Annotated in this window: 57 protein-coding genes (1 of these 57 only partly in view); 32 read left to right on the top strand and 25 right to left on the bottom strand. The window is 63.5% G+C overall.

Annotation, left to right across the window (positions count from 1 at the left end; genetic code table 11):
* The 3 genes in view from BI343_RS17930 to BI343_RS17920 are tightly spaced (at most 20 nt apart) and all read right to left on the bottom strand, a layout consistent with a single transcriptional unit that may run on beyond the window.
* Window positions 1–210 carry the 5' portion of a gamma-glutamylcyclotransferase family protein gene (locus tag BI343_RS17930; protein ID WP_071110740.1) on the bottom strand. 138 nt of this gene lie to the left of the window's left edge, so the window shows 210 of its 348 coding nt (coding positions 1–210); it begins with the start codon at window positions 208–210; its stop codon lies off the left edge, out of view.
* A gap of 12 nt (window positions 211–222) precedes the next feature.
* Window positions 223–906, bottom strand: coding sequence for a M24 family metallopeptidase (locus BI343_RS17925; RefSeq protein ID WP_071110739.1), 684 nt, complete (start codon window positions 904–906; stop codon window positions 223–225).
* A 20-nt stretch (window positions 907–926) separates the two neighbouring features.
* Entirely contained in the window at window positions 927–1,970 is a 1,044-nt protein-coding gene (locus BI343_RS17920; RefSeq protein ID WP_071110738.1) for an FAD-binding oxidoreductase, read from the bottom strand.
* Window positions 1,971–2,071: 101 nt separating this feature from the next.
* Between BI343_RS17920 and pdxR the strand changes: the two genes are divergently transcribed.
* On the top strand, window positions 2,072–3,514 hold the full coding sequence (gene pdxR / locus BI343_RS17915) for a MocR-like pyridoxine biosynthesis transcription factor PdxR (protein ID WP_071110737.1): 1,443 nt from the start codon (window positions 2,072–2,074) through the stop codon (window positions 3,512–3,514).
* 48 nt (window positions 3,515–3,562) lie between these two features.
* Here the strand turns inward: pdxR and BI343_RS17910 are convergent, their stop codons facing one another.
* From BI343_RS17910 to BI343_RS17900, 3 genes are all read right to left on the bottom strand, one after another.
* Window positions 3,563–4,684 carry a diguanylate cyclase gene (locus tag BI343_RS17910; protein ID WP_071110736.1) on the bottom strand — a complete coding sequence of 374 codons (1,122 nt, stop codon included), beginning with the start codon at window positions 4,682–4,684 and terminating at the stop codon, window positions 3,563–3,565.
* Between the two features lie 142 nt (window positions 4,685–4,826).
* Window positions 4,827–5,396, bottom strand: coding sequence for a PTS sugar transporter subunit IIA (locus BI343_RS17905; protein WP_071110735.1), 570 nt, complete (start codon window positions 5,394–5,396; stop codon window positions 4,827–4,829).
* Between the two features lie 109 nt (window positions 5,397–5,505).
* A complete protein-coding gene (locus tag BI343_RS17900) occupies window positions 5,506–5,799 on the bottom strand; it encodes a hypothetical protein (RefSeq protein WP_043626996.1) in 294 nt (97 codons plus the stop codon).
* 105 nt (window positions 5,800–5,904) lie between these two features.
* Here BI343_RS17900 and BI343_RS17895 point away from each other — a divergent pair, with 105 nt between their 5' ends.
* Both BI343_RS17895 and BI343_RS17890 read left to right on the top strand, forming a co-directional pair.
* A complete protein-coding gene (locus BI343_RS17895; protein ID WP_083341060.1) occupies window positions 5,905–6,624 on the top strand; it encodes a substrate-binding periplasmic protein in 720 nt (239 codons plus the stop codon).
* 78 nt (window positions 6,625–6,702) lie between these two features.
* Window positions 6,703–7,062 carry an EthD family reductase gene (locus BI343_RS17890; protein WP_043626993.1) on the top strand — a complete coding sequence of 120 codons (360 nt, stop codon included), beginning with the start codon at window positions 6,703–6,705 and terminating at the stop codon, window positions 7,060–7,062.
* A gap of 3 nt (window positions 7,063–7,065) precedes the next feature.
* Here BI343_RS17890 and BI343_RS17885 read toward each other — a convergent pair whose 3' ends face one another.
* A complete protein-coding gene (locus BI343_RS17885; RefSeq protein WP_071110733.1) occupies window positions 7,066–8,274 on the bottom strand; it encodes a winged helix-turn-helix domain-containing protein in 1,209 nt (402 codons plus the stop codon).
* Between the two features lie 133 nt (window positions 8,275–8,407).
* Here BI343_RS17885 and BI343_RS17880 point away from each other — a divergent pair, with 133 nt between their 5' ends.
* Window positions 8,408–8,779 carry a VOC family protein gene (locus BI343_RS17880; protein WP_071110732.1) on the top strand — a complete coding sequence of 124 codons (372 nt, stop codon included), beginning with the start codon at window positions 8,408–8,410 and terminating at the stop codon, window positions 8,777–8,779.
* Between the two features lie 19 nt (window positions 8,780–8,798).
* Here the strand turns inward: BI343_RS17880 and BI343_RS17875 are convergent, their stop codons facing one another.
* A complete protein-coding gene (locus tag BI343_RS17875) occupies window positions 8,799–9,563 on the bottom strand; it encodes a substrate-binding periplasmic protein (RefSeq protein WP_071110731.1) in 765 nt (254 codons plus the stop codon).
* Window positions 9,564–9,694: 131 nt separating this feature from the next.
* On the bottom strand, window positions 9,695–11,101 hold the full coding sequence (pyk, locus tag BI343_RS17870) for a pyruvate kinase (protein WP_071110730.1): 1,407 nt from the start codon (window positions 11,099–11,101) through the stop codon (window positions 9,695–9,697).
* Window positions 11,102–11,851: 750 nt separating this feature from the next.
* Between pyk and glpK the strand changes: the two genes are divergently transcribed.
* The 4 genes from glpK to BI343_RS17850 all read left to right on the top strand — a co-directional run bounded on the left by glpK (window position 11,852) and on the right by BI343_RS17850 (window position 16,694).
* Complete coding sequence (glpK, locus tag BI343_RS17865; protein ID WP_071110729.1) at window positions 11,852–13,354, top strand: glycerol kinase GlpK; 1,503 nt, start codon at window positions 11,852–11,854, stop codon at window positions 13,352–13,354.
* A 64-nt stretch (window positions 13,355–13,418) separates the two neighbouring features.
* Window positions 13,419–14,120, top strand: a complete 702-nt coding sequence (locus tag BI343_RS17860) for an MIP/aquaporin family protein (protein WP_071110728.1) — start codon at window positions 13,419–13,421, stop codon at window positions 14,118–14,120.
* Between the two features lie 257 nt (window positions 14,121–14,377).
* Window positions 14,378–15,889 (top strand): glycerol-3-phosphate dehydrogenase, encoded by a 1,512-nt coding sequence (glpD, locus tag BI343_RS17855; RefSeq protein ID WP_071110727.1) that lies wholly within the window; start codon window positions 14,378–14,380, stop codon window positions 15,887–15,889.
* Between the two features lie 148 nt (window positions 15,890–16,037).
* On the top strand, window positions 16,038–16,694 hold the full coding sequence (locus tag BI343_RS17850) for a B3/B4 domain-containing protein (RefSeq protein ID WP_169829043.1): 657 nt from the start codon (window positions 16,038–16,040) through the stop codon (window positions 16,692–16,694).
* Between the two features lie 81 nt (window positions 16,695–16,775).
* Here BI343_RS17850 and BI343_RS17845 read toward each other — a convergent pair whose 3' ends face one another.
* The 10 genes from BI343_RS17845 to BI343_RS17800 all read right to left on the bottom strand — a co-directional run bounded on the left by BI343_RS17845 (window position 16,776) and on the right by BI343_RS17800 (window position 29,719).
* Complete coding sequence (locus BI343_RS17845; RefSeq protein ID WP_071110725.1) at window positions 16,776–18,398, bottom strand: methyl-accepting chemotaxis protein; 1,623 nt, start codon at window positions 18,396–18,398, stop codon at window positions 16,776–16,778.
* 290 nt (window positions 18,399–18,688) lie between these two features.
* Window positions 18,689–19,858 carry an MFS transporter gene (locus BI343_RS17840; RefSeq protein ID WP_071110724.1) on the bottom strand — a complete coding sequence of 390 codons (1,170 nt, stop codon included), beginning with the start codon at window positions 19,856–19,858 and terminating at the stop codon, window positions 18,689–18,691.
* Between the two features lie 138 nt (window positions 19,859–19,996).
* A complete protein-coding gene (locus BI343_RS20115; protein ID WP_071110723.1) occupies window positions 19,997–20,236 on the bottom strand; it encodes a glycosyltransferase in 240 nt (79 codons plus the stop codon).
* Window positions 20,237–20,417: 181 nt separating this feature from the next.
* Complete coding sequence (locus BI343_RS17830) at window positions 20,418–21,545, bottom strand: ABC transporter ATP-binding protein (protein ID WP_071110722.1); 1,128 nt, start codon at window positions 21,543–21,545, stop codon at window positions 20,418–20,420.
* Between the two features lies 1 nt (window position 21,546).
* Window positions 21,547–23,064: a beta-N-acetylhexosaminidase gene (nagZ, locus tag BI343_RS17825; protein ID WP_071110721.1), complete on the bottom strand. Its 1,518-nt coding sequence runs from the start codon at window positions 23,062–23,064 to the stop codon at window positions 21,547–21,549.
* On the bottom strand, window positions 23,061–23,915 hold the full coding sequence (locus BI343_RS17820) for a carbohydrate ABC transporter permease (protein WP_071110720.1): 855 nt from the start codon (window positions 23,913–23,915) through the stop codon (window positions 23,061–23,063). The genes nagZ and BI343_RS17820 overlap by 4 nt, the downstream gene beginning before the upstream one ends.
* A gap of 9 nt (window positions 23,916–23,924) precedes the next feature.
* Window positions 23,925–24,794 carry a carbohydrate ABC transporter permease gene (locus BI343_RS17815; RefSeq protein ID WP_043626969.1) on the bottom strand — a complete coding sequence of 290 codons (870 nt, stop codon included), beginning with the start codon at window positions 24,792–24,794 and terminating at the stop codon, window positions 23,925–23,927.
* Window positions 24,795–24,869: 75 nt separating this feature from the next.
* A complete protein-coding gene (locus BI343_RS17810) occupies window positions 24,870–26,126 on the bottom strand; it encodes an ABC transporter substrate-binding protein (protein ID WP_071110807.1) in 1,257 nt (418 codons plus the stop codon).
* 70 nt (window positions 26,127–26,196) lie between these two features.
* Window positions 26,197–27,597, bottom strand: coding sequence for an OprD family outer membrane porin (locus tag BI343_RS17805; protein WP_083341057.1), 1,401 nt, complete (start codon window positions 27,595–27,597; stop codon window positions 26,197–26,199).
* A gap of 421 nt (window positions 27,598–28,018) precedes the next feature.
* Window positions 28,019–29,719 (bottom strand): methyl-accepting chemotaxis protein, encoded by a 1,701-nt coding sequence (locus BI343_RS17800; protein ID WP_071110718.1) that lies wholly within the window; start codon window positions 29,717–29,719, stop codon window positions 28,019–28,021.
* A 206-nt stretch (window positions 29,720–29,925) separates the two neighbouring features.
* Here BI343_RS17800 and BI343_RS17795 point away from each other — a divergent pair, with 206 nt between their 5' ends.
* The 13 genes from BI343_RS17795 (at window position 29,926) to BI343_RS17735 (ending at window position 39,265) form a co-directional block, all read left to right on the top strand.
* The gene (locus BI343_RS17795) at window positions 29,926–31,902 is read left to right on the top strand and encodes a peptidase U32 family protein (RefSeq protein WP_071110717.1); all 1,977 of its coding nucleotides are present in this window, start codon (window positions 29,926–29,928) and stop codon (window positions 31,900–31,902) included.
* A 211-nt stretch (window positions 31,903–32,113) separates the two neighbouring features.
* The gene (locus tag BI343_RS17790) at window positions 32,114–32,593 is read left to right on the top strand and encodes a GNAT family N-acetyltransferase (protein WP_071110716.1); all 480 of its coding nucleotides are present in this window, start codon (window positions 32,114–32,116) and stop codon (window positions 32,591–32,593) included.
* A gap of 150 nt (window positions 32,594–32,743) precedes the next feature.
* On the top strand, window positions 32,744–33,145 hold the full coding sequence (locus BI343_RS17785; protein WP_244886690.1) for an MAPEG family protein: 402 nt from the start codon (window positions 32,744–32,746) through the stop codon (window positions 33,143–33,145).
* A gap of 177 nt (window positions 33,146–33,322) precedes the next feature.
* Complete coding sequence (locus BI343_RS17780; RefSeq protein ID WP_083341070.1) at window positions 33,323–34,372, top strand: linear amide C-N hydrolase; 1,050 nt, start codon at window positions 33,323–33,325, stop codon at window positions 34,370–34,372.
* A gap of 57 nt (window positions 34,373–34,429) precedes the next feature.
* Window positions 34,430–34,873, top strand: a complete 444-nt coding sequence (locus BI343_RS17775) for a YiiD C-terminal domain-containing protein (protein ID WP_071110715.1) — start codon at window positions 34,430–34,432, stop codon at window positions 34,871–34,873.
* Window positions 34,874–34,946: 73 nt separating this feature from the next.
* The gene (locus BI343_RS17770; RefSeq protein ID WP_071110804.1) at window positions 34,947–36,128 is read left to right on the top strand and encodes an alkaline phosphatase family protein; all 1,182 of its coding nucleotides are present in this window, start codon (window positions 34,947–34,949) and stop codon (window positions 36,126–36,128) included.
* 93 nt (window positions 36,129–36,221) lie between these two features.
* The gene (locus tag BI343_RS17765; protein ID WP_071110714.1) at window positions 36,222–36,677 is read left to right on the top strand and encodes an NUDIX domain-containing protein; all 456 of its coding nucleotides are present in this window, start codon (window positions 36,222–36,224) and stop codon (window positions 36,675–36,677) included.
* Window positions 36,678–36,711: 34 nt separating this feature from the next.
* Entirely contained in the window at window positions 36,712–37,002 is a 291-nt protein-coding gene (locus tag BI343_RS17760) for a putative quinol monooxygenase (RefSeq protein WP_043626957.1), read from the top strand.
* A 29-nt stretch (window positions 37,003–37,031) separates the two neighbouring features.
* A complete protein-coding gene (locus tag BI343_RS17755) occupies window positions 37,032–37,385 on the top strand; it encodes a nuclear transport factor 2 family protein (RefSeq protein ID WP_071110713.1) in 354 nt (117 codons plus the stop codon).
* The gene (locus tag BI343_RS17750) at window positions 37,382–37,918 is read left to right on the top strand and encodes a P-loop NTPase family protein (RefSeq protein ID WP_071110712.1); all 537 of its coding nucleotides are present in this window, start codon (window positions 37,382–37,384) and stop codon (window positions 37,916–37,918) included. Before BI343_RS17755 ends, BI343_RS17750 begins: the two co-directional genes overlap by 4 nt.
* Before the next feature lie 72 nt (window positions 37,919–37,990).
* Complete coding sequence (locus BI343_RS17745) at window positions 37,991–38,380, top strand: YkgJ family cysteine cluster protein (RefSeq protein WP_043626951.1); 390 nt, start codon at window positions 37,991–37,993, stop codon at window positions 38,378–38,380.
* Window positions 38,381–38,421: 41 nt separating this feature from the next.
* Window positions 38,422–38,784, top strand: coding sequence for a nuclear transport factor 2 family protein (locus BI343_RS17740; protein WP_071110711.1), 363 nt, complete (start codon window positions 38,422–38,424; stop codon window positions 38,782–38,784).
* Between the two features lie 16 nt (window positions 38,785–38,800).
* Window positions 38,801–39,265, top strand: coding sequence for a DMT family transporter (locus BI343_RS17735; protein WP_043626947.1), 465 nt, complete (start codon window positions 38,801–38,803; stop codon window positions 39,263–39,265).
* Between the two features lie 32 nt (window positions 39,266–39,297).
* Here the strand turns inward: BI343_RS17735 and BI343_RS17730 are convergent, their stop codons facing one another.
* From BI343_RS17730 to BI343_RS17715, 4 genes are all read right to left on the bottom strand, one after another.
* Window positions 39,298–39,477, bottom strand: coding sequence for a hypothetical protein (locus tag BI343_RS17730; protein WP_071110710.1), 180 nt, complete (start codon window positions 39,475–39,477; stop codon window positions 39,298–39,300).
* Between the two features lie 157 nt (window positions 39,478–39,634).
* A complete protein-coding gene (locus BI343_RS17725; protein WP_071110709.1) occupies window positions 39,635–40,093 on the bottom strand; it encodes a glycine zipper family protein in 459 nt (152 codons plus the stop codon).
* A 15-nt stretch (window positions 40,094–40,108) separates the two neighbouring features.
* On the bottom strand, window positions 40,109–40,546 hold the full coding sequence (locus BI343_RS20110; RefSeq protein ID WP_071110708.1) for a hypothetical protein: 438 nt from the start codon (window positions 40,544–40,546) through the stop codon (window positions 40,109–40,111).
* 60 nt (window positions 40,547–40,606) lie between these two features.
* The gene (locus tag BI343_RS17715; protein ID WP_071110707.1) at window positions 40,607–41,062 is read right to left on the bottom strand and encodes a Spy/CpxP family protein refolding chaperone; all 456 of its coding nucleotides are present in this window, start codon (window positions 41,060–41,062) and stop codon (window positions 40,607–40,609) included.
* A gap of 191 nt (window positions 41,063–41,253) precedes the next feature.
* Here BI343_RS17715 and BI343_RS17710 point away from each other — a divergent pair, with 191 nt between their 5' ends.
* The 6 genes from BI343_RS17710 (at window position 41,254) to BI343_RS17685 (ending at window position 46,470) form a co-directional block, all read left to right on the top strand.
* Window positions 41,254–43,524: a DUF3141 domain-containing protein gene (locus BI343_RS17710; RefSeq protein ID WP_083341054.1), complete on the top strand. Its 2,271-nt coding sequence runs from the start codon at window positions 41,254–41,256 to the stop codon at window positions 43,522–43,524.
* Between the two features lie 64 nt (window positions 43,525–43,588).
* Entirely contained in the window at window positions 43,589–43,855 is a 267-nt protein-coding gene (locus BI343_RS17705; RefSeq protein WP_052246871.1) for a VF530 family protein, read from the top strand.
* A gap of 62 nt (window positions 43,856–43,917) precedes the next feature.
* Window positions 43,918–44,487, top strand: a complete 570-nt coding sequence (locus tag BI343_RS17700; RefSeq protein ID WP_071110706.1) for a DUF4337 domain-containing protein — start codon at window positions 43,918–43,920, stop codon at window positions 44,485–44,487.
* 106 nt (window positions 44,488–44,593) lie between these two features.
* A complete protein-coding gene (gene gstA, locus BI343_RS17695; RefSeq protein WP_071110705.1) occupies window positions 44,594–45,202 on the top strand; it encodes a glutathione transferase GstA in 609 nt (202 codons plus the stop codon).
* Window positions 45,203–45,360: 158 nt separating this feature from the next.
* Window positions 45,361–45,693: a nucleotide pyrophosphohydrolase gene (locus BI343_RS17690; protein ID WP_083341069.1), complete on the top strand. Its 333-nt coding sequence runs from the start codon at window positions 45,361–45,363 to the stop codon at window positions 45,691–45,693.
* Window positions 45,694–45,732: 39 nt separating this feature from the next.
* Entirely contained in the window at window positions 45,733–46,470 is a 738-nt protein-coding gene (locus BI343_RS17685; protein WP_223253336.1) for an NAD-dependent protein deacylase, read from the top strand.
* A 47-nt stretch (window positions 46,471–46,517) separates the two neighbouring features.
* Here the strand turns inward: BI343_RS17685 and BI343_RS17680 are convergent, their stop codons facing one another.
* Window positions 46,518–47,072, bottom strand: coding sequence for a hypothetical protein (locus tag BI343_RS17680; protein ID WP_071110704.1), 555 nt, complete (start codon window positions 47,070–47,072; stop codon window positions 46,518–46,520).
* A 305-nt stretch (window positions 47,073–47,377) separates the two neighbouring features.
* The gene (locus BI343_RS17675) at window positions 47,378–50,863 is read right to left on the bottom strand and encodes an indolepyruvate ferredoxin oxidoreductase family protein (protein ID WP_071110703.1); all 3,486 of its coding nucleotides are present in this window, start codon (window positions 50,861–50,863) and stop codon (window positions 47,378–47,380) included.
* Window positions 50,864–51,227: 364 nt separating this feature from the next.
* Between BI343_RS17675 and rarD the strand changes: the two genes are divergently transcribed.
* The 5 genes from rarD (at window position 51,228) to BI343_RS17650 (ending at window position 54,520) form a co-directional block, all read left to right on the top strand.
* A complete protein-coding gene (gene rarD, locus BI343_RS17670) occupies window positions 51,228–52,142 on the top strand; it encodes an EamA family transporter RarD (protein WP_071110702.1) in 915 nt (304 codons plus the stop codon).
* A 143-nt stretch (window positions 52,143–52,285) separates the two neighbouring features.
* Window positions 52,286–52,576, top strand: a complete 291-nt coding sequence (locus BI343_RS17665) for a hypothetical protein (RefSeq protein WP_071110701.1) — start codon at window positions 52,286–52,288, stop codon at window positions 52,574–52,576.
* Window positions 52,570–52,890, top strand: coding sequence for a hypothetical protein (locus tag BI343_RS17660; RefSeq protein ID WP_043625592.1), 321 nt, complete (start codon window positions 52,570–52,572; stop codon window positions 52,888–52,890). Before BI343_RS17665 ends, BI343_RS17660 begins: the two co-directional genes overlap by 7 nt.
* Before the next feature lie 152 nt (window positions 52,891–53,042).
* A complete protein-coding gene (locus BI343_RS17655; protein ID WP_071110700.1) occupies window positions 53,043–53,240 on the top strand; it encodes a hypothetical protein in 198 nt (65 codons plus the stop codon).
* A gap of 29 nt (window positions 53,241–53,269) precedes the next feature.
* Window positions 53,270–54,520: a GNAT family N-acetyltransferase gene (locus tag BI343_RS17650; protein WP_169829042.1), complete on the top strand. Its 1,251-nt coding sequence runs from the start codon at window positions 53,270–53,272 to the stop codon at window positions 54,518–54,520.
* Window positions 54,521–54,656 lie beyond the last annotated feature (136 nt).

The following is a 54,656-nucleotide window of genomic DNA, read 5'->3' as shown; positions in this document are numbered from 1 at the left end:
GCCGGCGACACGGTCTTGCCGATTTGCGCTCGAGCGCACGATGGGATGATGGGTCTTGCCGCTGGCGCGCACTACTTCGGCGTCGCGTATCGCCAGCATCTCCTGCTTGAATCCGATTAATTGCGCCGGGCTGCCATGTAGCAATCTGCCGAAAGTGGCGAGCTGCACATTGTCTTGTTGCAGCGTGCCGTAAGAGAACAACTTGGGCATATCGCGTCTCGCTTACAGGTAGTGACTGTCGTCCAGCAGCATGTCTTCAAAAAAAGCGCCATATGCCTCATTGGGATGGCGGATATGGATTTCCAGCACCCATAGCAGCGCGCTCGGCGCATGGTCGAAGTCCGCCAAGGCGCCATTGTGGATGGCGGCATGAGGGAAATCTGCCAGCCTGTGGCCAGAAAGGTCGAGATTCAATCGCCAGCCGCGGCGATGGGCGCAGTCTTCGGCGTAGCGGTATAGTTCTCGTCCGCTGCAGCCTGCCTTCAGCCAATGTCTCCTCACCTCATGGAAAATGGCGCGCGCATCGCCGGCGCAACGGGCGCGCTCCGGATCGCTGCCGGTGACGAAGGTATCGCCAGCGTCGCCTTCCCACTGTTTCCATACCGGACCGATGTCGATGAAGAAAATATCGCTTTCGCCAAGATAGACGCCTGGTTCCGATGGCGCGCCAAAGGTTTTCAGCGTGTTGCGGCCGAAACGCACGTAGACGTCGTGCCAGCCGCGCAGCATGCCGGCATCTGCCAACACGTCGCGTGCCAGTTCCACCGCGTCTTCTTCCAGCATGCCGGGACGAATATGCGATGCAATTTTGCGCACGGCATCCCGTGTACGGCGTCGCACGTCCAGCATGGTTTCGCGGTTGAAAGCCGCGCCAACGGCTTCTTGCGGCAAACAGGTTTCTTGCATGGTGGTTCTCCTTGGAAACATCAGGGGTGGGCGGCCAGAGACAGGCCGTTCAGTTCGGTGCTCAGCTTGATCTGACAGGCCAGGCGATGCGCCGGCGATGGCTCATCCAGCGCGGCCAGCAGCCGTTGCTCCTGTCTAGAAGGTTGCGGCAGCTGGCTCAGCCAATTGGAATCGATGGCGACACGGCAGGCTCCGCAAGCGGCCTGCCCGCCGCATACCGGCAGCACCAGACCGGCGGCGGCCAGCGCGGTTATCAGCGGATCTCCTTCAACGGCGGGTACTGTCAGCCAGTCGCCTTGCGTCCGGCGCCAGCGCACAGTCAGATTGCCGTGGTTGGCGGCAGGTGCTTGCGCAGGGACGAAGGCATCGGCGTGAAAGCGCTCAGCGGGCAGATGGCAGCGATCCGTCAGCAACGCGCGTGCCTGCTCCACCATGCGCGGCCCGCCGCAGGCGTAGACGCGAGCGCTGCTCAGGTCGGGATGGTCCGCGGCGGCGACGTCTTGCACAAAGCCGCGGCGGCCGGTCCATTCAGCCGGCGCATGGCTCAGTACGGGGATGAAACGCAATAAGGGCCAACGCAGAGCCAGACTGGCAAAGTATTCGGCCAGATAGAGGTCGGCATCTTCGGCGCCGCCCCAATACAGATGCATCGGCGTGCGGCATCCCGCCGCGTGGGCGTATTCCAGCATGGCTTTCAGCGGGGCGATGCCGGTGCCGGTGGCCAGCATGACCACACGGTCTATCGCTGCCTGCTCCGCCTCCCATACGCAGTCGCCGAAGGGACCGCTAATCGTCAGCATCTGACCAGGACGCGCTTCATGCCGCAGCCATGCGCTGGCCTGGCCGGCTGCGCGCAGCCGGATGTGGGCCTCCAGCCAGCCATCGCCGCGTGGCGCGCAGGCCAGGGAGTAGCTGCGTATGATGCCGGATGGGAGTTGCAGGCTGAAGAATTGGCCTGCCTGGATGGGCAAGCCTCCATGGCCTGCCGGGCTCAACAGCAGCCGCAGCGTGACGCCATCTAGCCAGTGCAGTGCCTGCAAGCGGTAAGAATAGGTTTCGATCATCGTGCATATCTCCCAAAAACATGCTTATGCTATAAGAGTGATGGACCAGTAAAAACATCCAGTTTTTATAAATTGACTGGTCCAGATGCGGAGAGACACGCATGCTGAGACCCTGGTCCATGTTGCTGACCATACGGCGCGAAGGCGGCTTGCCAGCGCATCTACAGATCGCGCAGCAGGTGGCGGACGAGATCCAGCGCGGCAGGCTCAGGCCGGGCGATGCGCTGCCTGGTAGCAGGGAACTGGCGGATCAATTGAGCTTGAACCGCAAGACGGTGGTGCTGGCTTACGACGAGTTGGCGGCGCAGGGGTGGGTAACGACGGAGGGTCGGCGCGGCACGTTCGTTGCGGCATCGCTGCCGGCGACGTTGGCGGAGGAGGCTGAACTGGACTTCACCCTGTCGCGGCAGCAGGCCGAGCAGATGCCGAAAGCGGATCTGATCGATTTTTCCGAAAACGTTCCGGACTCCCGGCTGATTCCTTTCGACGCGCTAGGCCGGGCCTATAGGCGCGCCCTGATCGCCACCGCCCGGTCGGGGCGCTTGTCCTATGGCGATCCGCGCGGCGAGCTGGGGCTGCGCCAGTCATTGTTGCGCATGCTGACCATGGAGCGGGGCCTGTCGGCTACGTTGGAGAATATTTGCCTTGTGCGCGGCAGCCTGATGGGCATCTATCTGGCCGGCAAGGTGTTGTTGAAACCCGGCGATGCGGTCGTGCTGGACCGTTTGAGCTATCCATCGGCGCGCAATGCATTTCGCTCGCAGGGCGCGCAGTGTCTGGATGCGGCAAGCGACGCTCAAGGCATCTTGCCTGGGGAACTGGAGTCCTTGTGTCGCCGTTATCCGGTGAAGGCGGTGTATCTGACGCCACACCACCAGTTTCCCACCACGAAGATGATGCCGGCGGAGCGACGGCTGCAGTTGTTGGCCTTGGCGGAGCGCTATGACTTCCACATCATCGAAGACGACTACGACCACGAGTTCCATTTCACGCATCGGCCGATGTATCCGCTTGCCAGCCTGCCTGGAGGACGGCGAGTGGTTTATGTCGGCTCGCTGTCCAAAGTGTTGGCTCCGGGGTTGCGCATAGGTTTTGTGCTTGCGCCCGCGGCGCTGATCGAGCGTTGTGTCGACAACATCCTGCTGATTGATCGCCAGGGCAATCCTGTGACGGAACAGGCGGTGGCGGAATTGATGGATAGCGGCGAGTTGAGGCGCCATGTGCGGCGGGCATGGCGCGTCTATAAACACCGGAGGCAGGTGTTGGTGGAGGCGCTGCAGCGGGAGTTGAATGGCAAGGCCGATTTTGAGTTGCCGGCGGGAGGCCTGGCGATCTGGCTGCAGTTGGGCTCGAATATCGATATGACGCGCCTAGTGGAGGATGCTCGGCGACGAGGCGTGAAGATATTGGCCGGCAGTCATTTCACTGGCGATGGCAGTGTCGTGCATGGAATCCGCTTATGTTACGCCGATCTGGAGGATGAGGCCTTGCTGCTGGGGGTCAAACGCTTGGCGCAGGCTTTGTCCGAACAGCATGCCGAGTAGCGGGCAAGCTGTTCAGGGCTATGGCGTGTTTCAGGTCAGACAGTAACGTCACAGTCTGCACACTTGGTTGCGTCCGGCCTGTTTGGCCTGATACAACGCCTGGTCGGCCATCTGCTGGGCGCTGGCGAAGTCCTGCTGACGGCACTGCCATTCCCACACGCCGGCGGAGAAACTGCAACGCAGCTCAGGGTGGCTCGGCAGCGGCCGCATCTGGTTGAACTGTTGGCGCAAGCGTTCCGCCACCGCAAAGCCCACCTCGGCGGTAGTATCCGGCATTACCAGGCAGAATTCCTCCCCGCCGTAGCGGATCAGGAGATCGTTTTCGCGCACGCCGTTGTTGAGCACGCCCGCCAGTATCTGTAGCACCGCGTCGCCGGCTGGATGGCCGAAGCGGTCGTTGATGGATTTGAAGTGGTCGATGTCCAGCATCACCACGCAGACGCGTTCGGTAGCGGCATCGAGCGTGTTCAGCCAGTATTGCAGCGCGCGGCGGTTGCCGGCGGCGGTGAGGGGGTCGATATTGGCGGCGTCCTGCAGCCGGCTGTTCTGCCGCTGCAGGGCGATGTTCAGAAACCCTACCGCGCCGCAAACCTGAGCGGCGGTGGCGACGGTCAGCGCCAGATGATGCACGCCGTCCTGCGCATGCGGCAGAACGGACAGGCCGCGCAGATGCCGCCACATGTCGGCGGCGTCTCGCCAGATGTACAACAGCGCGCCGATCAGGAATAGCAGGGCGGTGGGGCTGAAGCGGTTGCGGCATATCTGGCGCTCAGCCTGCTGATACAGCCGGGCGGCGGCTAGGTAGAGCACCGGAATTTCCAAAGCATCGAGGGACATTTGCAACGTCTGCCACGGTATCCAGTAGTTCAGCCCGGCATAGGCACCCACCGCCAGCCATAGCCAGCCAGGAGGGCGCAGGCCGATCAGGCGGGCGATCACCATCAATTGCAGCGTGATGCCGGCGGTAGTGATGGCTGGCCCCAACGACATCTGCAACGGACCCCAGCCAAACAGCCTCCCCTCCACCAACATGCCGGCGGCCAGCAGCAGCGAGGCCTGCAGCCAGCGCTGCCTGGCGCGGATCAGATCTGCGCGGATGCTGTGCTGCCAGGTGATGACGCCTATGCTGGCGACAGCCAGTGAAACCATGATCAGCAGGTAGTCGGACATAGGGCGATGGCAGTCGATGGGGCGGTAACCGCTTCATTTTAGCAAACGCGGTTCGACTGCCGGCGCATTGAAGGAAACCGGCATGCCGCTTGGCCCAAACCTGTCTGGCCAACGCCTCGGGCCAAGATCTTGAAGCGGCGTCTTAGAAGCGGGCCACGACCTTGCGCCGTATGCTGAAGTCCGGCCGCAGGCTGGATTCCGTGTCCATGAAGTAGCGGTTGCTGTCCAACAGGAAGTGCGGATCGTTGTCGGCATCGGGATCGGCCCACAACTGGAACAGCCGCTGCACTTGCAGCGGGTGGCGGCAGCGCGACAGTTCCTCGCGGAACGGCCGCTCGCTGAACATGCGGGCAATGGAGGCCAGCAGCTGCAGATGATGCGGGCGCGTCTCCTGCGGCAGCAGCAGGAATAGAAAGCTGTGTGCCAGCGCGTGGTCCGGGGCATCGAACGCCAGGCCCTGCTTCAGATGAAGAAACAGCGCATGGGCTTCGGACAGGCCGGAAATGCGGGCGTGCGGCAAGGCCAGGCCGTGCCCCAGGCCGGTGCTGCCGGATTGTTCGCGCAACAGCAGCGCGGTGGCCAGCGTCTGGGCGTTCAGGGCGTGGCGCTGGCCCAGCTGGCGGGCGGCGAACTCAAACAGCTGGTGTTTGTTGTCTATGTCCACGTCCAGCAGGATGTCGCTGATCTGGCAGATATCGGGCAAGGTTTGCATGGCGGCGCGCTCCCGTGAGGTGTGAGGGTGACGATGCCATGCTAGGACGCGGCGGCTAAATTGCAGCTAAATATCTTGCCGCGCCGCATCAAAATCTTGTCAACGGAACTTAATCTGCCGGTTTGATCGCGCCTTTCAACGCTGAGGCCTGTTCCTTCAGCTTGTCCACTTGTTGCTTCAGTTCCGGGTTGAGCACGGTGGCGGCGGCGCCCACCTGTTTGGCAACTCCAAGGGCGGCGCTGGCTTGCTGTTGCAACTGGCCCAAGGGAGCGCTGGCGCCGTCCACGCTTTGATGCACGCTGCCGATGGCGGCGGAGGCCGCTTGTTGCAACTGGCTGGTTTGTTGCTGGTTGCAGCCAGCCAGAATCAAGGCGCTGCTGGCGGCGATTATCACGGTGCGCATGGTGTTGTCCTGTGGTGTGCGATGTAGCTACAGAGCGGCAGCGGGGCGGCAAGTTCCATCCGGTGATTGGCTATAGTGTAGCGATGCACAGGCCGCGGGGTAAGCATGAAAATTGGCTGGAGATTGAGCGGTCTGATTCTTGCCGGCGGCATCCTGTTTTGCATCGCAGCCGTGGGCAAGGCGGCGCCGCCGGTACGGCTGGTGAATCTGTCGGCGCTGGATGCGTCCAATATGGTGGCGATGCGCCATACGCTGGATGTTGTCTTTGCGCGCGCGGGCCTGAGCTATACCATCCAGTACCTGCCGCCGGAGCGCGCGCTGGCGGCTTTTCTTGCTGGCCAGTTTGATGGCGATCCCAATCGCGGACCGCAATTTAATGAATTTTTTCCAGGCGCAATCCGCGTGGAACCGCATCTGCGAACCGCTTGGTACTATGCCGTCAGCGCCTCGCCCGATGTGCAACCGCATTCCTGGGCCGACCTGGAAGGTTACCGCATCGCTTTTCTGCGCGGTTTGCATGGCATCGACTTGATGACGCGCCATGTGGCGCAACGTGAAATGCCCGGCAGTCAAGACGCCTGCATCCGCATGGCGCTGATCCGGCGCGTGGATTTGTGCATTGTGTCCAGCGAAACCGCCGACCATTGGCCGCTGCAGGAAAAATATGGCGCCCAGGCGCATGCGGCGGTGTTCGCGCATCTGAACATCTATCTGTGGATGGCGCCGGGCCAAGGCGCGGTTGCCGACAAGCTCAGCCAAACCATGCAGCAAATGGCGGCCCGCGGCGAGCTGCAAAAACTGATGGGGCCCTATCGCATCGATTGACGCCTGGCCGGGATGACGTTGGCAAACATGCGGCGTGGTAGTAACTTGAAGCCTCTTATCGTTCCACGGAGGCTTGCCATGATGACTGTCAGCGTGGTGTACCCGCAGTATCCCGGCGCGCGTTTCGATTTCGACTACTACCTGCAGCGCCACATCCCCCTGGTGCAGCAGCTGCTCGGCCCCGCCTTAAAGGGCGTGCGCGTGGAGCGCGGTTTGGCCGGCATGGAGCCGGGCAGCCAGGCGGCTTATGTGGCGCAGGCGTTATTGCTGTTTGATTCGCTGGAGGCATTTCAGCAGGCCTTTGCCCCAATAGCGGCGCGCATCACGGGCGATATTCCGAATTACACCGATATCACGCCGCAGCTGCAGCACAACGAGGTGCTGTTGTGGGACGAGCGGCCAGCCGGCGTCCACGGCTGGTATGCCAACGCGGAATGATCTTCAGCCGGCCAGCCGCTCTGCCAGGCCATCCGGCGCCTGGCCTATCGCCAGCCGCGGCGTGCCGTGCCAATCGGCCATCCGGCTCAGCGCGCGTTTGAGGTCATCGCTCAGGCGCTGGCTGACGCGCACGCCGGGTTCCAGGTGCAGCGACTTCACCTCGAACACGCCCTGTGCGCGGTGCGCCTTGGCATCCAGCCGGCCCACCAGCTTGCCGCGGTTCAGTATCGGCAGAGTGAAATAGCCATACTTGCGCTTGGGCGCCGGCGTGTAGCACTCGATCTTGTAATCGAAGTCGAACAGCTCCAGCGCGCGCTTGCGGTCCCACACCAGCGGGTCGAACGGAGACAGGATGGCGGTATTGCCGCTGTTCAGCGTGCCCGCGGCGGCCAATTCCAGCTCGGCGGCCAGGCTGGCGTGGACGAAGGCGTCATGGCCCCAGCCCTCCACTTTCACCGGGATCAGCTCGCCCTTGTCGGCCAGGCCATGCAATAACTCGCCATACGGCGCGCGTTTGAGCCGGTAGTAATCGGCCACCCAGCCGGCCTTGACCAGCCCCAGCGCGCGGCAGCTGTTGCGTACTTGTTCCAGCCGCGCCTCTTCCGGCGTGGGCTGGTCGCGCGCGTCGTCCCAGTCCGGCAGCACGCGTTCGGACAAATCATAGACGCGCTGGAAGGCGCGCCGCTCCTTCACCATCAGCCGTCCCAGCGTGAACAACACCTCAAGGTGGCGCTTTTCCGGCTTCCAGTCCCACCAGCCGTTTCCTTTGCCGCCTTTGCGCTCGAAATCGGCTGAGCGCACCGGGCCGTGGACGCGAATATGCTCGACGATGGCCTCGATATCGGCGCGGTGTTGATCGAACCAGCGCTGCGAGAATTTCCAACCCAGGCTTTCCGCGTTCAGCATGCGGTGGCGCATCAGGCCATAGTCTTCCGCCGGCACGAAGCAGGCTTCGTGCGCCCAGTATTCGAACAAGGCCCCTTCGGCCAGCAATTGGTCCAGCCAGCCCGGATCGTAGGCGCCGACGCGGCTGTACAGCACCAGATAAGGACTGCGCGCCACCACGCTGATGGTGTCGATCTGCAACAGCGCCATGCGGCGGATGGCGGCCAGCACATCGGCCCGGGAGGCTTTGCGCCGCGGCGCGGACAGCAGGCCTTGGGCGGCCAGTTGCAGGTGGCGGGCTTGCTGCAGCGACAGATGATGCGTCATGGGCTAGGCATGGAAAAGTGGGAAAGACGACTATATCAGGCCCTGCCGTCGCAGTCTTTTGTCGATGCTTTTGGCATGACATGGCGTCAGCTTTGTGGCAGTGTGGACAGCTCTATTGTTTTGGAGCGACAGCATGATCAGCCATCTCGACCACATCGTCCTGACTGTCCGCGATATCGAGGCCTCCGTGACTTTCTACCAGCGCGCGCTGAAGCTGGAGGCAGTGAGTTTCGGCAACGGCCGCCGCGCGCTGCGCTTCGGCAACCAGAAGATCAATCTGCAAACCCTGGGCCAGGAGACGCGCAATCATGCGGTGATTGGTTCCGGCGACCTCTGCCTGATCACCGATTTGCCGCTGACCGAGGTGATGGCGCATCTGAAGCAGGAGGGCGTGGCCATCGTAGAGGGACCGGTGACGCGCAGCGGCGCGATGGGGCCGATCACCTCGGTGTATTTCAACGACCCGGACGGCAATCTGATCGAAGTGGGCACGTATAGTTTTTGAGGAGGCAGGGTCAGAGCGATCACCGCGCAGCCGGTTTGCCGGCCAAGGCCCCGCGCACGATGGCTTCGTAACTGCCGTCCTTGCGCATGGCTTCCAGCGCCTGATTGAAACGCGTCAGCAGCGTGCGCTGCGGTGAGGTCTTGTTGATGGCGAGATAAGAGAGATTGCTTACCAGCGCTTCCTGCGTCAGCGCCACATCCTGATAGCCGCCCTCGCGCAGCGCCAGCTGCAGCGACTCGCGTATGCCCAGCACCACATCGAGTCTGCCCAGTTTGAGTTGGCGCAGGTTTTGCGCGTCGCTGTCGCTGTCGAATGCCAGCAGCTTGCCTTGTTTGCGCGCCAAGTCGAAAGCGTCGCCGTAGCTCCAGCCTGCAATCACGCCCACGCGTTTGCCGAACAGATCTTCCAGGCTGTGATAGCGCGGCGCTTGCGTCGGATAGGCCATGACCACGCGTTCCTGATAGATGGGGAGGCTGAAGTCGAATAGTTTTTCGCGGCTGGCTGTCTTGATGATGCCGCCGGCTGCCGCGTGGCCGGCGCGCAGCTCCTGCAAGGCAAAACGCCACGAGCCAGCGCGCAGCGTGACGGCGATGCCCGCGCGTTCGCACGCCTTGGAAATCAAAGCCGGGTAAAGCCCTGCCGCCCCTTGTTTGCCCACATACATCAGCGGCGGATTGCTGGCATCGAAATTGATGACCAGATCCGATGTTTCGCTGGCCCGCGCGGAACACGAGATGGCCAACAATACGATGGCGAGGAATGCGTGAAAGGATTGCCGCTGCATTATTAACGTCCCGGACGAATCGCTACCGTATCAGCATAGTATCGGCTGCGACGGCAACGAAGCGGACGCAGGGCCGCGCATGAAAAAACGGAACCAGCAGGTTCCGTTTTGCTTTTCTACGGCGCTTGCGTTTACGGGTAGACGATGCGCAGCAGATTGGTGGAGCCGGGCGTGCCGAAAGGCACGCCGGCGATGATCACCATGGGTTTGCCCTGTTGGGCCAGGCCCAGCTTGGTGGCGCAGAAGGTGGTTTTCACCACCATGTCTTCCAGGTTTTCCGCGTCCGGGCCGTGGTAGGCCACCACGCCCCATACCAGCGACAGGCGGCGCGCCGTGGCCAGATTCGGCGAGATGCCCAGTATCGGCGTGGACGGGCGTTCGCGAGCCAGATAGATGCAGGTGGAGCCGCTGGTGGTGAAGGCCACCGACACGGTGACCGGCAGCAGCGTGGCGACTTTGCGCACACAGGCGGCAATGGCGTCGGTGCGGTCCGGCTCGTCCGCCACGCTGTAGTCCAGCGCCATCACCTTGCGGTAATCCGGGGCGCTTTCCACGCGGCGGATGATGCGGTCCATGATCTGCACTGCTTCCAGAGGATATTGTCCGGCGGCGGTTTCGGCCGACAGCATGACGGCGTCCGCGCCTTCGTACACGGCAGTGGCCACGTCGTTGGCTTCGGCGCGCGTCGGCGTCGGCGCGGTGATCATCGATTCCAGCATCTGGGTGGCGACGATGACCGGGCGGCCCAGATGGCGGCACTGATGCACGATCTTGCGCTGCACTACCGGCACGTCTTCCGGCGGCAGTTCGACGCCCAGGTCGCCGCGCGCCACCATGACGGCGTCGGACAGCGTGGCGATGGCGTCCAGATCATCCACCGCGGACGGTTTTTCGATCTTGGAAATGATGCCGACGCGCTTGCCGACGATGTCGCGCAGCTCCTTGACGTCGGCGCCGGTTTGCACGAAGGACATGGCCAGCCAGTCCGCGCCTTCCGCCAGCGCGAATTCTGCGTCTTTGCGGTCTTTTTCGGTGATGACCGACAGCGGCAGCACGGTGTGCGGCAGGTTGAAGCCCTTGTTGCTGGACAGTTCGCCGCCGACTTCCACGCGGGTGACGATGCGGCGCGGTTCCACATGTTCCACGTGGAACGCCAGCTTGCCGTCGTTGACCAGGATGCGGTGGCCCGGCTGCAGCGCGGCGAAGGCCTCCGGGTGCGGCAGCGTGGCGCGCTTGTCGTCGCCCATCACTTCATCCAGCACGAATTCATAGCGATCGCCGGTTTTGACCGGCGTGGCCTGGGGGAACTTGCCGATGCGCAGCTTGGGACCCTGCAGGTCCACCACCACGCCCAGCGGCCTGTCCAGCGCCTGTTCGGCGGCGCGGATCGCCTGCAGACGGGCGCGATGGTCGTCATGACTGCCGTGGCTCATATTGAGCCGGAAGATATTGACCCCGGCGCGGGCCAATTCCAGGATTTGTTCCGGTGTGCTGGAGGAAGGTCCCAGCGTGGCGAGAATTTTGGTGTTGCGAAGCATGACAGTCCTTTGCGGCCCATCCGGCCGATTGATCAGGAGCGATTGCGTATTGTGGGCCGACGCTGCTTACCCCTGCGCGCGGCAGGACGCCGCAATGCAGGGCTGTCCGTTGGGCGGACGGCAAGGCCTCAACGGCGATGATGCCACAGCGGCGCGGCGGTTTTTTTGCGCTGGGTCCAACTCTTGGCATCCGGCGACGCCATTCATGCTGCCATAAGCGGCGTGTAGCGTCAGAACTACGTAAATGTGTGTTTCCGATTATAAAACAACGTTTTGTGGCTTTGCGTGGCGGAAATTCATCAATCCTTATTTTCGATAATGTTCTTATTTTTTCCTTTGCGCTGATTTGTCTGTAACGCATGCAAATGCTTGTTGCAAAGCGTGATTTGTGGATTTCCCTTCTCGCAGGCATGGGAATCTATCCGGGCCTTGCTTGCTGATATCGGAAACGCCTGTCTTTTATTCTATCTGGAGCGGCCCGCTTGTTTGATGTGAAAATGTAGCGCTGCGCTACATTTTTTAATCAATTGATATTAAATGATTTTTCAGGATTTTCCTGTTGTCGGATGTGCTGGATTTCGCCGGAAAGTGTATTTTTTTTTACCGAATTATTGACAACTGTCTGTTCGGGCATAGAATTGTTCGCAAATAAAACGAACGTCATAAGCAAAAAAAGCAACATACAACGCAACGTTGACATCCCCGGCTGTTAACCATGCCGCCTTACCGGCAATCAGGAGAAGACACAACATGAGCGATCAGTACGTACTGGCTTTGGACCAGGGCACCACCAGTTCCCGCGCCATCCTGTTCAACCGCAGCGGCGATATCGTGTCGCTGGCGCAAAAGGAATTCCGCCAGATCTACCCGCAACCGGGCTGGGTGGAACATGATCCGCAGGAAATCTGGGGCGGCCAGGTGGGTGTGGCCGCTGAAGCCGTGGCCAAGGCCGGCATTGATGGTCGCAACATCGCCGCCATCGGCATCACCAACCAGCGCGAAACCACCATTGTGTGGGACCGCGAAACCGGCCAGCCGGTATACAACGCGATCGTGTGGCAGGACCGCCGCACCGCCGAATTCTGCGATGAGCTGAAGTCGCGCGGCCTTGGCGAACTGATCCGCTCCAAGACCGGCCTGCTGGTCGACGCTTATTTCTCCGGCAGCAAGATCAAGTGGATTCTGGACAATGTGCCGGGCGCCCGCGAACGCGCCCGCGAAGGCAAGCTGGCCTTCGGCACCGTCGACAGCTGGCTGATCTGGAACTTCACCCACGGCAAGGTGCATGTGACCGACGTGTCCAACGCCTCGCGCACCATGCTGTACAACATCCACACTCTGGAATGGGACGCCGAGCTGCTGGACATCATGGGCATCCCGGCCAGCATGCTGCCGCAGGTGAAGAGCTCCAGCGAAGTGTACGGCCATACTCATGCCGCCCATCTGGGCGTGGAAATCCCGATCGCCGGCGTGGCCGGCGACCAGCAGGCCGCGCTGTTCGGCCAGCAGTGCACCACGCCCGGCATGGTGAAGAACACCTACGGCACCGGCTGCTTCATGATGCTGAACACCGGCGACAAGCCTATCGAATCGTCCAACAACTTGCTGACCACCATCGCCTGGAAAGTCGACGGCAAGGTGCAGTACGCGCTGGAAGGATCGATCTTCATCGGCGGCGCCGTGGTGAAATGGCTGCGCGACGGCCTGGGCATCATCCGCCACTCGGCCGATGTCGGCCCGCTGGCGCAGGAAGTGGAAAACTGCGACGGCGTCTATCTGGTGCCGGCCTTCGCCGGCCTGGGCGCGCCGCACTGGAACGCCAACGCCCGCGGCACCATCGTTGGCGCCACCCTGGGCACCAAGGCCGCCCACATCGCCCGCGCCGCGCTGGACAGCATCGCCTACCAGACCCGCGACGTGCTGAAGGCCATGGAAGCCGACGCCAAGATGAGCATCGCCGAACTGCGCGTGGACGGCGGCGCCACCGTCAATGAGCTGCTGATGCAGTTCCAATCCGACATCCTGAACGTGGATGTGGTGCGTCCCAAGATCACCGAAACCACCGCGCTGGGCGCCGCCTACCTGGCCGGCCTGGCCGTCGGCTACTGGAAAAACCTGGATGACGTGCAAGGCCAGTGGCAGCTGGATCGCCGCTTCAAGCCGGAGATGGCCGCCGCCGAAGTGGCCGGCAACGTCAAGGGCTGGCAGCGCGCGGTCAACGCCGCCAAGGTGTGGGCCGACGATCAGGCTTGATCTTCCCTAAGACCCGCCGCCGCGCGCGGCGGGCATCCCTAGATAAAGTTGGAAAGAGACAATCATGAATCCTTTGATGGGCGAATTCATCGGCACCGCCTTGCTGGTGCTGCTGGGCAACGGCGTGGTGGCCAACGTGCTGCTGAAAAACACCAAGGGCCACAACAGCGGGCTGATCGTGGTGGCCTTTGGCTGGGCGATGGCGGTGTTCGTCGGCGTGTTCAGCGTGGCGGCGATCAGCGGCGCGCATCTGAACCCGGCGGTATCGGTGGCGCTGGCGGTGGCCGGCAAGTTCCCGTGGGACAAGGTTCCGGGCTATGTGGCGGCGCAGATGCTGGGCGGCATGGCCGGCGCCGGCCTGATGTGGCTGATCTACCGCAAGCATTATGAAACCACCGATTGCGCCGACGCCAAGCTGGCCACCTTCTGCACTGGTCCGGCCATCCGCAGTCTGCCGGGCAACCTGGTGTCCGAAATCGTCGCCACCTTCGTGCTGGTGTTCGCCATCCTGTCCATGGTGGGCCCGAAAATGTCGCTGGGCGCGATCGAAGCGCTGCCGGTGGCCCTGCTGGTGCTGGGCATCGGCGTGTCGCTGGGCGGCACCACCGGCTACGCCATGAGTCCGGCGCGCGACCTGGCGCCGCGCATCATGCACGCCATCCTGCCGATTCCGGGCAAGCGCGACAGCGACTGGGGCTATGCCTGGGTGCCGGTGATTGGCTCGTTGCTGGGCGGCACGCTGGCGGCGCTGGCCTACACCCTGTAATCAGTACGGCGGCGCGCTCCCGGCGCGCCGTTTTTCCTTTTTTGTTCGTTTCTCTAGCCTGCGCTGGGATTCGGAAAAATCCCTTCCTACATAAGCAGTTGTCTCTCGCTTTCCTTCGCCATTTCTGGCTTTCTTGCCGCGTTTCTGCGGTATCTGTGGCAAAAACGAAAAATAACGAAAGAAAAATGTTTTATTTGTGTTCCTTGTTAGCTATTGTGGATAGAATGACGGGGACGGAATAAGCAAGGATCGGGCAAATGAAGGTATACGACTTGATGGTGATAGGCGGCGGCATCAACGGCGCCGGCATCGCGCGCGACGCGGCTGGCCGCGGCCTGTCGGTGGCGCTGTGCGAAAAGGACGATCTGGCCTCGCACACCTCTTCGGCCAGCACCAAGCTGATACACGGCGGCCTGCGCTATCTGGAATATTACGAGTTCGGCCTGGTGCGCAAGGCGCTGCAGGAGCGCGAGGTGCTGCTCAAAGCCGCCCCGCACATCATCTGGCCGCTGCGCTTCGTGATGCCGCACGCGCGCGATCAGCGTCCGGAATGGATGATACGTTGCGGCCTGTTCCTGTACGACCATCTGGCCAAGCGCGAGGTGTTGCCCGGTTCGGAAACTGTCAGCTTCGCCAAGCACCCATCCGGCGCGCCGCTGAAGGACGCCTTCAAACGCGGCTTCGTCTATTCCGACGGCTGGGTGCAGGACGCGCGGCTGGTGGTGCTGAATGTGATGGACGCGGCCGAGCGCGGCGCCCAGGTCTACACCCGCACCGCCTGCGTGGCGGCGCGCCGCGATGGCGAACACTGGCTGACCACGCTGCAGCGCGAGGACGGCAGCCGCTTCGAAGTGCGTTCGCGCGCGCTGGTCAACGCCGCCGGCCCCTGGGTGCAAAGCCTGATCGAAGACAAGCTGGCCATGCCGTCCAGCAAGTCCATCCGCCTGGTCAAGGGCAGCCACATCGTGGTCAAGAAAATCTTCGACCACCCGTTCGCTTACATTTTCCAGAACCCGGACAAGCGCATCATCTTCGCCATTCCGTACGAGAAGGAATTCACCCTGATCGGCACCACCGACGTCGAATACCAGGGCGATCCGGGGCAAGTGGCAATAGACGACAGCGAAATCGCCTATCTGTGCGAAATGAGCAACCGCTATTTCCACAGCCAGATCTCGCCGGCAGATGTGCTGTCCACTTACTCCGGCGTGCGTCCGCTGCTGGACGACGCCTCGGACAACGCTTCCAGCGTTACCCGCGATTACGCGCTGGAAATGGATGCCCAAGGCGCGCCGCTGTTGTCGGTGTTCGGCGGCAAGATCACCACTTTCCGCAAGCTGGCGGAAGAGGCGGTGGACAAGCTCGCGCCCTTGCTCGGCAACCACAAGGCCACCTGGACCGCCGAAGTGCCGCTGCCGGGCGGCGACATGCCGGGCGCCGACTTCGCCCGCTTTCTGCGCGATTTGACGCAGCGCCACCCGTGGCTGCCGGCGGAGCTGGCGGAGCGCTGGGCGCGCGCCTACGGCACGCGCGTGGCCAAGCTGATCGGCCAGGCGAATGCCCTGGGCGACCTGGGCGCGGAAATCCTGCCCGGCCTGTATGAAGCCGAGCTGCAGTACCTGGTGGACGCCGAATGGGCGACGCGCAGCGAGGACATCCTGTGGCGCCGCTCCAAGCTGAAATTGCATCTGCCGGCGTATGCCGACAAGGTGATCGACGCCTGGCTGGCCGCCCGCTCGCAATCCTCGCGGCAAGCCTTGAGCGCCTGAGCATCTTGATTCGCCCTGACAACAGCCCGGTTCCGCCGGGCTGTTTTGCATGGCGGCGCGGCGGGCTTATGCCCCATTAAAAGCTTTTGTTTTCCGCGGCGCCGGCATTTGGCTAGCATGGGCCTTCGCTAGCCAAAGGGAGAGAGCAATGCGAGTAACCTTGAGTCAGGCTGTGCTGGGACGATTGCCGGACATGGAAGTGGAGGGCTTGCTGGTGTGGGGCGTGAACCAAGCGGCGCTGCCTGCCGCCACCTTGGCTTTGCCGGAGCCGGACATCGATCTGGATGAGCTGCTGCAGCGCTGGAAGGCCTTGTACCGCGAGTTGCCGGGCGACAAAAAGGCGCGCTGCTCGCTGGAATATCTGGTCAAGGCCGCGCAAAAAGACAAGCTGCGCCGCATCTTGCCGCTGGTGGACCTGTATAACCAGGCCTCTTTGCAGAGCCTGGCGCCGTTTGGCGGCGAAGACATCGACAAGCTCGGCGGCGAATTGCGGCTGGATCTGGCGCGCGGCGACGAAAGTTTTTTCCCGCTGGGCAAAATGGAAGCCGAACAGCCGCAGCCACACGAAGCCGCTTGGCTTAACGGCGACGGCGAAGTGGTGTGCCGCTGCTTGAACTGGCTGGAGTCCGATCGCTTCAAGCTAGACGAAGCCAGCCGCAATGTGGCGTTCGTCAGCGAGCGCCCGGATGCCGGCTTCCCGTCCGGCGCGGCTGGCATGGACTGGCTGGCGCGCGAGCTGGCGCCGCATGCCGGTTCGCTGATCCGTTTCCGGCTGGATGCCGCCCATCCCGCGTTCGCAATGTAGGGCGGATGCCCGCTGGGGCGCTCCGCCGTGTCGCGGCGGATCATCATGTAGCGGAATGCCCGGCATCGCCGGGCTTGCGCCCTACAGCCGGAACTTGCCGGCCATGTCGCGCATGTCTTCGGCCACCTTGTTGAGGCTCTGCACCGCGCTGTGCAGATCGTTGGCGGCTTCGGTATTCTCCGCCACCATTTGCGACACCGTTTCAAAACTGGCGGCGATACTGTTGCACACGCTTTTCTGCTCCGAAATCGCGTCGCGGATCTGGCTCACGCCGCCGCTGGCTTCTTGCACGCTGTCGTTGGCGGACTGCAGGTTGACCACTACGGTTTCCATCGTCCCACGGCTCTGCTGCGTGGCGGCTATGCCGTTTTGCACCGTGCTGCCCACGGAATGGGCGTTCTGATTCAGTTGCTCGGTCACCTGCTTGATTTCGCTGGCCGCCTTGGCGGAGTTTTCCGCCAGCTTGCGCACCTCGTCCGCCACCACCGCGAATCCGCGTCCCATCTCCCCGGCGCGCGCCGCCTCGATCGCCGCGTTCAGCGCCAAGAGATTAGTCTGCTCGGCGATGTCGCGGATCTGGCTGGTGAGGTGGCCAATCGATTCGGTGCTGTCGCGGAAGGCGCGCGCGGCTTCGTCCACCTGGCCCATCACTGCGTCTATCATTTCTGTCTGGCGGCGCAGGCGCGTCACCTCCTCCATGCCTTCGCGCGTTTTCTGGGCGCTGTCCAGTGAGTCGTCGCTGATGCGCACGGTCTGGTCGGCAATGGTGTCTATGCTGGTGGCCATTTGCTCCAGCGAGGCGGCGTTGCTGGCGATGGCGTCGTTCTGGGTGGCGGCGCCATTGGCCAAGGCTTGCGCCGCTCGGCTCAGCTCGCGGCCGGTTTCGCTGACCTGTTTCGCGGCAAGGCTCAGTTCGCCGATCAACGCGCCTAGATGGGTGCGCACCGTCTCGCTGCAGGCGGCGATCTGGCCGATCTCGTCCATGCGGCCGGGTTCGAACGGCCGGGTGAAGTCGCCCTCGGCCAGCCGGGTCAGATCCGCCACCAGCCTGCGCGCGCGCGTTACGATGGTGCGATTGACGAAGTAGAGCAACAGGCCCATGCCCAGCGCGGTGCCCAGCAGCATGGCGATGCTGACGCGCCACAAGGCGGAATTGGCGCTGGCCACGGCCGCCTCGGCATGCTCCTGGGCACGCTTGGCCAGGAAGTCGCTGGCTTGGGTCAGAAGCTCGGTCGGAGGGCGATCCATGCCGGCCACCTGTTTGTCGCCGGCCTTGAAGTCGAATCCGGCTTGTTTATAGGCCTCAAAACCCTTGCGGTAGTCATCGCCCATCTTCTGGTGGGCGGCGACGAATTGCTGCAGGAGCTGTTGCGCCTGCGGGTCGGACACCTGGGCGGCCAGCGCGTTCGCTTCGTCGCGCACCTTGCCTTCCTTCTGCTGGAAGTTGCCCCAGTACTTGGCCAACTTGGCCGGATCCTGGCCGCGCAGCAGCGTATCCTTCCATTCCTGCACCTGCTTTTTGAAATCCACCTGCAGAGTCAGCACTTGTTGCACGCTGCGTTGATCCAATGCCACCTGGTCGCGGAAGGTGCGAACGCTGCCCCACAACTGGGACAAGGAGAAAACGGCGGCCAACAGCAAGATGGCGATGGCGAGTCCGACGATGGCGGCCAGCTGTCCAGCCAGCGAGGTGTGGCGATCCATGGCGAATCTCCGAACAAGAACAATACTTGCTCTAGTTGTAGGGCAGTCCGCGATGTCTTACGAATATTTACTTAGCCAAATCAGGGATTTTTATGCAGGCGGCGCCGGGAACCGCGGCTGTGGGTAAGTTTCACCATCTGGAATGGCTGTGGGTAAACGGCTTGAGCGCGAGATGACTGCGGCTGGCGCGGGACAGGCATTGGCCGCTGCTTCGGGTTGTGGATAAATTCGGAATCAGGGCGTGCTTGTGGATAGCGCCGCGGATGACGGTCTGCGCCATCCGCAGCGTCTCATTGCGGCGGGAGGGCGAAGACGGCCGGCACGCGGTTTTTCTCGCGATGGAGCCGATGAAATAGCGCCAGGGCCAGCAGGCAGGCCGCCGAACACGCGGCGATCGAAACGCGGTATCCCCATAGGCCGGCGATGGCGCCGCCCGCCAGAGCGCCCAGCGCCATGCCGGCGGAGATCGCATTGGAATACAGCGTGGACGCGTAGCCCAGTCGTTCTTTGCCTAATTGCTGACATAGTTGAAGGCCGGCGGTGGCGCTCAAGGCGATGCAGGCGGCGGGCAGCGCTTGCAGCGCCAGCAGCGCCGGCCAAGCGTCCACCATGACGAAAGCCGCGTAGTAGCCGGCGCCCAGGGCCGCGGCCAGCAGGAGCTGCGTTTCGGCGGCCCAGCGGCGGCTGATCCAGCCAGACAGCATCATCAGCGGAATCTCCAGCGCCGCCGTCAGCCCGAACAGCGCGCCAGGCAGCCAGGCCGGCGCGGCTGGTTGCCTGGCCAGATAAAGCGGCATCTGGATGATGTAGTTGTTGATCGCGATATACAGCACGCCCATGCCGGCGGCCACCAGCCACATCGCCTTGCCGGGCTTGTCCCGCCGATTGGCTGGCTCAGACGGCGCCTGCCGCGCGCCGTTCCGCGGCAGCCGGTAGCTGGCGAGCCATACCAGCGCGTAAATGCCGATCAAGGACGCGAAAGCCGCGCGAAAACCGAAAGCCGCGGCGATGCCGAAGGCCAGCGGCGGACCGACAACCCAGGCCAGCGACACCATGGCGCGCATGGCGCCGAGCAGCGCGGCGTTGTCGCGGGACCCATGCGACGCCGCCAGCGCGAACAGCTGCGGCGCGGCGATGGCGGTGAGACTGACCAGGGACAGGCTGGCGGCGGCCAGCCAGACCGGATCCCGCAACAGCGAGAAGGCCAGGAAGGCCGCCATGCCTGCGAGGGCGGACAAGCGTATCAGCCGCTGCCTGGGCCGGCCATCGTCGGAGCGAGAGCCCACCCAATGCGAGACCAGCATGGCGCAGCCTATGGACAGCGCCAGGTAGAGGCCGACGAAACCTGGGCCGACGCCTAGCTCCCGCACGAAAAAGGAGCTTTGCAGCGGATTGAACAGGGCGGTGCTCATGCCGGTCAGGAAAATGCAGGCGAGCAGAGGCGAGTCGCGTAAGGTCATGGCGGCGTCCAGTCAGTCGGCAATGGCGTGCAGCGAGGCAAGCATGGCGGCGAATTGGCGGGAATGGGAGGGCCGCCAGGCCGCGCTGGGAACGTTGCGCCAGCGCACTTCCAGTTGGATAGAGTCCTTGTCCGCGGTTTACTCGCCCAGGTTGCGAGCGGTCGCCGCTCGAAATCCCTGGTCCGCCTGCCACAGATAGCGCAGCGCGAGCGAACCGGAGAAGCCGGCGGCGACTTGCGCCGTATCGTCGGAGGAGCCGTCGTCGCAGACGATGACCTCGAATTGCGCGCGCGGCAAGGTTTGCCGTTGCAGCGCGCGCAATGAGGCCGCCAGCAATGCGGAGCAGTTGTAAGTGGGAATGATGACGGAAATTTTCATGGTGGTCCTCGATGCATCGCTTGTGATCGGCGGTAGCCGGCCCGTCACCGTTCTCGCGAGTGGAGGGCCATCCATGGCCGCGTCGAACCGCCCCGGCGGCGCATCGCCGCGACGGCCGGCGGTGCGCGAGCCCTGACGCAACAGCGCATGGGCAGGCATGGGGCGGCGGCGCGGGCGGGGATCAGGAGGCGGCGGAGACGTCCTCTTCTTCGCGCGTGGCGCAGGTTGGCGAAACGAGCGTCAGCGCGACGCCCTCCGGCGTGAATAGATGGCAGTGGCGCGGATCCGGCTGCACGAAGCGCAGGCTGCCCGGCGCCGGCTCGGGCTCGTGGCCGTTCAGCTTCAGCGCGATCGGCTCTTCGGCGCCTTCGTGGCGCAGGTAGACGATCTGCTGGTCGCCCAGGTGCTCCACCAGTTGCACCGTCACCGGGATGCCGGTTTCGGCGAAGCGCAGATGCTCGGCGCGGACGCCCAGCGTCAGCTCGCCCTGGACGGTTTCGGCCACCGGCAGCTTCAGCCGGTAGTCGCCGGGCAGCCGCAGCGGTAGGCCATCGGGCGCATGCTGCAGCGCGCGCGCCGGGATGAAGTTCATCTTGGGCGAGCCGAGGAAGCCGGCGACGAAGCGGTTGGCCGGGCGGTTGTACAGCTCCAGCGGCGTGCCCACCTGTTCGATGCGGCCCGCGTTGAACACCGCGATGCGGTGGCCCAGCGTCATCGCCTCGACTTGGTCGTGGGTGACGTAGATCATGGTGCTGCCCAGCTCCTGGTGCAGCCGCGCCAGCTCGATGCGCATCTGCACTCTGAGCGCGGCGTCCAGATTGGACAAGGGCTCGTCGAACAGGAACACGCCGGGCTTCCTGACAATGGCGCGGCCGATGGCCACGCGCTGGCGCTGTCCGCCGGACAGGGCCTTGGGTTTGCGGTCCAATAGATGTTCGATTTGCAGGGTCAGCGCGGCGCGATGCACGGCGGCGTCGATTTCCGCCTTGCTCTTGCCGGCCAGTTTCAGGCTGAAGGCCATGTTTTCGCGCACCGTCATGTGCGGATACAGCGCGTAGCTCTGGAACACCATGGCCAGGCCGCGCTTGGCCGGCTCGATGTCATTGGCCAGCTTGTCGTCTATCCACAGCTCGCCCGCCGTGATGTCTTCCAGGCCGGCGATCATGCGCATCATGGTGGATTTGCCGCAGCCGGACGGGCCGACGAAGACCATGAATTCGCCGTCGCGGATGTCCAGGCTGACGTCGTGGATCACGGCATTGCCGTCGTCGTACACCTTGCGGATGTGTTTCAGCGAGAGTCGGGACATCTCATTGCTCCAGATAGGGTTGGCCCAGCGCCACCGGCAGGCGGCCGGCGGCGGCGATCTCGCCGGCCAGGCAGCGGCTGACGGCTTCCAGCGCGGCGTCGGCGAAGCCATAGCTGATCAAGGCCGGCGCGGCGATGTCGGCGGCAGCGTAGGGGTTCCACAATGCCAGATGCAAGTCCGGTTTCCAGCTTTGCCGCTCGCGGCTGCCGTAGCGTTCGCGCGTGGTGGAGGCCAGCACGGTGAATACGCCGTCTTGCGGCAGGGTGGACCAGTCGAGCGCGGCGCGCTCTTGGAAGCGCACCACTTCCAGCGCGTGCCGGCGCGACAGCGCGGCCACCAGCTTGCTGGCGGACAGGCCGGCTTCGGACACGCCGTCGGAAGGTGCCTGTTCTTGCACCACCAGCCGCAGCCGCTGGCCGGCGGGTAGCGTGGGAACGTCGCCATGCGCCGTCAGCGCGCGCCGCCACGCCTCGGCGAACAGGGCTTCGTCCGCCGCGCGTTGCTCTGCTGCATAAGCGTAATCGTCCACGCTGGGATAGCGGCGGATCAACGCGTCCACCCGTTCGGCCGCTTCGGATAGCCGCGCCTCGGTCAGGTCCCCGTTTTGCAGGGCCGCGCGCAGCGCGTCGAAGCTGGCTTCCATTTCGTCGGCGAATTGCAGCACCAGCGCCAGATCCGCCCCGGCTTTCAGCGTCTGCGCCGCGCCGGCCGGCTGGCCCCAGCGCTCCCGTATCGCCTTCATGTTCAGCGCATCGGTGATGGCCACGCCCTGGAAGCCCAGTTCTTGCCGCAGCAGGCCGGTGAGGATGGCGGGCGACAGCGTGGCCGGCCATTCGGCGTCCAGGCTGGGGAAGCGGATGTGGGCGCTCATCAGCGCGGGCGCGTGCGGCGACAGCGCCTTGAATGGCGCCAGTTCGTAGTCGCGCAGTTCGGCCTGCGGCTTGTCCACCACCGGCAGGTCCAGGTGGGAGTCGGTATGGGTGTCGCCATGGCCGGGGAAGTGCTTGACGCAGCAGGCCACGCCCTCTGCCAGATGGCCTTCCATCCAGGCGCGGGCCAGTTGCGCGGCGCGTACGGGATCGGCGCCGAAGGCGCGTTCGCCGATGACAGGGTTGGCCGGGTTGTTGTTCAGGTCCAGCACTGGGGCGAAGTTCCAGTTGATGCCCAGGCTCTTCAGGCCGCGCGCCACCGCGCCGCCGACTTTGCGCGCCAGCGCTTCATCGTCCGCGGCGCCTAGGGCCATCGCCGCCGGCGCTTGCGGCAGGAACAGGGTGCGCATCACGCCGCCGCCTTCCTGGTCGATGCCGATCAGGATGTCGTCGCCCAGCGCGCATTTCAGGTCCGCCACCAGGCGGCGGGTGGCGGCCGCGTCCGGCACGTTGCGGCGGAACAGGCAGACGGCGCGCACGCGCATGCGCTGCAGCAGCGCCGCTTCTTCATCGCTCAAAACCGGGCCTTCCACATCCACCATCAGGCAGCGGCCGGCCAGGGCATCCAGTTGTTCAGGGGTCAGGGTCATTTCACCGCTCCGTCGAATCCGCGCAGGAAATAGCGCTGGGTAAACAGGAAGACGATCAGGATGGGCAGCACGGTCAGCACCGCGCCGGCCGCCACCACCCGCGTCTTGAAGCTGAAGGCGCCGGCCAGGTACAGCACGCCGACCGACAGCGGAAACTTGTCCGGGCTGGACATCACGATGGACGGCCAGATGTACTGGTTCCACGCCGACACCGTGGTGAGGATGGTCAGCGCCGCCAGCGCCGGCCGGGCCAGCGGCAGCATGATGCGCCAGAAGATTTGCCACTCCGAAGCGCCGTCGACGCGGGCGGCGTCGATCAGGTCCTGCGGAACCGCCTCGAAGGCCTGCTTCATCAGGAAGATGCCCACCGCGCCGGCCAGCGTCGGCAGCACCACGCCGCTATAGCTGTCGGTCAGCTGCAGCTTGGACACGGTGATGAAGTTGACCAGGAAATTGACCTCGCTGGGCAGGATCATGGTGGCCAGGATGGCGCCGAACACCAGCCGCCGGCCGGGGAAGCGCATCCGCGCCAGCGGGTAGGCGGCCAGCGCGCTGACCAAGAGCGTGCCGGCCACCGTCAGCGCGGTGATGGCCAGCGAGTTGCGATAGAAGGCCAGGATGTCGATGCTGGAGATGGCCTCGCCGAAGTGGGCCAGCGTCGGCGCAGTGGGCAGCAAGGGCGGCGGGAAGGCGAACACTTCGCCATCGCCGGACAGCGCCGTCACCAGCGTCCACCAGAAGGGGTAAACAGTGATCAGGCCGATGGCGCTCAACGCCAGGTAATGGAAGGCGCGGTTGCCCAAGCGGTCCAGCCGCGGCGCGGCGGCCGGAAGAGTAGTGGTGGGGGTCATCGCGCCTCCTCAGCGGTCTCGCGGTTGCAGGTAACGGAAGTTCAGCCAGGCCAGCACGATGCAGAACGCAGACATCACCAGGCTGGCGGCCAGGGCGCGGCCGAAGTTCAGCGACTTGATGCCGAACTCGTAGGCGTAATACAGCGCGGTATAAGTGGACTGCATCGGCCCGCCCTTGGTCAGGATCTGCACTTCCTCAAACGCCTTCACCGCCGCCAGCACCGACATCACCGAGCACAGCAGAATGGTGGGCGCCAATAGCGGAACGGTGATGCGCCAGAAGCGCTGCCAGCGGCCGGCGCCATCCAGCTGCGCGGCCTCGTGCACATCGGCCGGAATGGACTGCAGGCCGGCCAGGTACAGCACCATATACCAGCCTATGCCGCGCCAGACGGTGATGAACATCACCGCGAACAGCGCGATGTGGTCGTCGCTGAGCCAGCCCACCGGATCATTGATCAGGTGCAGCCAGCGCAGCACGGCGTTGAGCACGCCGTCCTCGGTGTACATGAAATTCCAGATGATGCCGATCACCGATACCGAGGTGACCACGGGCAGATAGTAGGCGGCGCGGAACAGCTTGATGCCGGGCAGGTTGTTGTTGACCAGCACCGCCAGCAGAATGGCCAGCACTTGGATCACCGGCACTACCAGCAGATACAGCGCCGAATTCTTCAGCGCCGACAGGAACAGCTCGTCGCCGAACAGGTCGCGGAAATTGTCCCAACCCACCCATTGCGGCGCGTCGATCAGGTTGTAGCGGGTGAAGGCGAGGAAGGAGCCGAAACCCACTGGCCAGAACGAAAACACCAGCAGCAGCAACAGGGCTGGCGCCAGGAACAGATAGGCTTGCAGAGTGGTCTTGCGGTGATTGCGCATGGCTCATACTCCCGGTGGGTTTGCGAAAACGCCCATCCGCTGGTTGCGCGCGGCGGATGGGGCGCTGCGGGAGGCTTACAGCTTGCCGGCCCAGTAGGCGGCGGCTTCGTCCAGCGCGGCCTTGGCGTCCTGGCGGCCGGTCACCGCTTTTTCCACCGCGGCCGACAGCTTGGCCGACAGCACGTCGGCGTTCTTCACCGACAGGAACAGGGTGCGCGTCTTGTCCAGGTTGGCGGCGGCGATGCCGACGGCGCGTTCGGCCGGGCCGGCGTTGTCGGCCACTTTCTGGAAGTGCGGATCCTGCGCCGCCTTGCGCGCGGTGGGCAGGGTGCCGGCCAGCTTGGCGAAAGCCAACTGGTTGTCGGCGTTGGTCAGGTAGTTGCCGAACTTGCCGATTTCCGGCAGCAGCGCCTTGTCCACATTGCGCGCCACGGCGAAGTTGAACATCCAGCCGCCGGCGGCGATGCCGGTGGGGCCCAGCGGCGATGCGGCGACGCGGGTGTCGCGGTAGACCTTGGGCGCTTCGTCGCGGACGCGGATCAGCGCGGTGGGGCTGGATTCCAGCATGGCCATGCGGCCGCTGTTGTACGCCGCCATCGCCACCTGGAAGTTGTCCTGCACGAACAGATTGTCCTTCATCAACGCGCCGGCTTTGTAGGCATCGGCCAGCTTTTTGACGAAGGCGACGTGGGCCGGGCTGTTGAACGCCGGCTTGCCGTCCTTAACCACGTCCAGTCCGTTTTGCAGGAACAGGCCCTCGATCTTGGTCGGCCCCATCTTGGGGGCGAAGCCGGCCACGCCGGTTTTGGCCTTGATGATCTTGGCGTATTGCAGCTCCTGGTCAAACGACTTGGGCGGCTGGTTCGGGTCCAGGCCGGCCTTCTTGAACAGCGCTGCGTTATAGGCGATCACGTCGGCGCCGTTGTAATGCGGGAAGGCGTAAACCTTGCCGTTGAAGGTGACGTCCTTCAGCGCGCCGGCCACGTACTGGCTCTTGTCGATCAGGTTGTCCAGCGGTTGGATCAGGCCCTCTTGCTGGTAGTCGTAGGCCCAGGGCACGTTCAGGTTGACCAGGGCCGGCGGCTTGCCGGCGCCGACGGCAGCGGTGAACTTGGCCTGGATCACGTCCCAGGGATAGTCGGTCCACTTCACTTCCACATTCGGATGCTGGGCGTTGTACTTGGCCACCAGCTCCTTGAAATAGCCGTCGAACTTGGGCGACAGGCTCATGGTCCACACTTCCAGCACCGGCTTGTCGGCGGCATGGGCGGCCAGCGGCGCGGACAGGCCGGCGGCGATCAACAGGGACAGGCTCAGGGTCTTCAGCTTCATGTCTGCGTCCTTATCTTTCTTGAGTTTGGCCAAAAGAGCCGCCGCGATTGCCATCGCGGCGGCCCGGTCATCAGAAGGTCTTGCTGTAAGAAGCGATCACTTTTACGTCGTTGCGGTCACCCTTGCCGTAACCGGCCTGTAAGAATCCTCCGCTTCGGAACCATCCTGGATAAACGCCGATGCTGAATCCCTTGAGCGCGCCGTTTTGGACGCTGTAACCGACGCTGGCATCGACTTCTTTGACGGTATAGGTGCGGTTGGTGTTCGGATTGAATGCGCCGTTGGAGTAGTTGCCGCTGACGCCCATGGTCAGACCCGGAACACCGACTTTGGCGAAGTCATAGCTGACGCCTAATTTGACGACCTTCATGCCATCCCAGACGAAGTCGTCGTCCTGGCCCCAGGTCTGGATGAAGTTCCGGTTATCGCTGTTGCCGTACGGCGTCATGCGGAAGTTCACTTCGCCGCCATCCGGGTTGCGGCTCTTGCCGATGCCGCCCATCAGCGACAGGCCGCCGGTGGTGTAGGTCACGCTGGCGCTGCTGTGCCAGGCGGTTTGCGAATTCTTCATCCCCAGCTGCGATTCGTCCTTGCCCTGGAAGTAGTAGGCCACGCCGGTCAGCGTGTCGCCGCCGGAGAGCTTCCAGGTGTAGGAGCCGGCAATCTGCGCGGTGCGGCGGTAGTCTTTGCCTTCGCCGAAGCCGATGTCGATGAAGGCGTTTTCAGGCGCGTAGCGCAGGCCCACGCTGTTGACGTAATCGACTTTCTTGGCAGTGCTGCCATTGCTGCGGCCCTGTTCCCAGGAGTTGGTCATGTCGCGGAAGCGGTAGTCCCACTCATTGCGGAACTGATCGGCCCAGCCATAGCCGACTTCGAAGTCGCCGATCTTGTATTTGCCTTCAAAGCCGCGATAGGCGTGAGACTGCAGGCCGCCGGAGGTGCCCATGGTGCCGATGCTGATCGGAGTGTAGCCGGCGCGGAAGGACAGGCCTTGGCCGTCCGGGTTCTGGCGGAATTTGATCGCCGCTTGGCTCAGCACCGCATCGCTCTTGTCCCTGCCGCCGCCGTATTCGTCCGGGTTGGTCATGTCGTTGTAGTCGTGGTACAGGACTTCGGAAAAGCCGATGCCCTTGGTCAGGCGGATCGAGCTATGCGCCGCGGCATCGAAGCCCAGCTTGTCCCAGGCGTAGCCGGATTTGAAATTCAGGCCCAGGTTCAAGGCGTTGACGCGGATGTCGCCATTATTGCCGGTTGGGTTGGTTTCTTGACGGTCGCGGCCGTAGTACAGCGCGCTGAGAGTGGTTTCCGATTTGGTCAGCAGATCGTAGACATTGCTTTCGGGTATGGCTTGCGCCGTGCCTTTCATCGCGGGGCCATCGCTTGCCGGGGGAACGGCCGGCTCTTCCGCCGCCAGGGCGACGCCGGTGAACGCAGCCAGTACTGCCAAGAGAAGTGAGCGTTGCGTATGCATTTTTCTTAACTCCAGGTCCAGTTGCGGAATCCATATGTGGAAATCCTGGAGGGAAATTATCTGGTCTTATATTGGTCTTCAATTGGTATGAGACTATTCCAATGAAAATTGCCTGTAATGCTGTTGCAATGTTGCCATGCAAGATGCATCTTATGATTAAAGTCATGAATTGGCTAGAGTTCAGGCACGAAAAATCTAATAAATCGAGAGAATTTAATCTTTAAAAGCCAGTCTCATTCATATGCGAAACAAATAAGTGATAATTGTGATTAAATGTCCACTTCAATACCAATTTATTTTCGGAAGCGAACAAAGATAAAGCGTTCATCTTTTGTGCGGCGCACAAAAAAAGATGGCGAACAGTCGTTCGCCATCTTGACTCGCGTAATGATTAAGAGCGACGGCTCAAGCTGCCAGGGGATCAGGTTTGCCAGGCGGCGGGAGAGGCGGCGGCTTGCAAGGCGGGCTCGCCGGCAGTGGCTTGGCCACCAGCCGGCAGGCGGAAATGGCTGATCGCCGATTGCAGGGCGACGGCCATCTGTTCCACCTGACTGGCGGCATTGGCTGTTTGAATGGCAGCGGTGCTGGTTTCCTCGGACATTTGCGCTACCTGTTCCACATTGCCGGCAATGGCCGTGCCGGCCTGTTGCTGTTCATTCAGCGAGATGGCGATGCCGGACAGCGACTGTTTGACCCGCTCCGCGTTGCCGGTGATGCCGGAGATGGCCTCGCGGGCGCGTTCGGCCTGGCCCAGCCCGGCCTCCATCCGCTCCACCGTGCTATGGATGTTGTCCACCACGTGCTGGCTGCAATCCAGCATGTCGCGGATGCTGCCGCTGATTTCCGTGGTGGAGTGGGAGGTGCGTTCCGACAGCTTGCGCACTTCGTCCGCCACCACCGCAAAGCCGCGGCCCTGTTCCCCGGCACGGGCGGCTTCGATCGCCGCGTTCAGCGCCAGCAGATTGGTTTGCTCCGCCACGTCGCGTATCACCTGGATGACGCTGGCGATTTCCTGCGAACGGCTGCCCAACAGGTCGGCCTGCTGCTGCGCCGACCGCGCCTGTTCGGCGACATGGGTCATGGTTTGCAGCGTTTCGTTGATGATGCTCTCGCCCTTGCGCGCCAGCTCGCCGCTGGAAACCGAATCCTTGGCCACATCGGAGGTGTTGTCGCTGGCCGAGCTGATGCTGACCGACAGCTGCTCCACCGAGGCGGACATCGAAGAGGCGGCGCGGGTTTGCTCTTCGGCGCTGCTGGCCACCTGTTCCGACGCCGCGGCCAGCTCGGTCGCGCTATTGGTCAGCCGCAACGTGATGTCCTGCATATTGCGCACCAGTTGGATCAGCGCGCTTTGCATCAGCGCCATCGAGGCGACGATGCTGGATTTGTCTCCATTCTTCACCGGCAGTTTTTGGCTCAGGTCGCCTTGGGCGACGCGGCCGGCCAGCGCCACCACGTCGCGCGGTTCGCCGCCCAGCTCGGCCAGCAGGCCGCGCACGATGGTTTGCGCCAGCAGCAGGCCCAGCAGCACGCCGGCTACGATCAAGCCGATGTTGACCAGCCGGCTGGCGGCGGCGCGCTGTTGCGCCGAGGCGAATTCCTCGGCCGCTACGCGCAGCTGCAGGTCCACCAGGGCGGAAATGCGCTGCGCCACCGGATCCAGCGCCGGATACATATCGTGTTCCACATAGTTCTGCAGCGCGGCTTCGTCGCCGCGCTCAACGATTTGCCGCAGTTTCTCGACGCTGCGGTCGGCCACGGCCATGGCCTGATCCGACTGATCTGCCAGCTGTTTTTCCTCCGGCGTCAGATAGGTGGCGCGGTAGTCGCTCCACTGTTTTTTGACATCGGTTTGGGCCTGTTTCAGGTTGGTGAGGAAGGTGCTGGCGGTCTGGCTGCGATTGCGCAGTTTGTGCGCGTTGTCGACGATGCCCACGGCGAAGCCGTCGCCTACGATTTTCAGTTGTTTCAGGCAGACCACGCGGTCGTAGTAGGTGGTGGCGAAGTCGCCGAGGATGCCGTCCTGGGTATGCAGGCCATACAGGCCAACCAGGATGGGAACGGACAGCAACGCCGCAACCAAGATGGCCAGGCGCTGGAAGATGGAGAGTTGGCGGAACATGACGGACTCACTGGATAGGAGGGCACGCCTCCAATATTCTTTGGGTAGCAGCCGTCATGCCGGTAATCAATCCGTATAAAAAATCCTAGGTAGTTGCACTTAACCGCACTATGAAATCCACCAGCCTATCTATAAGCTGCTGATTCCGTTATACTTCCGGCCCGCCCGTTCAGCCGAATAACCTTAATAGCATCCCCGGAATCGCCATGAGCCTGTTGCCGCACCAAGTCGAACTGCTGTCCCCCGCCAAAACCGCCGAAATCGGCCGCGAAGCCATCCTGCATGGCGCGGACGCGGTGTATATCGGCGGGCCGTCGTTCGGCGCGCGCCACAATGCCTGCAATAGCGTGCAGGACATCGCGGGCTTGTGCGATTTCGCCCACCGCTACCACGCGCGCATTTTCGCCACGCTGAACACCATCCTGCACGACGCCGAGCTGGACGCCGCGCGCCAGCTGATCTGGCAGCTGTACGATGCCGGCGTGGACGCGCTGATCGTGCAGGATATGGGCATTCTGCAGATGGACTTGCCGCCGATACAGCTGCACGCGTCCACCCAGTGCGACATCCGCGACGCCGACAAGGCGCGCTTTTTGTCCGACGCCGGTTTCAGCCAGATCGTGCTGGCGCGCGAGCTGACCATTCCGCAGATCAAGAACATCGCTGACCGCGTGGCCGGTTCCGCCACCATCGAATACTTCATCCACGGCGCGCTGTGCGTGGCCTTCTCCGGCCAGTGCTACATCAGCCATGCCGACACCGGCCGCAGCGCCAACCGCGGCGACTGCTCGCAGGCCTGTAGACTGCCGTACACGCTGACCGACGAAAAAGGCGGCGTGGTGGCCTTCGACAAGCATTTGCTTTCCATGAAGGACAACAACCAGAGCGCCAACCTGGAAGCGTTGCTGGACGCCGGCGTGCGTTCGCTGAAGATCGAAGGCCGCTATAAAGACGTGTCCTACGTCAAGAACATCACCGCCCATTACCGCCTGCTGTTGGACGAAATCTTCGAGCGTCGCCCGGAACTGGCGCCGGCCGCCAGCGGCACGAGCGAAATCTTCTTCACGCCGAATCCGGACAAGACTTTCCACCGCGGGGCGACGGATTACTTCGCCACCGGCCGCAAGCAGGACATCGGCGCCTTTGATTCGCCCAAGTTCGTCGGCGTCGGCCTCGGCACCGTGCACAAGGTCGGCGATAGCTGGCTGGAAATCGCCACCACAGAGCAGATGTCCAACGGCGACGGCATCAACTTCATGAAAAAGCGCGAGGTGGTGGGCATGCAGCTCAACACCGTCAAGCAAGTCGGGAAGGCCGAGGGCGGCCTGCTGGTCTGGCGCTGCGAGCCTAACGATCCGGCCGTGCTCTCCGGCCTGAAGCCCGGCGCCGATATTTGCCGCAACCGCGACCACGCCTGGGAACTGGCGCTGCTGAAAAAATCGGCCGAGCGCCGCATCGGCGTGTGGGCCACGCTGTCGGAAACCGCCACAGGCCTCGCGCTGACTTATACCGACGCCGACGGCTGCAGCGCCAGCGCCGCTGTGGATTTGGCGCTGGAGCCGGCCAAGGATGCCGCCCGCGCCGAGCAAAGCTTGCGCGACGCCGTCGCCAAGCTCGGCAACACCTTGTTCCAGGCGCACGATGTGGCGCTGAATCTTTCCCAGTCGTGGTTTGTGCCGGCATCCGTCATCAATGGCCTGCGCCGCGAGGCGGTGGAAAAGCTGGAAGCCGCCCGCCTGGCCGCCTGGGCGCGTCCCGAACGCAAGGCGGCGGTGGAGCCGCCGGCGGTCTTTCCGCAGAAGGAGCTGAGCTATCTGGCCAACGTCTACAACGCGCTGGCCTGGGACTTCTACAAGCGGCACGGCGTGGAAGTGATAGCGCCGGCTTACGAGGCGCACCAGGAAGAGGGCGAGGTGTCGCTGATGATCACCAAGCACTGCCTGCGCTTCTCCTACAATCTGTGCCCGAAGCAGGCCAAGGGCGTCAAGGGCGTGATGGGCCAGGTGCGCGCCGATCCGATGATCCTGAAATCCGGCGACGAGACCTACACCCTGAAGTTTGAATGCCGTCCCTGCGAGATGCACGTGATGGGCAAGATGAAGAAGCACATTTTGAAGACGCCGCCGCCGAACGAAATCCCGGCCAGCGCGCCTATCACTTTCTTCAAGCAGCGGCCGCAGTGAAAGGCTGACGCGGCATCCTACTACAAGAGGAAGCCGCATCAATACATTATCGTGGTTGAACACAGGGCAAGCCTTATTGGCTTGCCCTTTTTGATTGTACAGAGCATTGAGCTGTTAATTCTCTTGCTATTGTGTGCGCGTTTCGATCAAATTAAATGGCATTTAAATCTTATTTTGTGTGCTGGTTAACGTGTCGAAAGTTTGCGATCGCATGGAAATCCGTTTGATAAAGGCGAGACTGGACGATGCCGAGGCGCTCCACCGGATGCAGGTGGAGGCGTTCATGCCCCTGCTGCGCAAATATCAGGACCATGCTTTCAGCCCGGCGGCCGAGCCTTTGGACAGGCTGGTGAAGAAATTAGATCAGCCGGATGCCGATTTTTACCTGATCCAGCGCGGCGATGACTTGGTTGGCGCGATCCGCGTGGTGGTTCTGAGTCGAGGCGAACAATGTCGGATCAGCCCCGTTTTCATTCTTCCTGCTTTCCAGAATCAGGGCCTGGCCCAGCAAGCGATACGATGGGTCGAACAGCTATATCAACCCCGCCATGGTTGGTGCTTGGACACCATTCTCGAAGAAGCGGGCAATTGCCATTTGTACGAGAAACTGGGTTTTGTCCGTTTCGGCGCAGCCAGACCCGTGTTGCCGGGAATGCATCTGGTTTCCTACCGGAAAGGCGTCGTAGCTTAGACTATTTTTGCTTGGCGTAGCATTCGCCTCAATCGGCAACGCGATAAATTCAATACTTTGCGCTGAGCGAGGCCACGGGATGGCCGGAGGCCAACATGGTTGGCATTGCAAGACGAGATGGGAAGCGATTGCGGTTCTATGAAAGGGACGATGATGATCTACCCGATGTTCGCGCTGGTATTGCTGACTTTCTTTGTGGGCATCCGCCTGGGAAGCGCCCGTTTTGCCAATGCCCGTTCCGGGCGGGTGAAGGGCAGTTATTACCGGCTGATGCAGGGCGATGTGCCGCCTGACAGCGAGGTGAAGCTGGCGCGCAATTTCTCCAATCTGTTCGAAGCGCCGGTGCTGTTCTACGTGGCCGGCGCCATCGTCATCGCCAAAAATCTGGCCACGCCGGCCGTATTGGCGCTGGCCTGGGGCTATGTCGCGCTGCGTCTGGTCCATACCGTCATCCACCTTGGCTACAATCACCCGATCCACCGTTTCCTGGCCTTCCTGGCTTCCAACGCGCTGTTGCTGGCGCTGTGGTGCTGGCTGGCGTACGTTTTGTAAGCGCCGCGTCGTGCGGTGTTACTTCCCCGATATCCGCAGGGAACCGCCTGTGGCGTCCTGATTTTCCGGCTTGTTCGGGCTGTGCCGGGCGGTTTCCGTCTGCGCGGCATGGAACCGCTTGTCTTACGCTCTGTCTATAAGTTTTTGATAATTTTCGATAAAGGGTCCCGGATGGATATGAAGACTGCCTTGCATAGCCTGCTGATCGCGTCGACGACATCGTTCGCGCTGTGGTCCCCGGCGGCGGATGCCTGCACCCGCACGCTGTGGAACACCAACCATCTCGCCGTGCTGGCAGGGCGGTCCATGGACTGGGCCGAATCCACCCAACCCCGGCTGATGATCCTGCCGCGCGGCATGGCGCGCGATGGCGGCAAGCTGGGGCCGGCCACCGTGATCAAGGACAATGCGGCGCGCTGGACTGCCAAATACGGCAGCGTGGTGACATCGGCCTATGGCGTCGGCGCGGTGGATGGCATGAACGAGAAGGGGCTGGCCATGCACCTGTTGTTCCTGACTGCCACCGACTACGGCGCGCGCGAACCGGGCAAGCAGGGCGTGCAGGCCGGGCTGTGGGGCCAGTATCTGCTGGACAACGCGGCGACGGTGGCAGAGGCGCTGGAGGCGATGCAGCGGATTCAGCCGGTGATGGTGGAATACGCCGGCTTCAAGTCCTCGCTGCATCTGGCGATTGAGGATGCCAGCGGCGATTCGGCGTTGATCCAGTACGTTGACGGCAAGCCCAAGATCTATCACGGCCGGGAATTCCGCGTGCTGACCAACGATCCGCCGTATGAGCAGCAGCTGGCGGAACTGAAGAAGTGGGATTTCTCCCAGGCCACGCGCGAGACGCCGCTGCCGGGCAATGTCAATCCGGTAGACCGCTTCATCCGCGCCAACTACTTCCTGAGCACGCTGCGCGAGCCGCAGAGCCAGCGCCAGGCGGTGGCGTCCATCCTGTCCGTCGCGCGCAATGCCTCAGTGCCGTTCAACGCGCCGTACAAGACGCCTGGGTCGACCTATGACACCGAATACCGTACCGTGGCGGACCTGAGCAACCGGCAGTATTTCTTCGAGCTGGCCAGCAGCCCCAATGTGATCCGGGTGGACCTGGACCAGATAGATTTTTCCGCCGGCGCGCCGGCGCGGATGCTGAATCCGGACAATGTAGAGTTGTCCGGCAGCGTCAATCAGCAATTCCAGCCGCTGGCCAAGGCGCCGTTCTGAGCATGATCGTCGCTGAGAATGGCTTTATCATGAGTCGGCCCGGTTCCAGGAGATGCCATGCACGCTGAGCAACTGCAAGCCTATCTGCACCAGAACATCCCGCTGTCCCGCGCGATGGAGGCATCGGTGGCCGCCATCGATCCGGACCAGGTGAGGCTGACCGCGCCGCTGGCGCCCAATATCAACCACTGCGCGACGGTGTTTGGCGGCAGCGCGTCGGCGCTGGCCATCCTGGCGGCTTGGTCCTTGCTGCATATCCGGCTGAGGGCCGAGGGCCGGAACGCTACATTGCTTATCCAGCGCAACAGCATGGAGTATGAGCAAACCATCGCCGGCGAGTTTTCCGCGCGCGCCTTCCTGACGGACGCGGATAGCTGGCCGCGTTTCATCAAAACCTTGTCGCGTCGCGGCAAGGCCCGCATTGCGGTGACGTCGGTGTTGGAACATGAGGGCGCGCAGGCGGGCCGGCTGTGCGGCGAGTTTGTGGCCTTGTCGAGCTAGCATGGCGCGGTCAGTCGTTGACGCGCCGGGAGGCGAGGACAACAATGCGGTTTTCCCAATCGGCATAGCCGCCATGTCCAATCTGAAATCCCGTTGCTCCGGGGCCGCCTGGCCGGATTATCAAGGCGGCGGCCTGCTCAACCTGATGCAGACGCTGAGTTGGGAGCTGGGCGGTCCGGATCTGGGTTATCCGCCGCTGGCCACGGATGTGCTTGCCGGCATCGGCCATCACCGCCATGTCTGCCTGTTGCTGATAGACGGGCTGGGAGCGGCGCAGCTGCGGCGGCTGGGGCCGGAAACCCGCTTGAGTCTGCGGCGGCGGGCCACCTTGAGCAGCGTGTTTCCGCCCACCACGACGGCGGCGGTGACCACGGTGTTGACCGGCCAGCCGCCGGCTCGCCACGGCCTGATCGGCTGGCATCAACTGCATGGCGAGGAAATCATCGCGCCCTTGCCGCTATATGTGCGCCATTCTGCTGGCAGCGCCAGCGCGCCGCAGCAGCTGGCCGATACCCTGTTCAGCGCGCCGCCGCTGTTCGAGCATTTTTCCCGCCCGGCTTTCCTGATGCTGCCGGAAGACATCTGCCACTCTCCCTGCAGCCGCCACCATGCCGGCAGCAGCATGCGCTTGCCTTACCGCGACTCCGAGGATGCCTTCGTCCAGCTCACGGCGCGGCTGTATTCGCCGGTGCCGGCTTTCCATTATTTGTATCTGCGGCAGATGGACACGCTGATGCATGAGATCGGCCCGGACGACGAGGCGGCCGCCAGGCTGCTGGCCGAGCTGGACGGCGATTTCGGCCGCCTGCTGGACGCGGCCAAGCAGAACGACGCGGCGGTGGTGGCGATTGCCGACCATGGCTTTGTCGCCGCGCCGGCCGAACAATGGCTGGATGTGGACGAAATTCCGGAACTGTACAGCTTGTTGGCGCGCCCGCTGTCCGGCGAGACGCGCATGAGCTACTGCCATGTGAAGCCAGGCTGCATGGAGCGTTTCATCGAGCTGGCGCGCGCGCGGCTGGGCCACGCCTGCTGGGTGGAGCCAAGCGCGGAACTGCTGGCTGCCGGCGTGTTCGGCCCGGGGCCGGCGCATCCCGATCTGGCTCATCGCTGCGGCGACGTGGCGCTGATCGCCAAGCCGGGCTGGAACCTGCGCGACACGCTGCCAGGCGAGCGCAAACTGCAATTGGCCGGCACCCATGCCGGCGTGCATCCGGACGAGATGGAAATCCCCTTGATCGTCTACCGCCCCTGAACGCGCATTTTTCTGCTAAGCGCCTTGTTTCTTTCATGCAATGCCAAATACATAATTGATTTGATATACTGGCCGGTTTCAGGGAGGAATGGCATGCAACATCGCATAGGCGCCGGCGTGATCGTCGAGCATGAGGGCAGGGTACTGATGGTGCGGCATTGCAAGCCGGGGGTGTACGACTTCTGGGTGGCGCCGGGCGGCGGGGCCATCGATGACGAGCCGCTGGCGGACGCCGCGCGGCGCGAAGCGTGGGAAGAGTGCGGGTTGCGGGTGGAAATCGGGCCGCTGGCCTATATCGAGGAATTCGCCAGCCCGCAAACCCGCGAGTGCAAGTTCTGGTTCACCGGCAAGCTGCTGGGCGGCGCCATCGATTGCAGCGCCGAGGAAGCGGTGCGCGAGCACATCGTTGAGGCGGCCTGGTTGGCGCGCGGCGAGTTTGCCGACAAGACGGTGTTTCCTCCCATGTTGCTGGACGATTATTGGCGCGACCGCGAGCATGGCTTTATTGCGCCGCGCTATGTCGGCCTGCGCCAGATGGAATTCTACTGAGCCGGCTGGCTCGCCCCAAAAACGGAATTAAGCCATGTTTCCATTGATTGTGACGCTGCAAGTGAAGGAGCCGGCCGAGGTACCGGCGGTGGCCGCCGCGCTGGCGCGGATGCGGCCGCTGTGTCTGGCCGAGCCGGGCTGTCTGCTGTGGGAGGCCTACCATTCCCAGGCCGACGCCAGCCAGTTTGTGCTGGTGGAGCATTGGCAAAGCCGCGGTCATTGGGAGGCGCATGGCCAACTGGCAGCCATCCAGACCATCTATCTGCCGGACGTGCTGCCGCGCGTGACGCGCGTGGTTCATCCTTCCATCCTGCTTGGCGTCTGAACCCGGTATTCCTGGAGGAGAGCGTTTTCATGCTGGACAAGACTTTCGCCGAGCGGCTGGCGCTGGATTGGATAGCAGCCTGGAACCGCCATGACCTGAGCGCCATCCTGGCGCATTACCGTGACGATTTTGAAATGAGCTCGCCCTACATCGCCGAAATGGCCGGCGAGCCGTCCGGGCGGCTGTGCGGCAAGCCGGCGGTTGCCGCTTATTGGAGCGAGGCGCTGCGGCGGCTGCCTGATTTGCGTTTTGAGCACCTGGCCACGCTGACAGGCGCGGATTCGGTGATCATCCACTACCGCGGCGCGCGTGGCCTGGCGGCCGAGGTTTTGTGGCTGGACGCGTCCGGCCTGGTCTGGCGGGCGGCAGCGCATTACCAATGATGGAGCCATTGCCCAAGCGCATCGTAATCGTCGGCGGCAGCGGCGCCGGCAAAAGCACCTTGGCGAAGCTTATCGGCCGCGCGCTGGCCTTGCCGCTGGTGGAGCTGGACGAATGGTTCTGGGGGCCGGGGTGGGTTCGCCAGGAGGGGTTCGAGGCCAGAGTGGCGGCGTTGGCGCAGGGCGAGCGCTGGCTGGCCGAAGGCTGCTATGGCTCCGCGCTGCGCCAGTTGCTGCCGCGCGCCGATTGGGTGATCTGGCTCGACTATCCCCTCCGCTTGATGGCTTGGCGCATCGTGCGCCGCAGCCTCTGGCGGGCATGGCGCGGCGAGACGCTGGCGCATGGCAACCGCGAAACCTTGCGCGGTACGCTGTGGGGACCGGATTCCCTGCTGCGCTGGGCCTGGCGCAGCCACGACAAGCGCCGCGCCGAACTGGCCGCGCTGCGCGACGCGCATCCGCTGGCGCAGTGGCATGTGCTGCGCGGCCCGGACGAGACGACGCGCTGGCTGCGCGCCTTCTGCTTGCCGGTTTGACGCGGCGTCCGTAGAATGCGCGCTTTCCCGCAACGGGAAAGTATCGCGTATTCAATGTGTTAAGGATGCCCCGTGGCCGACATCAACCGCCTGGAAACCTGGATCAAGTACAAGAACGGCCTGTGCGGCGACTGCATGGCGTCCTGCTGCACCATGCCGGTGGAAGTGAAGCTGCCGGATCTGGTGCGCATTGGCGTGGTGGACGAGTTCGAGCTGGAAGAGCCGATCAAGAACATCGCCAAGCGGCTGGAAAAGCAGCGGGTGATCCAGCATTTCAATTTCAAGAACAGCCTGTTCACCTTGGCGCAGCGCGCCAACGGCGATTGCCTGTATCTGGATGCGCAGACCCGGCGCTGCACCATTTACGAGCGCCGCCCCAATACCTGCCGCAACCATCCCAAGATCGGCCCCAAGCCCGGCTTTTGCGCCTATACGCGCAATAGCCGCGCGCCAGGCAAATAATTCCATTAACCTGTTTGCCTTCGAATAGATCGGGAGCCGACATGTCCGCACAGTTGATCCGCCGCTATTGGGAATGCGCCAATGCGCGCGACTGGACTGGATTCGCCGCCACCCTGCATCCGGAAGTGGAATACCGGGTGCCGCAGACGCGCGAACGGATCCGCGGCGTGGACCAATACGTGGCATTCAACGCGACCTATCCCGGCGACTGGCGGCTGGAGATTGTCCGCGTGCTGGCCGATGGCGATCAGGCGGTCAGCGAGATCGCGTTTCACGTGGAACAACAGACCCTGAACGGCATTTGTTTCTTTACTATTCAGGACGGTCTGATCCGGCGCATAGACGATTGGTGGCCGGAACCGTATGAGGCGCCGGCGCGCGCTGTGGCAGTGGAACGATATTGAATAAGAGGGGATGACAATGCAGGCAATCTTTCCGCTGCTGGCGTTCCTGGTCGGCGTAGTGGTGCCGATGCAGGCTGCGGTGAACAATCAATTGCGCCAGCTGATAGGCGGCAGCACGTTGCTGGCGGCATTGGTGTCGTTCAGCGTCGGTTGTTTGACCCTGGCCCTGCTCAGCCTGGCCACCGGCCAGCGTTGGCAGAGCCTGGCGGCGTTGAGCCGGGTGGAGTGGTGGATGCTGCTGGGCGGCGTGCTGGGCGCCGGTTTCGTGTTCGGCACCACGCTGTTGGCGCCGCGGCTGGGCGTAGCCACCATGGTGTCGCTGATCATCGCCGGCCAGGTGTGCACTTCGTTGCTGTTCGATCGCTTTGGCTGGCTGGCGATGCCGCTGCGCGATCTGAGCGCGGCCCGGCTGATCGGCGCGCTGCTGGTGGTGGCGGGCGTGTTGTTGGTGAATTTCGGCGACCGCTGGTTCGGCCGATAAAGACGGCCCTGCCGGGACGGCAGGGCGTAGGCTCATTGCGCGGGCTTGGCGACGACGTCGCTGGGTTTGGTGGGCTGGTTCATCTCATGCAGCGACAGCGGCACGCTGGGCAGCACCACGGTGCTGTCGAACGGGCGGGTGTTGGCATCCTGGGCATGGGCAAGGCCGGCTGCCAGCAGCAGGCCGGCCATCAACGGGGCGTACAGTCTCATGGCGTACTCCTTGTTTCTTCAGTATCGACGGATGGTCATTTATCGGCCCATCCGGTTTAGCCTCTCCGGCGAGCCTGAATCCAGTATGGTCCGGATATTTTCCAGTCGCATGAAGCCTGCCTTGCCTTTTGTTTCGATGTTTTAACGCCGTCCTGGTTTACCAGCGCGGCGGCGGAGGAGGATAGCCTTGGGCGGGGTGTTGCCCTGGCAACTGGTTGCCCTTGGCGTACATGCATTGCTGGTAGGCGATGTTGTAGCGCATCTGCGCGTCGTAGCCGGCATAGGCGCCGTTGCTGCCACCTACCGCCGTCCCCGCCAGCAAACCGACGCCGGCGCCTACGCCAGCCCCCTGATGGTTGCCGCCTATCAGCGTCCCAGCGGCGGCGCCGACTACGGTGCCCAGCGCCATATTGCCAGCCAGGTTGGCGGCGGAGGCATCATTGCCGTTGACGCCTATGCTGCCGGCGGCGTAGGAACGGCACAGCTGTTCTTCCTGTACGAAGACCTCGAACGGTTTGCCGGGCGCCGGCATCACCGCCACAGTGGGGCCGGTGGGCAGCGTAGTGCAAGCAGCCAGCAATGGCGACAGCAATAGAAGATAGCAGCGTGTTGTCATGGCGAAACTCCCCGGTCACTTAGGCGGTTGCGCCGGCACGGTCTTCCAGCCGCCTGGACATTCGCTGACATATGGGTAGTACTGCTTGGACGCCTTGCAGTAGTACCACACCTGCGCCGCCTGTTGCGGCGCCGGGTTGACGGCTGGCGGCGGCGGGGCCATCGGCACGGCGGGAACTGCAGGTACCGCGGGCACGACAGCGACAGCCGGCGGCGCGTACAAGCTGGGGTAGGGGTAGACCGGAGCGCTATAGAAATACCAGCTGCCGCCCACCACCCACCACCAGCCCAATCGACCGTGGTAGTAACCATGGTTCCAATAACCGCCGCGCCAAACGTCTATGCTGATGCGTGGCGGTCCGCCGTGATGGTAATACGCTTCGGCCGGCGCGATGGCGGAAACGGCTAGCGTCGCTGCCAGCAAGGCGCCGCTTAAACGAATGCGGCCTTTCATGATGTAACCTCTTTCCGATTCTCCGGAGTGGCCGCCGCTTATTGGCGGCGGCCTTCCAGTTTATCCCTTGGCCGGAGCCGAAGCCTCATGCTTGCCGCGGTGTGGCCACTTGTCGCGCGGACCATGCATCTGGTCCATGATCTTCTGCTGCTCAGGCGTCAACTGGGCGTAGAAGGTCTTCAACGCATCCAGACGTTTCTGCATTTCCGCCTGATGTGTTTGCATCATGTGCTCCATGCGTTCCGGCGCGGTTTCATTGGCGTTTTCCGCCGGTTTGGTCCCGTGCTCCGACTTCATCGAGGCGATGAAGGTTTTCCAGGCCGCTTCCTGTTGCGGCTGGATCTTCAGTTTGTCATGCAGCATTTGCATGTGCTTGGCCATCATCGCCTCGCGCTTGGCCGGGTCCATCTGCCAGCCTTGGTGCGGCATGGCGGCAGGCGCGTCATCGGCATAGACAGCGCTGGAGCCGGCGAGCAGCAAACCGGCGACGATCAGGGGCTTTAGCAGCTTGGTCATGGTGGGATCCTTCCTTGATGGAGTTGTGACGTTTGCAGTATTGGCGGTAATTGTCAGGGGAGTTTTTCCAGCAAAATCGCGGATGTTCAGGACTGTTAAGCCGCAATACCTGATTGATACTTTGAGGCGGATGCGGTGCGCCGCAGCATGGTGAACTACAGTGAAAGCTGTCGACACAGGGAGAGCGCGGCATGGCCGAATCCGACAAAACGGGATGGTGGTCGTTGGGGCAGCACTGGATGGATTACTGGACGGACGCGCTGCAGCGCGGGCTGCTGTTTTGCGACGTGCTGCGCGAGCGCGGCGACACCTATCTGGAGCACGCGGCCTCCGGCAACCCGCCGGTGCTGGTGTTTGATTTCGACATCATCATGGACGGCCGCGAGCTGCCGCAGCCGGTCAACTACGCGCTGGCGGCGATCCGCCCGCCGGCCAACTGCACGCCGACCGATCCCAGCCTGCGCCCGTTCGTGGTGATCGATCCGCGCGCCGGCCACGGTCCGGGCATCGGCGGCTTCAAGATGGACAGCGAAATCGGCATCGCGCTGCGCCAGGGCCACCCGTGCTATTTCGTGATGTTCTTCCCGGTGCCGGTGCCGGGGCAAACCATAGAGTGCGTGTGGCGGGCCGAGAAGGCCTTCCTCAAGCGTGTGCGCGAGCTGCATCCGGGCAATGCCGGCAAACCCTTCGCCATTGGCAACTGCCAGGGCGGCTGGGCGCTGGCGATGGTGGCTGCCTCGGCGCCGGATGACGTCGGTCCCATCCTTTTGGCGGGCTCGCCGCTGTCGTACTGGGCCGGCGTGGCCGGCAAGAATCCGATGCGCTACCAGGGCGGCATGCTGGGCGGCACTTGGCTGGCCTCGTTGACCGGCGACTTGGGCCATGGCCAGTTCGACGGCGCGCATCTGGTGTCCAACTTCGAGCAGCTGGACCCGGCCAACACCTACTGGAAAAAGGGCCACCATCTATACAGCCATATCGATACCGAACGCGGGCGGTTTCTGGAGTTCGAGCGCTGGTGGGGCGGCCACTATCTGCTGAACAAGGAGGAGATGGAGTGGATCAGCCAGAACCTGTTCGTCGGCAATCGCCTGAGCCGCGGCGAGGTGTATCTGGACGAGGGCGCGGTGCGCATCGATTTGCGGCAGATCCGCTCGCCCATCATCGTGTTCGCGTCCTGGGGCGACAACATTACGCCGCCGCAGCAGGCGCTGTACTGGATCGCCGACCTCTACAACAGCGTGGAGGACATCCGCAGCAATGAGCAGACCATCGTTTACTGCTTGCATGAGCAGATCGGCCATTTGGGCATCTTTGTGTCCGCCGGCGTGGCCAACAAGGAGCACAGCGAGCTGGCCAGCGCGCTGGACTTGATCGACGTGCTGCCGCCGGGACTGTACGAGGCGGTGATCACCGATACCCATCCGGAAACGCCGGGGCTGCAGTATCTGCAAGGCCGCTACGTCATCCGCTTCGAACCGCGCGAGGTGGAGGACATCCTGGCATTGGGCGATGGCCGCGAGGGTGAGCGCGCTTTCCAGGTGGTGAAGCGGGTGGCGGAGATCAACCAGCAGCTGTACGACTGCTTCGTTTCGCCGTGGGTCAGGGCCAGCGGCTCGCCTTGGACCGCCCATCTGATGCGCGAAATGCATCCGTCGCGCTTCGAGCGGCGCTGGTTCTCCAGCCGCAATCCGCTGCTGACCGGCTTGTCGGATTGGGCCGACAAGGTGAGAGCGGCGCGCAAGCCGGTGTCCCAGGACAATCCGTTCTGGCAATGGCAGCAGACGGTGTCCGACTGGACCGCCAGCTGGCTGGACGGCTACCGCGACCAGCGCGACGCGCTGAAGGAAATGACTTTCCGCGCCGTCTACGACGCGCCGCTGACCGCCGCGCTGGTGGGCCTGCATCCGAAGCGGGCCTATCACGTGCCGGGCTACCATGCCGGCTGGGAGCGCGACGAGATGCTGCGGCTGAAGAAGCGCGAGCTGGAGCAGCATTACTCCGAGGGCGGCGCGGTGGACGGCTTCCTGCGCTTGCTGATTTATGTCGCCATCGGCAACGGCGTGGTGGACGTGCGGCCGTTCAACGCCATCCGCCGCGTGATGCAGGATACCGGCCTGGGCGAGGACCTGACGCTGGAGGCGTTCAAGCAGGTGGTGCGGCGCCAGACCTGGCTGGTGCGCAACGATGAGAAGCGGGCGCTGGCCACCATCAAGGACCTGCTGCCCACCGATCAGCAGCGCGAAATGGCGCTGGAGCTGGTGATGCTGCTGTTGTCGGCGGCCGGGCCGATCAGCGTGGACAAACAGCAGCGGCTGGGCCGCATGGCCTTGGCCATGGGGGTGCCCGGCGCCAGGCCGGCCGCGCCGGAACCTTCAGCCGAGGCGGCGCCGCCAACCTCGGCGCCGGCGGCGAAAAAGCCCAGGGCGCCGCGCAGCCGCAAATCCGCCGCAGCCAAGTGACTTGGCTGGCGCCACGCCGCGGGCTTACACTCGCGGCTTTCTTCATTCTGACAGGACGCGCGGCATGAGCACGCAGGCCAATAATCCCACTCACGGCGTCACGCTGGAAATGATGCTGAATCAGTTGCACGCGCATTATGGCTGGGACGGTCTGGCCAGCCGGATCGACATCCGCTGCTTCAGCCAGGATCCCAGCATCAAGTCCAGCCTGGTCTTCCTGCGCCGCACGCCATGGGCGCGCGCCCGCGTGGAAGCCTTGTTCGCGCAGATGAAAGCGGGCGGCCCGCGTGATGAGCGGCCGCGGCTGTTCTCCAAAAAAACCGGCGGCTGAGCAACCATTTCCGCTTGCTCGCGTTATGCTGTGCGTAAACACAAGCGCATGGGAGAAACGATATGGAAGTGGAAATCAGCGTGGAAGCGGAAAAGAAGCGCCTGAACAGCTGGGTGGCGCTGACCGTGGTGCTGTTGTCGGTGCTGATGGGCCTGGGCAAGCTGAAGGACGACAATATCGTGCAGACCCGCCAGTTGCAGAAGGCCGACGCGGCCGATGCCTGGTCGGAATACCAGGCCAAAAAAATCAAGCTGCACCTGGCCGAGGCCAGTCTGCGCCAGGCCGAGATGCTGGCCATCGCCAATCCCGCCAGCGCGGGGGCCTTGAAGCCGCGGCAACAACAGCTGAAGCATGAGCTGGAACGCTACAAGCAGGAGAGCCAGGATTTGCAGCGCAAGGCCCAGGCCAAGGAACAGGGCATGGAAACGCTGAACGCGCGTCACGACTTGTTCGACATCAGCGACGCCGCGCTGTCCATCGCGGTGGCCTGCGCGGCGGTGGCCGCGCTGTCGGCGAATCTGCTGCCGCTGTTCGCCGCCTGGGGATTCGGCGCCGCCGGCGCCCTGTTCTGGCTGGCCGGCTTTGCGGGGTGGAATCTGCGCATCGAGTGGCTGGTGTCGCTGTTGGGCTGATGGGTCTGGCCCTGGGCTGAGCGTGGTTGCAATCGTCCCGGTTTTGGCTCACCCTGCTTGGGTTTGCGGTGCGTCCCATCCTTTCCATTCAGCAAGGAGTCGTGAGATGAAACTGTATTATTCGCCTGGAGCCTGCTCGCTGGCCTCTCATATCGCCCTGATCGCCAGCGGCCTGCCGTTTTCTTCTGAGAAGGTCAATCTGCGCGAAATGCCGCATACCACGGCCAGCGGCGCCGATTTCTCCGCCATCAATCCCAAGGGCTATGTGCCGGCGCTGCAGCTGGACAATGGCGAGCTGCTGACCGAGGGCGCGGCGATATTGCAGTACATCGCGGACCATGCGCCGGACAAGAGGCTGGCGCCGCCCAATGGCACGCTGGAGCGTTACCGGCTGCAGGAATGGCTGAACTTCATCGCCACCGAAATCCACAAGAACTTCTCGCCGCTGTTCTTCGCCAAGACCGATGCGGCCAAGGACGAGGCGTGGCAGCGGCTGCAACCGCGTTTGGCCTTGCTGCAGCGTCAGCTGGAAACTACGCGCTATCTGCAGGGCGACCAGTTCGGCGTGGCCGATGCCTATCTGTTTACCTGCCTCTCCTGGGCGCAATATGTGCATCGCTCGCTGGCCGACTATCCGTCGCTGCTGGCCTTCCTGCAACGGGTGGCGGAACTGCCGGCGGTGCAGCAGGCCCTGAAGGATGAAGGTCTGATTTAACGCGTCTGTCTGCATGGCTTGACGATGCCCGGCCTGGCCGGGCATTTTCGTTTGCCCAGCAAGTATCCGCAGATAACGCCCAGAGCCGGGCTTGCCGTACGACTGCTACTGTCTGCGTCGATGCCTGGATGTTTCACGTGAAACGGGAGTGGATGAATATGAGCGACGAGATTTTGATCGATACCCGCGGCCTGACCACAGCCCTGCAGCGTTTTGCCGACGAGCGCGACTGGAACCGCCACCACTCGCCGCGCAATCTGGTGTTGGCTCTGGTGGGCGAAGTGGGAGAACTGGCGGAAATCTTCCAATGGCTGGGCGATGACGGCGCCGCGGCCCTGCGCGACGATCCGGCGCGTTTCACCCATCTGCAGGAAGAGATCGCCGACGTGTTGTTGTACCTGACCCGGTTGGCCATGGTCACCGGCGTCGATCTGGATCAGGCGGTTCGGGACAAGATGGTCAAGAATGCGATCAAGTATCCGGCGCCATAAGCCCTGCGCTATAGTGCCGGGAGTGGCATGCAAGGACCGATGATGAGCGCGACTGAGCAACAGCGGCAGTATCTGCAGCAACTGATAGACGACGCCGGGCGGATCGCCGTGTTGACCGGCGCCGGCATGAGCACCGAATCCGGCATTCCGGATTTCCGCTCCGCAGACGGCCTGTGGTCGCGCGATATGAGCTTGGCCGATGTGGTGTCCATCGATTACTTCCGCCGCGCGCCGGCCGCGTTCTGGCAAGCCTTCCGCGAAATCTTCCGCATCAAGCTGGTGGGCGACTACCAGCCCAACGATGGCCATCGTTTCCTGGCGGCGCTGGAGCAGGCCGGCAAGGAAGTCACCATCCTCACCCAGAACATCGACGGCCTGCATGGCCGCGCCGGCAACCGCCGCGTGCTGGAAATGCATGGCACGCTGCTGAGCGCCAGCTGTCCGGACTGCGCGACGCCGCATACGCTCGACTACGTACAGCAGCACGAGGTGCCGCCTTGCCGCCGCTGCGGCGCGGTGCTGAAGCCGGATGTGGTGTTGTACGGCGAGGCGGTGCCGCTGATCGACGTGGCCTTCCAGGCGGCGCTGAACGCCGACCTGCTGTTGGTGATGGGCTCGTCGCTGGAGGTGTCGCCGGTCAATCTGATCCCGCTGGAAGCCGCGCGCGCCGGCATTCCCTGCGCGCTGATCAACTACACCCCCACGCGTTTCGACTCGCTGTTCGATCTGTGCATCCAGGCCGGCATAGGGGAAACCTGCCGCGGGCTGCGCGCTTAGCCCTTATCCTGGCGGCTGTGCCATTGTGAGCATGTCCGGCCGCGCTGTTACTGTGCCGGCGGGAAGCTCCCTGCATCCTGGCAGTTTTCCACCAACAGGCCGTCCGGGCTGCTATTGGGGACATAGACCTGGTTGACCGGCGACGGCGGGTAGTCCGGATCCGGCGCGCAGGCGGCGCTCTGGCCAGTGCCGACCGCCACCTGGGCGCCGGCTTTCAGCTGGCAGCGCACCACATGATTGAGCTGACTCCACGATGGGCAAATCGCGTTTTCGGCGCGGTATTGCGCCACCGGTCCCTGCGGTTGGCTGAACGACCACCAGCGTCCCATCTGCGAGCTGGGTTTGCTGTCGTCCCACACCCGGTAGACGAGCACGGCGGCGCCTGCGTCCTGCTGGTAGACCGCCCCCTCGCACAACCCGCCCTTGCCCGGCGCGCCCACGGCTTGCGCCAGCAGGGCCGGGTTCTGCGCCGCGCTCATGCCCGGGGGCGGCGGCATCACGCTGCCGATGCAGCCGGCCATTTTGGCCGGCGGGTTGCTGGAACACGCGATCAGGATCAGGCTGAGCGAGGCGATTGCGGCGCGGCGAAGCAGGGCGGTCATGGGGTGGCCTCCAGGCGGTGAAAATCTTTTGGCATGTCTTGAAACATAGAAGATTTTTTTGTCATTTCCAGGGGCTGTTGACGTTTGCTGCGGGGATCGCGTTTGAGCCGATCTGGGCCGGGCGCCTTTCGCGCCGACTCTTCGTCGTTCCGCGCTGGCAGAGGATGACTATGCGGCGCGCGAAACGCCTCGATTCGCCGCAAAACGCATCCCGGCGCGACCGCTCAGCGAACGTCAACAGCCCCTATGGGCGTAAAAAAGGCGCCGACAATAGTCGGCGCCAAAAGCTGCGGAAAATCTTATGCTCAGGCCACGGCGGCGCTGGCCGCCGGTTTGCCCGGCTCGCCGGCATGGCCCAGCAGCTCGGCCTGCTTCGCCTTCGCCTGCTGGTAGTTGCGCAGCTTGATGTGGCCGAAGCCGCGCACGCCTTCCCAGGTCTTCATCCATTCCACCGCCTGCGGCAGCGTGGCCAGATTCAGGCGCGAGATCACGATCGGCAGCTGCTGTTCGAACTCGGCGATCAACCGGCGCTCCAGCTTGCGGTCCGCCTGCCAGGCGAACGGGTCCAGCGCGCTGCCGCGCAGGAAGCGCAGCTTGGCCAGGACCTTCATCGCCGGCATCAGCCATGGGCCGAAGGCGATCTTGCGCGGCTTGCCGCCGGTCAGCCAGGCCACGCCGATGTGGAAGCGCAGCTTGTAGTCGCCGTCGAACTGGGCGGCCACCTCGCGCTGGAACTCGCCGTCGCTGTACAGACGCGCCACCTCGTACTCGTCCTTGTAGGCCAAGAGGTGGTGGTAGGCGCGGGCGGCGGCCAGCGTCAGCGCGGTGCTGCCGGGGTTGACGGCTTCCTCGGCCTGCTTGACCTGTTGCACCAGCGCCTTGTAGCGGTCGGCCAGCGCCTCGTTCTGGTAGGCGGTGAGCAGGGTGGCGCGGTGATGCACCACCGCGTCTGGCGTTTCGCGCGGCACGAAAGCCACCACGGCGCTCGGCGTCACCAAGGCTTCCACCCGGGCCAGATCGTGCGCGGCGTGGCGGCCCCAGCTGAAGGCGTCCTGATTGAACTTCACGGCCGCGCCGTTCAGCCGCACCGCTTCCATGATGGCTTCCAGCGACACCGGCACCAGGCCCTTTTGCCAGGCGTAACCTAGCATGAACATATTGCTGGCGATGGCGTCGCCCATCAGCGCGGTGGCCAGCCGGTTGGCGTTGACCTCGCTGAAGCGGCCGGCGCCGACGGATTCGATGATCGCGTCCTTCATCGATTTGGCCGGGAAGCGCAGGTCGGGGTTTTTCAGGAAGCCGCTGGTCGGCGACTCGTAGTTATTGACGATGGCATAGCTGAAACCCTCGCGCATCTTGGCCAGCGCTTCTTCCGCCGCGGTCACCACCAGGTCGCAGCCCAGCACCAGGTTGGCGTCGCCGGCGGCGATGCGCACGGCGTGCAGCTGCTCCTGATGTTCGGCGATGCGAACGTGCGACCACACCGAGCCGCCTTTCTGCGCCAGGCCGGCCATGTCCAGCACCGTCACGCCCTTGTTGTCCAGATACGCCGCCATGCCCAGCACTTGGCCGATGGTGACCACGCCGGTGCCGCCGACGCCGGTGACCATGATGCCGAACGGTTCGCGCAGGGCCGGGATCTTGGGCTCCGGCAGGGCCGGCATTTTGGCCAGATCGGCGCTGGCGCCGGCCGGCTTTCTCAGCTTGCCGCCTTCCACCGTCACAAAGCTGGGGCAGAAGCCCTCGACACAGGAGTAGTCCTTGTTGCAGCTGGATTGGTCGATCTTGCGCTTGCGGCCGAGCGGCGTTTCCACGGGCAACACCGACAGGCAGCCGGATTTCTGGCTGCAATCGCCACAGCCTTCGCACACGCGCTCGTTGATGAAGGCGCGCTTGGCCGGGTCCGGAAACTCGTTGCGCTTGCGGCGGCGGCGCTTTTCCGCCGCGCAGGTCTGGTCGTGGATCAGGATGGTGACGCCTTCGGTGTCGCGCAGTTCGCGCTGCACCCGGTCCAGTTCGCGGCGGTGGAACACGTCTATGCCGGGGGCCAGCCCCTGGGCGTGCTTGTATTTGTCAGGATCGTCGCTGGTGATCACGATGCGCTTGACGCCTTCGGCCGCCAGCTGGCGCGTCATCATCGGCACGTCCAGATAGCCGTCCACATGCTGGCCGCCGGTCATGGCCACCGCGTCGTTGTAAAGGATCTTGTAGGTGATGTTCACTTTTCCGGCCACCGCGGCGCGGATGGCCAGGATGCCGGAGTGGAAGTAGGTGCCGTCGCCCAGATTGGTGAAGATGTGCTTGGTGGTGGTGAACGGCGCCTGGCCCAGCCAGGTGATGCCTTCGCCGCCCATCTGGGTGAAGGTTTTGGTGTTTTCCGGGGTGATCCAGTGTGCCATGTAGTGGCAGCCGATGCCGGCTACGGCGCGGCTGCCTTCCGGCAGCTTGGTGGAAGTATTGTGCGGACAGCCGGAGCAGTAGTGCGGCACGCGGGCGATGGATTCGCGCGGCTTGACCAGCTGCGCTTCCTTGTCGTCGTAGAACTTCAGGCGGTCGTGGATCACCGGGCTGTCGTAGATCAGCGCCAGCCGGCTGGCGATGGCGCGGGCGATCATGGCCGGGGTCAGCTCGCCGGCGGCCGGCAGCAGCCAATCGCCGTGCGGCAGCGCCCATTCGCCTTTTTCGGCGAACTTGCCCACCACGCGCGGGCGCACGTCGTCGCGCCAGTTGTACAGCTGTTCCTTCAGCTGGTATTCGATGATCTGGCGTTTTTCTTCCACCACCAGAATCTCTTCCAGGCCTTCGGCGAACTGGCGCACGCCTTCCGGCTCCAGCGGCCACACCATGCCCACCTTGAAGATGCGCAGGCCGATTTCCGCCGCCTGGGCCTCGCTGATGCCTAGGTCGTCCAGCGCCTGCATCACGTCCAGATAGCTTTTGCCGCAGGTGATGATGCCCAGACGCGGCTTGGGCGAGTCCAGCGTGATGCGGTTGAGCTTGTTCTCGCGCGCGTAGGCCAGCGCGGCGTACAAGCGATGGTGCAGCACGCGCTTTTCCTGGGCCAGCGGGGTATCCGGCCAGCGGATGTTCAGGCCGTCTTCCGGGATGGGGAAGTCCTTGGGAATCTTGAATTCGAAGCGTTCCGGCGAGATGTCGACGATGGCCGAGCTTTCGATGGTGTCGGTGATGGCTTTGATCGCCACCCAGCAGCCGGAATAACGGCTCATCGCCCAGCCGTGCAGGCCCAGGTCCAGCACTTCCTGCACGCCGGACGGGGACAGCACCGGTATCATGCTGGCGGCCAGGATGTGGTCGGACTGGTGCGGGAAGGTGGACGACTTGGCCGCATGGTCGTCGCCGCATACCAGCAGCACGCCGCCGTGCTTGGAGGTGCCGGCCACGTTGCCGTGCTTGATCACGTCGCCGGAGCGGTCCACGCCGGGGCCCTTGCCGTACCACATCGAATAGACGCCGTCGTATTTGGCGCCCTCGAACATATTGACCTGCTGCGTGCCCCAGATGGCGGTGGCGGCCAGGTCTTCGTTGAGGCCGGGATGGAACACCACCTTGTGGGCGTCCAGATGCTTCTTGGCCTTCATCATGGTCTGGTCGACGTTGCCCAAGGGCGAGCCGCGATAGCCGGTGACATAGCCGGCGGTGTTCAGGCCGGCGGCCTGGTCCAGTTGTTGTTGCAGCATGGGCAGGCGCACCAGCGCCTGAATGCCTGTCATCAGTACCTGGCCGGTGGGGGCGGTGTATTTTTCTTCCAGGTCTGCATGGCGGATTGACATGGTTTCTCCTCCTGTCGTGCTCGCTTGTGGCGATCAGCCCGCGGGCGGCCTTGTGGGCGGCATGTGCCGGGCGTCTGCTGCGTGGCAACGCGACTGACACTTTATTTTTATACCGTGTGCCCTGGGTATGCGCGGCTGATGCAGCTTAGAGTGTTAACCCTAATGCCGCCAGACTATAGTTGACGTTTACGTCAACGTCAAAGGGATCGCGCGCGATGCCGCTTGGCGGTGCGGTTTATGTGCCAGTGCAGCAAAAATCTGTGTTGTGTTAAGTGTTTGTGAACGGACTGTGCAGGGTTTGATGATTATCCCAAGCGGACAAAGCGGGTAAGCTGTTTGCTGGAGCATTGTTTTCGAGAATCCCATGTCTGTTTCTTCATCCGATGGCGCCGGTCGCGGCGTGCTGTACACCGTAGGCGCCTTCGTCTGCTGGGGACTGTTTCCGCTGTATTGGAAACCGCTGCACAGCGTCCCGGCTTTGCAAATTCTGTGCCACCGCATCGTGTGGTCGGCCTTGTTCGTTGCCCTGGTGCTCAGCGCGCTGCGGCAATGGGGCGATCTGCGCGAGGCGCTGCGTCGTCCGCGCCAGTTGGGCATCTTCGCCTTGTCGTCGACCGTGCTGTCGCTGAACTGGCTGATCTATATCTGGGCGGTGAATGCCGGCCACGTGGTGGAGGCGAGCCTCGGTTATTTCATCAATCCCTTGGTCAATGTGCTGCTGGGCCGCTTGTTTCTGGGCGAGCGGCTGAGCCGGCCGCAGCGCCTGGCGGTGGCCTTGGCTGCGGCGGGCGTGGCCTGGCTGACGCTCAGCGCCGGCGCGCTGCCGTGGATCGCCCTGTCGCTGGCGGCTACCTTTGGCCTGTATGGCTTGCTGCGCAAGATGGCGCCGCTGCCGTCCTTGCCGGGGCTGGCCTTGGAGACTTTCCTAATGTCGCCGCTGGCGCTGGCCGCACTGTTGTGGTTCGCCTGGCGCGGAGATGGTGCGTTCGGCCATCTGGGCTGGCAAGGCGACTTGTTGTTGGTCGGGGCCGGCGTGGTCACCGCGGTGCCTTTGTTGATGTTCGCCGCAGGTGCGCGCCGCTTGAAGCTGGCTACGGTGGGCGTGATCCAGTACATCGGCCCCAGCATCCAGCTGGCGCTGGGCGTGTTGCTGTATGGCGAGCCGTTCGGCCCGGACCGCGCGCTGGGCTTTGCCTTGATCTGGGCGGCGCTTTTGCTGTATTCGGCCGTCGGCCTGCGTGGTTTGTGGCGCGGAAGACGCAGCCCCGCATCGGTCTGAAAGCCCCGTCCTGATTGAACAGCCCCGCTTAAGCGGGGCTGTTCGCTTATGGCGTTCGGGTTTTCTGACGAATGGCGGCTCAGCCTGTCCGAAAGTATGGATTTGGCTGGCTATAACCGAAGAAAGGCGGCGGAGCGAGCACGGTGCTGTGGCTGGTTTGCATGGTGTTTTTGGCGAGCGCGGTGAGCGTGCGTTACTGGCTGCGGCAACGCGGCGCGGCGGCGCTGCGCCTGCTGGCCGGATTGGCAACGCTGCTGGCCTGGCTGTTGTACCCACGCTTGCCGTTCTGGCTGCTGCCGTGGATGCCGGACGCTTACGGCATGGCGTGTTATGCCGCCTTGGTGGGCTTGCAGCTGGGCCTGACCGATGCGGTAGTGAAAACTTGGCTGGCGCGGCGGCAGCGCGCCGATGGCGGAAAGGAAAAACAATGGTAGCCCTTTATCTCGTCAGTCTGGTGTTCTTCCTCACGGATATCATTACGCGGCTGGCGTTGCGCACCCGTTCCTGGCGCGCGGTGGAACTGACGCTGGTGGCCGGTCTGGCCTTGGCCTGGCTGCTTTATCCGCACCTGAGCGATTGGGCGGTGCCGCTGATGCCCAGCGAGCAGGGCATGCTGCTGTACGCCATGCTGGTGGGCTTGCAGCTGGGACTGATGGATGCGGTGCTACGCACCGGCTTCTGGCGCTGGCGCGAATATTATCGGCTGCAGCGCGCTGGCCAATCCCGCCACAATGACAAGCGATATTGAGCCATATGCTTGACGCGTAAGGCCGCGGCAGGCAGACTGCGCGCACTCCCGCAGCGCCTCTCCGGCGCGGCGGGCCATGCAGGGAAGCGGAACGTCTCCGCGATGATCGGCTTCCCACTGATCTTTACTCGTTCTTTACAGGTACCGCCATCATGGCATCGTTCTTTATTCTGTCGCGCCATTTGCTGCGCGATGTGCTCGGTCGCGAGCGCGCCGATTCCTATTCTTTAGATTTATCGTCGTTGTATCTTCCATCCGGTTATTTCGATCTTCCGGACGATTTCTCGCGCCGCGAAGCGCTGTGGCAGCGGCATTGGCAGCTGCGGCTGGTGAAGGGAGGCGTATGTTGATTTTGCCTTTGCGGTCGCCGCGCTTGATCTTGCGCGATTTCATTGCGGAGGATCTGGAACCCTATGGCCGTTTGCGCAGCGGCTTGGCATTCGGCCGCCATTACCCCGCGGCTGAGACCGCGCCGGCGTTCAGCTCGCGATTATTGGACCGCTTCATCAGCCAGCAACAGTCGCCGCGCCGCGCTTGGCAGCTGGCGGTGATCCGGCGCGATGACGGCAAGCTGGTCGGTTCGGTGGGTTTGCGTTTGACCGTGTCGCCTGGCGTGGCCAGTTTCGGCGCAGAACTGGCCGAAGCGGCCTGGGGGCAGGGCTATGCCGAAGAGGCTGCCCGCTTGCTGCTGGATGCCGGCTTCAATCATCTGGGCGTCAACCGGGTGGAGGCGGACACGGCGGAGGGCAATGCCGCGGCCTTGCGCTTGGCTGGACGGCTGGGTTTTGTGGCGGCGCCGGCGCGCGATGGTCGCGTGTCCTTGGCGCTCAGTTTGGGCATGTTGGGCGCGCAGAGCGAATGGCGCCTGCTGGGCGCGTCCAGTTCGCTGCGCCGCATCGACGGCGGCTGGAGATTGTTGACGGAAGATCAGCCAGGCTTTTATTTCGGCAATGCTTTATGGCTGGACCACGGGCCGGAACCCGGCAGCCGGCGCGAGTGGGAGCGGCGCTTCGCCGCCGCCTTCGCCGACTATCCGGCCATTCGCCATCGCGTGCTGCAATGGCCGCTTGGCGCCCCAGCCAACGCAGAGGCGTATCGGGATTGGCTGGATGCGGGTTACCGCTATGAAGAAACCATAGTCTTGCTGATGACGGGCGAAACGCTGCGGCCGGCGCCGCTCAGCCCATCCCTGGCCATCCGTCCGCTGACCAGCGACGAGGACTGGGCGCAATGGCGGCGATTGCTGCTGGATGCGCGCGATGCGGAACATCTGGAAGAGGATTATTTAAGCTTCCTGGCCGGACATGAGCGGCGCTACCGTCAATTGGAGGCGGAGGGCTGCGGACATACTTGGGGCGTTTTCGATGGTCGGGCGCTGCTCTCTTGCGCGGGTTTGTTTCTGCAACCGGGTCTGGGATGCGTGCAGCAAGTGGCCACGGCCGAGCATGTGCGTCGCTTGGGTTTGGCCAGCCAGCTGCTCAGCCATATTGCGCAATGGGGTTTGCAACGCGCGCCTCGTATCCTGGTGGCGGCTGACGCCCGCTACCATGCGCTGCAGCTGTATCGCCAATTGGGTTTCGTCGACGCCGCCCGCGAGGCCTCGCTGTGCTGGTGGCCTGGCCGGGCGTGACCATTGATGCGCTAATTGCATGCGTCTATCGCCAAATAGCCAGTATTAACTTGACCTTGTTGGCTATCTGCAATGAAACTTGCTCATGCATGCCGTTGCGATATCCAGTGGCCGGGACAGGCTGCCCTTCGCGCGG

It is taken from the genome of Chromobacterium amazonense (genome assembly GCF_001855565.1).
Taxonomy (GTDB): Bacteria; Pseudomonadota; Gammaproteobacteria; order Burkholderiales; family Chromobacteriaceae; genus Chromobacterium; species Chromobacterium amazonense.
This window is presented reverse-complemented; position numbering and strand designations above follow the sequence as displayed.

What these genes read in the sequence shown, in the direction of transcription:
- BI343_RS17795 (WP_071110717.1), top strand. Translation starts at nt 29,926, where the DNA reads ATGAGCCTGTTGCCGCACCAAGTCGAACTGCTGTCCCCCGCCAAAACC.
- BI343_RS17760 (WP_043626957.1), top strand. Translation starts at nt 36,712, where the DNA reads ATGTTTCCATTGATTGTGACGCTGCAAGTGAAGGAGCCGGCCGAGGTA.
- BI343_RS17690 (WP_083341069.1), top strand. Translation starts at nt 45,361, where the DNA reads ATGAGCGACGAGATTTTGATCGATACCCGCGGCCTGACCACAGCCCTG.
- glpD (WP_071110727.1), top strand. Translation starts at nt 14,378, where the DNA reads ATGAAGGTATACGACTTGATGGTGATAGGCGGCGGCATCAACGGCGCC.
- BI343_RS17895 (WP_083341060.1), top strand. Translation starts at nt 5,905, where the DNA reads ATGAAAATTGGCTGGAGATTGAGCGGTCTGATTCTTGCCGGCGGCATC.
- BI343_RS17890 (WP_043626993.1), top strand. Translation starts at nt 6,703, where the DNA reads ATGATGACTGTCAGCGTGGTGTACCCGCAGTATCCCGGCGCGCGTTTC.
- BI343_RS17770 (WP_071110804.1), top strand. Translation starts at nt 34,947, where the DNA reads ATGTCCAATCTGAAATCCCGTTGCTCCGGGGCCGCCTGGCCGGATTAT.
- BI343_RS17885 (WP_071110733.1), bottom strand. Translation starts at nt 8,274, where the DNA reads ATGACGCATCATCTGTCGCTGCAGCAAGCCCGCCACCTGCAACTGGCC.
- BI343_RS17735 (WP_043626947.1), top strand. Translation starts at nt 38,801, where the DNA reads ATGCAGGCAATCTTTCCGCTGCTGGCGTTCCTGGTCGGCGTAGTGGTG.
- BI343_RS17845 (WP_071110725.1), bottom strand. Translation starts at nt 18,398, where the DNA reads ATGGATCGCCACACCTCGCTGGCTGGACAGCTGGCCGCCATCGTCGGA.
- rarD (WP_071110702.1), top strand. Translation starts at nt 51,228, where the DNA reads ATGTCTGTTTCTTCATCCGATGGCGCCGGTCGCGGCGTGCTGTACACC.
- BI343_RS17905 (WP_071110735.1), bottom strand. Translation starts at nt 5,396, where the DNA reads ATGCAAACCTTGCCCGATATCTGCCAGATCAGCGACATCCTGCTGGAC.
- BI343_RS17830 (WP_071110722.1), bottom strand. Translation starts at nt 21,545, where the DNA reads ATGTCCCGACTCTCGCTGAAACACATCCGCAAGGTGTACGACGACGGC.
- BI343_RS17730 (WP_071110710.1), bottom strand. Translation starts at nt 39,477, where the DNA reads ATGAGACTGTACGCCCCGTTGATGGCCGGCCTGCTGCTGGCAGCCGGC.
- BI343_RS17780 (WP_083341070.1), top strand. Translation starts at nt 33,323, where the DNA reads ATGAAGACTGCCTTGCATAGCCTGCTGATCGCGTCGACGACATCGTTC.
- BI343_RS17750 (WP_071110712.1), top strand. Translation starts at nt 37,382, where the DNA reads ATGATGGAGCCATTGCCCAAGCGCATCGTAATCGTCGGCGGCAGCGGC.
- BI343_RS17920 (WP_071110738.1), bottom strand. Translation starts at nt 1,970, where the DNA reads ATGATCGAAACCTATTCTTACCGCTTGCAGGCACTGCACTGGCTAGAT.
- BI343_RS17785 (WP_244886690.1), top strand. Translation starts at nt 32,744, where the DNA reads ATGATGATCTACCCGATGTTCGCGCTGGTATTGCTGACTTTCTTTGTG.
- BI343_RS17875 (WP_071110731.1), bottom strand. Translation starts at nt 9,563, where the DNA reads ATGCAGCGGCAATCCTTTCACGCATTCCTCGCCATCGTATTGTTGGCC.
- BI343_RS17900 (WP_043626996.1), bottom strand. Translation starts at nt 5,799, where the DNA reads ATGCGCACCGTGATAATCGCCGCCAGCAGCGCCTTGATTCTGGCTGGC.
- BI343_RS17705 (WP_052246871.1), top strand. Translation starts at nt 43,589, where the DNA reads ATGAGCACGCAGGCCAATAATCCCACTCACGGCGTCACGCTGGAAATG.
- BI343_RS17685 (WP_223253336.1), top strand. Translation starts at nt 45,733, where the DNA reads ATGATGAGCGCGACTGAGCAACAGCGGCAGTATCTGCAGCAACTGATA.
- BI343_RS17840 (WP_071110724.1), bottom strand. Translation starts at nt 19,858, where the DNA reads ATGACCTTACGCGACTCGCCTCTGCTCGCCTGCATTTTCCTGACCGGC.
- BI343_RS17820 (WP_071110720.1), bottom strand. Translation starts at nt 23,915, where the DNA reads ATGACCCCCACCACTACTCTTCCGGCCGCCGCGCCGCGGCTGGACCGC.
- pdxR (WP_071110737.1), top strand. Translation starts at nt 2,072, where the DNA reads ATGCTGAGACCCTGGTCCATGTTGCTGACCATACGGCGCGAAGGCGGC.
- BI343_RS17850 (WP_169829043.1), top strand. Translation starts at nt 16,038, where the DNA reads ATGCGAGTAACCTTGAGTCAGGCTGTGCTGGGACGATTGCCGGACATG.
- BI343_RS17775 (WP_071110715.1), top strand. Translation starts at nt 34,430, where the DNA reads ATGCACGCTGAGCAACTGCAAGCCTATCTGCACCAGAACATCCCGCTG.
- gstA (WP_071110705.1), top strand. Translation starts at nt 44,594, where the DNA reads ATGAAACTGTATTATTCGCCTGGAGCCTGCTCGCTGGCCTCTCATATC.
- BI343_RS17880 (WP_071110732.1), top strand. Translation starts at nt 8,408, where the DNA reads ATGATCAGCCATCTCGACCACATCGTCCTGACTGTCCGCGATATCGAG.
- BI343_RS17800 (WP_071110718.1), bottom strand. Translation starts at nt 29,719, where the DNA reads ATGTTCCGCCAACTCTCCATCTTCCAGCGCCTGGCCATCTTGGTTGCG.
- BI343_RS17815 (WP_043626969.1), bottom strand. Translation starts at nt 24,794, where the DNA reads ATGCGCAATCACCGCAAGACCACTCTGCAAGCCTATCTGTTCCTGGCG.
- BI343_RS17790 (WP_071110716.1), top strand. Translation starts at nt 32,114, where the DNA reads ATGGAAATCCGTTTGATAAAGGCGAGACTGGACGATGCCGAGGCGCTC.
- BI343_RS17755 (WP_071110713.1), top strand. Translation starts at nt 37,032, where the DNA reads ATGCTGGACAAGACTTTCGCCGAGCGGCTGGCGCTGGATTGGATAGCA.
- BI343_RS17660 (WP_043625592.1), top strand. Translation starts at nt 52,570, where the DNA reads ATGGTAGCCCTTTATCTCGTCAGTCTGGTGTTCTTCCTCACGGATATC.
- BI343_RS17655 (WP_071110700.1), top strand. Translation starts at nt 53,043, where the DNA reads ATGGCATCGTTCTTTATTCTGTCGCGCCATTTGCTGCGCGATGTGCTC.
- BI343_RS20115 (WP_071110723.1), bottom strand. Translation starts at nt 20,236, where the DNA reads ATGAAAATTTCCGTCATCATTCCCACTTACAACTGCTCCGCATTGCTG.
- BI343_RS17715 (WP_071110707.1), bottom strand. Translation starts at nt 41,062, where the DNA reads ATGACCAAGCTGCTAAAGCCCCTGATCGTCGCCGGTTTGCTGCTCGCC.
- pyk (WP_071110730.1), bottom strand. Translation starts at nt 11,101, where the DNA reads ATGCTTCGCAACACCAAAATTCTCGCCACGCTGGGACCTTCCTCCAGC.
- BI343_RS17805 (WP_083341057.1), bottom strand. Translation starts at nt 27,597, where the DNA reads ATGCATACGCAACGCTCACTTCTCTTGGCAGTACTGGCTGCGTTCACC.
- BI343_RS17675 (WP_071110703.1), bottom strand. Translation starts at nt 50,863, where the DNA reads ATGTCAATCCGCCATGCAGACCTGGAAGAAAAATACACCGCCCCCACC.
- BI343_RS17810 (WP_071110807.1), bottom strand. Translation starts at nt 26,126, where the DNA reads ATGAAGCTGAAGACCCTGAGCCTGTCCCTGTTGATCGCCGCCGGCCTG.
- BI343_RS20110 (WP_071110708.1), bottom strand. Translation starts at nt 40,546, where the DNA reads ATGAAAGGCCGCATTCGTTTAAGCGGCGCCTTGCTGGCAGCGACGCTA.
- BI343_RS17680 (WP_071110704.1), bottom strand. Translation starts at nt 47,072, where the DNA reads ATGACCGCCCTGCTTCGCCGCGCCGCAATCGCCTCGCTCAGCCTGATC.
- glpK (WP_071110729.1), top strand. Translation starts at nt 11,852, where the DNA reads ATGAGCGATCAGTACGTACTGGCTTTGGACCAGGGCACCACCAGTTCC.
- nagZ (WP_071110721.1), bottom strand. Translation starts at nt 23,064, where the DNA reads ATGACCCTGACCCCTGAACAACTGGATGCCCTGGCCGGCCGCTGCCTG.
- BI343_RS17910 (WP_071110736.1), bottom strand. Translation starts at nt 4,684, where the DNA reads ATGTCCGACTACCTGCTGATCATGGTTTCACTGGCTGTCGCCAGCATA.
- BI343_RS17725 (WP_071110709.1), bottom strand. Translation starts at nt 40,093, where the DNA reads ATGACAACACGCTGCTATCTTCTATTGCTGTCGCCATTGCTGGCTGCT.
- BI343_RS17860 (WP_071110728.1), top strand. Translation starts at nt 13,419, where the DNA reads ATGAATCCTTTGATGGGCGAATTCATCGGCACCGCCTTGCTGGTGCTG.
- BI343_RS17765 (WP_071110714.1), top strand. Translation starts at nt 36,222, where the DNA reads ATGCAACATCGCATAGGCGCCGGCGTGATCGTCGAGCATGAGGGCAGG.
- BI343_RS17925 (WP_071110739.1), bottom strand. Translation starts at nt 906, where the DNA reads ATGCAAGAAACCTGTTTGCCGCAAGAAGCCGTTGGCGCGGCTTTCAAC.
- BI343_RS17740 (WP_071110711.1), top strand. Translation starts at nt 38,422, where the DNA reads ATGTCCGCACAGTTGATCCGCCGCTATTGGGAATGCGCCAATGCGCGC.
- BI343_RS17710 (WP_083341054.1), top strand. Translation starts at nt 41,254, where the DNA reads ATGGCCGAATCCGACAAAACGGGATGGTGGTCGTTGGGGCAGCACTGG.
- BI343_RS17700 (WP_071110706.1), top strand. Translation starts at nt 43,918, where the DNA reads ATGGAAGTGGAAATCAGCGTGGAAGCGGAAAAGAAGCGCCTGAACAGC.